Source organism: Deinococcus aestuarii (assembly GCF_018863415.1).
GTDB lineage: Bacteria > Deinococcota > Deinococci > Deinococcales > Deinococcaceae > Deinococcus > Deinococcus aestuarii.
Map to the genome: position 1 here is coordinate 56,527 of NZ_JAHKSN010000006.1, position 55,738 is coordinate 112,264.

General features: G+C 67.9%; 53 protein-coding genes and 2 CRISPR repeat arrays (1 of these 55 cut by a window edge). Of the genes, 18 read left to right on the forward strand and 35 right to left on the reverse strand.

The features are described from left to right. From IC605_RS09890 to IC605_RS09905, 4 genes are all read left to right on the forward strand, one after another. Nucleotides 1-557: the 3' end of an outer membrane protein assembly factor BamB family protein gene (locus IC605_RS09890; protein WP_216322604.1), read on the forward strand. The gene continues 748 nt to the left of window position 1, outside the view; 557 of the gene's 1,305 nt are visible here — the last part of the coding sequence; its start codon lies off the left edge, out of view; it ends in the stop codon at nucleotides 555-557. 542 nt (nucleotides 558-1,099) lie between these two features. Then, nucleotides 1,100-1,963, forward strand: a complete 864-nt coding sequence (locus IC605_RS09895; protein WP_216322607.1) for a hypothetical protein — start codon at nucleotides 1,100-1,102, stop codon at nucleotides 1,961-1,963. After that, nucleotides 1,960-3,246, forward strand: coding sequence for a hypothetical protein (locus IC605_RS09900; protein ID WP_216322610.1), 1,287 nt, complete (start codon nucleotides 1,960-1,962; stop codon nucleotides 3,244-3,246). The genes IC605_RS09895 and IC605_RS09900 overlap by 4 nt, the downstream gene beginning before the upstream one ends. Nucleotides 3,247-3,356: 110 nt before the next feature. Continuing rightward, entirely contained in the window at nucleotides 3,357-4,997 is a 1,641-nt protein-coding gene (locus IC605_RS09905) for a hypothetical protein (protein WP_216322614.1), read from the forward strand. 8 nt (nucleotides 4,998-5,005) lie between these two features. On the opposite strand, the gene IC605_RS09910 is transcribed toward IC605_RS09905, so the two are convergent. Both IC605_RS09910 and IC605_RS09915 read right to left on the reverse strand, forming a co-directional pair. Next, nucleotides 5,006-5,608, reverse strand: coding sequence for a hypothetical protein (locus IC605_RS09910; RefSeq protein ID WP_216322617.1), 603 nt, complete (start codon nucleotides 5,606-5,608; stop codon nucleotides 5,006-5,008). Between the two features lie 32 nt (nucleotides 5,609-5,640). Further along, a complete protein-coding gene (locus IC605_RS09915; RefSeq protein ID WP_216322620.1) occupies nucleotides 5,641-6,504 on the reverse strand; it encodes a hypothetical protein in 864 nt (287 codons plus the stop codon). 443 nt (nucleotides 6,505-6,947) lie between these two features. Here IC605_RS09915 and IC605_RS09920 point away from each other — a divergent pair, with 443 nt between their 5' ends. Together IC605_RS09920 and IC605_RS09925 are read left to right on the forward strand one after the other, a co-directional pair. After that, nucleotides 6,948-7,424 carry a hypothetical protein gene (locus IC605_RS09920; RefSeq protein WP_246580664.1) on the forward strand — a complete coding sequence of 159 codons (477 nt, stop codon included), beginning with the start codon at nucleotides 6,948-6,950 and terminating at the stop codon, nucleotides 7,422-7,424. A gap of 220 nt (nucleotides 7,425-7,644) precedes the next feature. After that, on the forward strand, nucleotides 7,645-8,628 hold the full coding sequence (locus tag IC605_RS09925; RefSeq protein ID WP_216322654.1) for a GGDEF domain-containing protein: 984 nt from the start codon (nucleotides 7,645-7,647) through the stop codon (nucleotides 8,626-8,628). 33 nt (nucleotides 8,629-8,661) lie between these two features. Here IC605_RS09925 and IC605_RS09930 read toward each other — a convergent pair whose 3' ends face one another. Continuing rightward, the gene (locus IC605_RS09930; protein WP_343216569.1) at nucleotides 8,662-9,087 is read right to left on the reverse strand and encodes a response regulator; all 426 of its coding nucleotides are present in this window, start codon (nucleotides 9,085-9,087) and stop codon (nucleotides 8,662-8,664) included. 337 nt (nucleotides 9,088-9,424) lie between these two features. Between IC605_RS09930 and IC605_RS09935 the strand changes: the two genes are divergently transcribed. Together IC605_RS09935 and IC605_RS09940 are read left to right on the forward strand one after the other, a co-directional pair. After that, on the forward strand, nucleotides 9,425-10,444 hold the full coding sequence (locus IC605_RS09935) for a chemotaxis protein CheB (RefSeq protein WP_216322660.1): 1,020 nt from the start codon (nucleotides 9,425-9,427) through the stop codon (nucleotides 10,442-10,444). 376 nt (nucleotides 10,445-10,820) lie between these two features. Further along, complete coding sequence (locus IC605_RS09940; RefSeq protein ID WP_216322663.1) at nucleotides 10,821-11,660, forward strand: GAF domain-containing protein; 840 nt, start codon at nucleotides 10,821-10,823, stop codon at nucleotides 11,658-11,660. A 259-nt stretch (nucleotides 11,661-11,919) separates the two neighbouring features. Here the strand turns inward: IC605_RS09940 and trhA are convergent, their stop codons facing one another. The 5 genes from trhA to IC605_RS09965 form a co-directional block, all read right to left on the reverse strand. Continuing rightward, nucleotides 11,920-12,564: a PAQR family membrane homeostasis protein TrhA gene (gene trhA, locus IC605_RS09945; RefSeq protein ID WP_216322668.1), complete on the reverse strand. Its 645-nt coding sequence runs from the start codon at nucleotides 12,562-12,564 to the stop codon at nucleotides 11,920-11,922. Between the two features lie 37 nt (nucleotides 12,565-12,601). Beyond that, entirely contained in the window at nucleotides 12,602-12,802 is a 201-nt protein-coding gene (locus IC605_RS09950) for a hypothetical protein (protein ID WP_216322670.1), read from the reverse strand. 175 nt (nucleotides 12,803-12,977) lie between these two features. After that, complete coding sequence (locus IC605_RS09955) at nucleotides 12,978-14,234, reverse strand: alpha/beta hydrolase (protein ID WP_216322672.1); 1,257 nt, start codon at nucleotides 14,232-14,234, stop codon at nucleotides 12,978-12,980. 113 nt (nucleotides 14,235-14,347) lie between these two features. Beyond that, nucleotides 14,348-14,569, reverse strand: coding sequence for a hypothetical protein (locus tag IC605_RS09960; protein WP_216322673.1), 222 nt, complete (start codon nucleotides 14,567-14,569; stop codon nucleotides 14,348-14,350). Nucleotides 14,570-14,600: 31 nt separating this feature from the next. Next, a complete protein-coding gene (locus tag IC605_RS09965) occupies nucleotides 14,601-14,861 on the reverse strand; it encodes a hypothetical protein (protein WP_216322675.1) in 261 nt (86 codons plus the stop codon). A gap of 253 nt (nucleotides 14,862-15,114) precedes the next feature. Here IC605_RS09965 and IC605_RS09970 point away from each other — a divergent pair, with 253 nt between their 5' ends. Continuing rightward, nucleotides 15,115-15,378 (forward strand): cold-shock protein, encoded by a 264-nt coding sequence (locus tag IC605_RS09970; protein ID WP_216322677.1) that lies wholly within the window; start codon nucleotides 15,115-15,117, stop codon nucleotides 15,376-15,378. Between the two features lie 370 nt (nucleotides 15,379-15,748). Beyond that, on the forward strand, nucleotides 15,749-16,762 hold the full coding sequence (locus IC605_RS09975) for a chemotaxis protein CheB (RefSeq protein WP_216322679.1): 1,014 nt from the start codon (nucleotides 15,749-15,751) through the stop codon (nucleotides 16,760-16,762). 259 nt (nucleotides 16,763-17,021) lie between these two features. Here the strand turns inward: IC605_RS09975 and IC605_RS09980 are convergent, their stop codons facing one another. Together IC605_RS09980 and IC605_RS09985 are read right to left on the reverse strand one after the other, a co-directional pair. Then, complete coding sequence (locus tag IC605_RS09980; protein ID WP_246580665.1) at nucleotides 17,022-17,522, reverse strand: WGxxGxxG-CTERM domain-containing protein; 501 nt, start codon at nucleotides 17,520-17,522, stop codon at nucleotides 17,022-17,024. Nucleotides 17,523-17,574: 52 nt separating this feature from the next. Then, nucleotides 17,575-18,459 carry a DUF2382 domain-containing protein gene (locus IC605_RS09985; protein WP_216322681.1) on the reverse strand — a complete coding sequence of 295 codons (885 nt, stop codon included), beginning with the start codon at nucleotides 18,457-18,459 and terminating at the stop codon, nucleotides 17,575-17,577. Between the two features lie 806 nt (nucleotides 18,460-19,265). Here IC605_RS09985 and IC605_RS09990 point away from each other — a divergent pair. Both IC605_RS09990 and IC605_RS09995 read left to right on the forward strand, forming a co-directional pair. Then, nucleotides 19,266-19,562 (forward strand): hypothetical protein, encoded by a 297-nt coding sequence (locus tag IC605_RS09990; protein ID WP_216322683.1) that lies wholly within the window; start codon nucleotides 19,266-19,268, stop codon nucleotides 19,560-19,562. Between the two features lie 342 nt (nucleotides 19,563-19,904). Next, nucleotides 19,905-20,207 (forward strand): hypothetical protein, encoded by a 303-nt coding sequence (locus IC605_RS09995; protein ID WP_216322687.1) that lies wholly within the window; start codon nucleotides 19,905-19,907, stop codon nucleotides 20,205-20,207. On the opposite strand, the gene IC605_RS10000 is transcribed toward IC605_RS09995, so the two are convergent. The 6 genes from IC605_RS10000 to IC605_RS10025 all read right to left on the reverse strand — a co-directional run bounded on the left by IC605_RS10000 (nucleotide 20,189) and on the right by IC605_RS10025 (nucleotide 22,845). Next, nucleotides 20,189-20,656 (reverse strand): alpha/beta fold hydrolase, encoded by a 468-nt coding sequence (locus IC605_RS10000; protein WP_216322690.1) that lies wholly within the window; start codon nucleotides 20,654-20,656, stop codon nucleotides 20,189-20,191. The two genes, IC605_RS09995 and IC605_RS10000, sit on opposite strands and share 19 nt — an antisense overlap. 143 nt (nucleotides 20,657-20,799) lie before the next feature. Next, a complete protein-coding gene (locus IC605_RS10005; RefSeq protein ID WP_216322692.1) occupies nucleotides 20,800-20,940 on the reverse strand; it encodes a hypothetical protein in 141 nt (46 codons plus the stop codon). Between the two features lie 654 nt (nucleotides 20,941-21,594). Continuing rightward, nucleotides 21,595-21,951 carry a hypothetical protein gene (locus IC605_RS10010; protein WP_216322695.1) on the reverse strand — a complete coding sequence of 119 codons (357 nt, stop codon included), beginning with the start codon at nucleotides 21,949-21,951 and terminating at the stop codon, nucleotides 21,595-21,597. Next, nucleotides 21,948-22,205, reverse strand: coding sequence for a hypothetical protein (locus tag IC605_RS10015; protein ID WP_216322698.1), 258 nt, complete (start codon nucleotides 22,203-22,205; stop codon nucleotides 21,948-21,950). The genes IC605_RS10010 and IC605_RS10015 overlap by 4 nt, the downstream gene beginning before the upstream one ends. Beyond that, nucleotides 22,202-22,582 (reverse strand): type II toxin-antitoxin system VapC family toxin, encoded by a 381-nt coding sequence (locus IC605_RS10020; RefSeq protein ID WP_216322701.1) that lies wholly within the window; start codon nucleotides 22,580-22,582, stop codon nucleotides 22,202-22,204. The genes IC605_RS10015 and IC605_RS10020 overlap by 4 nt, the downstream gene beginning before the upstream one ends. Next, nucleotides 22,579-22,845, reverse strand: coding sequence for an AbrB/MazE/SpoVT family DNA-binding domain-containing protein (locus tag IC605_RS10025; RefSeq protein ID WP_216322704.1), 267 nt, complete (start codon nucleotides 22,843-22,845; stop codon nucleotides 22,579-22,581). Before IC605_RS10025 ends, IC605_RS10020 begins: the two co-directional genes overlap by 4 nt. Before the next feature lie 143 nt (nucleotides 22,846-22,988). Between IC605_RS10025 and IC605_RS10030 the strand changes: the two genes are divergently transcribed. The 4 genes from IC605_RS10030 to IC605_RS25075 all read left to right on the forward strand — a co-directional run bounded on the left by IC605_RS10030 (nucleotide 22,989) and on the right by IC605_RS25075 (nucleotide 24,869). Beyond that, on the forward strand, nucleotides 22,989-23,240 hold the full coding sequence (locus tag IC605_RS10030; RefSeq protein ID WP_246580666.1) for an AbrB/MazE/SpoVT family DNA-binding domain-containing protein: 252 nt from the start codon (nucleotides 22,989-22,991) through the stop codon (nucleotides 23,238-23,240). Then, nucleotides 23,237-23,635, forward strand: coding sequence for a type II toxin-antitoxin system VapC family toxin (locus IC605_RS10035; protein WP_216322710.1), 399 nt, complete (start codon nucleotides 23,237-23,239; stop codon nucleotides 23,633-23,635). The genes IC605_RS10030 and IC605_RS10035 overlap by 4 nt, the downstream gene beginning before the upstream one ends. After that, the gene (locus IC605_RS10040; protein WP_246580667.1) at nucleotides 23,632-24,570 is read left to right on the forward strand and encodes a tyrosine-type recombinase/integrase; all 939 of its coding nucleotides are present in this window, start codon (nucleotides 23,632-23,634) and stop codon (nucleotides 24,568-24,570) included. Before IC605_RS10035 ends, IC605_RS10040 begins: the two co-directional genes overlap by 4 nt. Before the next feature lie 101 nt (nucleotides 24,571-24,671). After that, on the forward strand, nucleotides 24,672-24,869 hold the full coding sequence (locus IC605_RS25075; protein WP_343216576.1) for a tyrosine-type recombinase/integrase: 198 nt from the start codon (nucleotides 24,672-24,674) through the stop codon (nucleotides 24,867-24,869). A 92-nt stretch (nucleotides 24,870-24,961) separates the two neighbouring features. Next, nucleotides 24,962-27,077: a CRISPR direct-repeat array (repeat unit 37 nt; unit sequence GTTTCAATCCTCAGCCGCCCCGAAGGACGGCTGCAAC). A gap of 183 nt (nucleotides 27,078-27,260) precedes the next feature. On the opposite strand, the gene cas2 is transcribed toward IC605_RS25075, so the two are convergent. The 16 genes from cas2 to IC605_RS10120 all read right to left on the reverse strand — a co-directional run bounded on the left by cas2 (nucleotide 27,261) and on the right by IC605_RS10120 (nucleotide 49,316). Beyond that, the gene (gene cas2, locus IC605_RS10050) at nucleotides 27,261-27,554 is read right to left on the reverse strand and encodes a CRISPR-associated endonuclease Cas2 (protein ID WP_246580668.1); all 294 of its coding nucleotides are present in this window, start codon (nucleotides 27,552-27,554) and stop codon (nucleotides 27,261-27,263) included. Beyond that, on the reverse strand, nucleotides 27,551-28,579 hold the full coding sequence (gene cas1c / locus IC605_RS10055; RefSeq protein ID WP_216322716.1) for a type I-C CRISPR-associated endonuclease Cas1c: 1,029 nt from the start codon (nucleotides 28,577-28,579) through the stop codon (nucleotides 27,551-27,553). The genes cas2 and cas1c overlap by 4 nt, the downstream gene beginning before the upstream one ends. Beyond that, nucleotides 28,576-29,181 (reverse strand): CRISPR-associated protein Cas4, encoded by a 606-nt coding sequence (gene cas4, locus IC605_RS10060; RefSeq protein ID WP_246580669.1) that lies wholly within the window; start codon nucleotides 29,179-29,181, stop codon nucleotides 28,576-28,578. The genes cas1c and cas4 overlap by 4 nt, the downstream gene beginning before the upstream one ends. 52 nt (nucleotides 29,182-29,233) lie before the next feature. Beyond that, a complete protein-coding gene (gene cas7c, locus IC605_RS10065) occupies nucleotides 29,234-30,154 on the reverse strand; it encodes a type I-C CRISPR-associated protein Cas7/Csd2 (RefSeq protein WP_216322722.1) in 921 nt (306 codons plus the stop codon). Next, the gene (gene cas8c / locus IC605_RS10070; protein ID WP_216322724.1) at nucleotides 30,151-32,031 is read right to left on the reverse strand and encodes a type I-C CRISPR-associated protein Cas8c/Csd1; all 1,881 of its coding nucleotides are present in this window, start codon (nucleotides 32,029-32,031) and stop codon (nucleotides 30,151-30,153) included. The genes cas7c and cas8c overlap by 4 nt, the downstream gene beginning before the upstream one ends. Beyond that, nucleotides 32,028-32,720 (reverse strand): type I-C CRISPR-associated protein Cas5c, encoded by a 693-nt coding sequence (cas5c, locus tag IC605_RS10075; protein ID WP_216322727.1) that lies wholly within the window; start codon nucleotides 32,718-32,720, stop codon nucleotides 32,028-32,030. The genes cas8c and cas5c overlap by 4 nt, the downstream gene beginning before the upstream one ends. Before the next feature lie 63 nt (nucleotides 32,721-32,783). Continuing rightward, nucleotides 32,784-33,296 carry a hypothetical protein gene (locus tag IC605_RS10080; RefSeq protein WP_216322730.1) on the reverse strand — a complete coding sequence of 171 codons (513 nt, stop codon included), beginning with the start codon at nucleotides 33,294-33,296 and terminating at the stop codon, nucleotides 32,784-32,786. Between the two features lie 13 nt (nucleotides 33,297-33,309). Then, nucleotides 33,310-35,610, reverse strand: coding sequence for a CRISPR-associated endonuclease Cas3'' (locus IC605_RS10085; RefSeq protein WP_216322734.1), 2,301 nt, complete (start codon nucleotides 35,608-35,610; stop codon nucleotides 33,310-33,312). Beyond that, nucleotides 35,607-36,662: a helix-turn-helix transcriptional regulator gene (locus IC605_RS10090; RefSeq protein WP_216322737.1), complete on the reverse strand. Its 1,056-nt coding sequence runs from the start codon at nucleotides 36,660-36,662 to the stop codon at nucleotides 35,607-35,609. The genes IC605_RS10085 and IC605_RS10090 overlap by 4 nt, the downstream gene beginning before the upstream one ends. Before the next feature lie 58 nt (nucleotides 36,663-36,720). Further along, nucleotides 36,721-38,331: a tetratricopeptide repeat protein gene (locus IC605_RS10095; RefSeq protein ID WP_216322741.1), complete on the reverse strand. Its 1,611-nt coding sequence runs from the start codon at nucleotides 38,329-38,331 to the stop codon at nucleotides 36,721-36,723. A gap of 84 nt (nucleotides 38,332-38,415) precedes the next feature. Continuing rightward, on the reverse strand, nucleotides 38,416-38,541 hold the full coding sequence (locus IC605_RS25080; protein WP_281416262.1) for a hypothetical protein: 126 nt from the start codon (nucleotides 38,539-38,541) through the stop codon (nucleotides 38,416-38,418). A 307-nt stretch (nucleotides 38,542-38,848) separates the two neighbouring features. Continuing rightward, nucleotides 38,849-44,751: a CRISPR direct-repeat array (repeat unit 37 nt; unit sequence GTTGCAGCCTGCCCTCGGGCGGGCTGAGGATTGAAAC). A gap of 100 nt (nucleotides 44,752-44,851) precedes the next feature. Beyond that, the gene (locus IC605_RS10100; protein WP_216322754.1) at nucleotides 44,852-45,907 is read right to left on the reverse strand and encodes a PDDEXK nuclease domain-containing protein; all 1,056 of its coding nucleotides are present in this window, start codon (nucleotides 45,905-45,907) and stop codon (nucleotides 44,852-44,854) included. Nucleotides 45,908-46,433: 526 nt separating this feature from the next. Further along, entirely contained in the window at nucleotides 46,434-46,991 is a 558-nt protein-coding gene (locus tag IC605_RS10105; RefSeq protein WP_216322756.1) for a hypothetical protein, read from the reverse strand. 360 nt (nucleotides 46,992-47,351) lie between these two features. Further along, entirely contained in the window at nucleotides 47,352-47,906 is a 555-nt protein-coding gene (locus IC605_RS10110) for an SMI1/KNR4 family protein (protein ID WP_216322774.1), read from the reverse strand. A 118-nt stretch (nucleotides 47,907-48,024) separates the two neighbouring features. Further along, nucleotides 48,025-49,029, reverse strand: coding sequence for an excalibur calcium-binding domain-containing protein (locus tag IC605_RS10115; protein WP_343216570.1), 1,005 nt, complete (start codon nucleotides 49,027-49,029; stop codon nucleotides 48,025-48,027). Then, nucleotides 49,026-49,316, reverse strand: a complete 291-nt coding sequence (locus IC605_RS10120) for a DUF3006 domain-containing protein (RefSeq protein WP_216322776.1) — start codon at nucleotides 49,314-49,316, stop codon at nucleotides 49,026-49,028. The genes IC605_RS10115 and IC605_RS10120 overlap by 4 nt, the downstream gene beginning before the upstream one ends. Nucleotides 49,317-49,797: 481 nt before the next feature. Here IC605_RS10120 and IC605_RS10125 point away from each other — a divergent pair, with 481 nt between their 5' ends. Beyond that, nucleotides 49,798-50,991 (forward strand): sensor histidine kinase, encoded by a 1,194-nt coding sequence (locus IC605_RS10125; protein ID WP_216322778.1) that lies wholly within the window; start codon nucleotides 49,798-49,800, stop codon nucleotides 50,989-50,991. Further along, the gene (locus tag IC605_RS25375; RefSeq protein ID WP_216322781.1) at nucleotides 50,988-51,632 is read left to right on the forward strand and encodes a response regulator; all 645 of its coding nucleotides are present in this window, start codon (nucleotides 50,988-50,990) and stop codon (nucleotides 51,630-51,632) included. The genes IC605_RS10125 and IC605_RS25375 overlap by 4 nt, the downstream gene beginning before the upstream one ends. A gap of 315 nt (nucleotides 51,633-51,947) precedes the next feature. Here the strand turns inward: IC605_RS25375 and IC605_RS10135 are convergent, their stop codons facing one another. The 3 genes from IC605_RS10135 to IC605_RS10145 form a co-directional block, all read right to left on the reverse strand. Continuing rightward, nucleotides 51,948-52,616 (reverse strand): phospholipase A2, encoded by a 669-nt coding sequence (locus tag IC605_RS10135; RefSeq protein WP_216322784.1) that lies wholly within the window; start codon nucleotides 52,614-52,616, stop codon nucleotides 51,948-51,950. A gap of 451 nt (nucleotides 52,617-53,067) precedes the next feature. Continuing rightward, nucleotides 53,068-54,312 carry a DUF790 family protein gene (locus IC605_RS10140; protein WP_216322787.1) on the reverse strand — a complete coding sequence of 415 codons (1,245 nt, stop codon included), beginning with the start codon at nucleotides 54,310-54,312 and terminating at the stop codon, nucleotides 53,068-53,070. Continuing rightward, nucleotides 54,299-55,702, reverse strand: coding sequence for a DEAD/DEAH box helicase family protein (locus tag IC605_RS10145; RefSeq protein ID WP_216322790.1), 1,404 nt, complete (start codon nucleotides 55,700-55,702; stop codon nucleotides 54,299-54,301). The genes IC605_RS10140 and IC605_RS10145 overlap by 14 nt, the downstream gene beginning before the upstream one ends. Nucleotides 55,703-55,738 lie beyond the last annotated feature (36 nt).

Below are 55,738 nucleotides of genomic sequence, written 5' to 3' on the forward strand. Positions count from 1 at the left end.
GTCGCAGCCTGCGGGTCACCTACGACTTCGCCTCGGCCCTGCCCCAGGGAAGCCGGGCGGGAGCATCCTTCTTCACGCCGCTCGTGAGCCGCAACGCGGTCTGTGCCAGCGGGCAGGGCGCGGGACGGCCCGTCGTGGCCTGCCTGCCCCGGACGGCGGGGCGCCGCGTTGGTGGGGACCGAGCCCTGTTGCCCCGGCTGGCCAGGCGGGTGGGCCGGTCCGGGAACGTGCCGCAGTACCTCGTGCGCGAGGGTTTCTTGACCGCTGCGGGGGAGTACTGGCTACTGGGCGGGGAGTACGCCACGCGCACGACGATCCGGGGCGGTGGGCTGACCTTCGGCGCCCCCACGACCTTCGTGGAGCGTGAGGGCCTCGCCTTTTACGCGGTGCCCGAGGCACAAGCCCTGGTGGGGGTGCGGCTGGACACGGGCACGCTGGCCTGGAGTGCGCCGCTGCCGAGCAAGTGGCGCGACGTGCTGCTGACGCCCTCCCGCATCCTCGTGGTGAACGGCGGTGAGGTGCAGGGGTACGCCAGACCGGAGACGGCGCAGAAGTAGCCGCACCGAAAGCACGGCGGGGAGTGCCCACCCTCGCCCCTCCCCCTGTTGATGCCAGTTCTGAACGGCTCGCCCTGCCTTTCAGACGGGGTTGGCGGACTCGTCGGCCCACGGCTCGGGCTCCATCGCCGGGGCACTCCCTCCGCGGGGTTCTGCTCGCCAGCGTGCATCGAGGCCCACAAGAGCCAGCTCGCGCACCTGCGGGCCAGCCACCTCGAACAGGAGTTTGGGGAGCGGCTGCGCGACGCCGGCCTGGCCTTCGTGCCGCAGTACCCGCTCGGCCCCTACGTCACCCTCACGCCTGCGCCGGAGGAGGAATCGCCGGCCTGGCACCTCTCTCGTCAGAAGCTGTAGGTGGACCAGCCCTCGTTCCCCGTGTCGTCCGCGCGAAGCTGCATGACCTCCAACTGCCCGTGCCACTGCCCGGCCTCCAGCACGGCGCAGCACGTTCAGGTCCGAGTGGGGCATGGGCAGAGCGTACCGTCTCCGGCCTTCAGGGGCGCCTCACGCCTCGTCAGCCAAGGCCGGTAACGCTGAAGGCCATGCCATTCAAAACGCTGGTCCTGCTGGGCGCCCTGCTGCTCCCCACGGCGCTCGCCCAGTCCTCCACCATGTCCCCCGAACGCGAGCTGCTGGAAAGGGCCGTCGCGCCTCTGTGGGGACCCACCTCCGTGCGCACCACCGTGCTCGTCCGGCAATCTCCCGCGGACCTGGGCTTCGCGCTGCCTCAGGGCAGCCGGGTGGTGGGAAGCGTGCGGGCCGAGACGGGCAACCCCGACTTCCCGGGCGGGGTCACCGTCTATTTCGACACGCGGCTGACTCCCGCGCAGGTGGACACCCACTTCGCCCGCGTGCTGGGTCAGGCGGGCTGGAAAGCCTTTCCCCTGCCCCCGGACGGCCCGAACCCCGAAGGCGGCTTCCTCCCCACGACGCCCATCGGCGGCCGACCCTACTACCGGGAGAAGCCCGACCAGCGACTCACCCTCCAGACGCGGGCGGTGGGGGACGTGACCCAGGTGACGCTCTCCCGGCAGGACCTTCCAAACCTGGCCCAGGAACTGCGCTATGCGCGCACGGACGGCGGCTCCCCCTTCGGCCGCCTGCCCAGGCTCCTTCCGCCCGCGGGGGCGACCGTCACGCCCCGGGGCGGTGGGGGAGGCGGGGACAGCGTCACCATGAGCGCGGGCATCGAAAGCACACTTTCCCGCACGGCACTGTTCGACCACTACGCCGCGCAACTGAAGCAGGCCGGGTGGACCCTGCGCAATCGGGCGGACACGGGCGCCCTGACCACGACCCTGTGGACCCTGCGGGAGGACGGCCGGGAGCGCCTCGGCCTGCTGATCCTGAACGAGACCGCCCGGGGGCAGTACCGGGGGATCATCGGCATCCAGGGGCTGGAGTGAGACCCTTCGCGCTGCGGGCGCTGCTGCTCGCCCCCCTGCTGTGCGGCACGGCCGGCGCTACCGACCTGCGCGTCTATCCGGCCTTCAGCGAGGTCCGTGAAGCCGTCATCGTGCCGGGAAAGCGCCTGGAGCTCCCCCTCGCGGAAGGCATCTGGCCCGGCTTGCTGCCCGGATCGCTGGAGTTGCGCGGTCTGGGGCTGACTCAACTCGTGCAGGACCGCGGCCCCGGCTGGCTTCAACGCTTCGAGGGCCAGACCGTCAAGCTGCGCGAGAACGGCCAGTCCCAGCCCGTCATCCTGGTGCGGGTCTCGGATCTCACCGTGCGGGACACGGCGGGCGACTACCGCCAGGTGCGGCTCGATCAGCTCGCCTTCCCCACCCTGCCACCCGAGGAGCCCACCACCGGACCCCGGCGCCTCGTCTTCGAGGTGGCGCAGCCCGGGCCGGGGGTGTTCAGCTACCTCACCCGGTCGGTGACGTGGTCGCCCCGCTTCATCCTCTCGGCCGCGGGCAGCAACGCCAACCTCGAAGCCCTGGCGGACATCCGCAATACGGCGACGGTGCCCTACACGTCCCGGACCACGGAGCTGTTTTCGGGCGAGGTGGACCTGGCGAGGGGTCCAGCGGGCTTCGGCAGTGCTCCCACTCCAGTCGTGACCGTGATCTCCGGCACTGCCAATACGGACACCGCCGCGACTCCCACGCCGACCCTCAGCCCCGCCGCGAGTCTCGGCGGCCTCTACCGCTACGTGCTGGACCGGCCCCTGACCCTACCCGCCGGGGGAACGGTGACGTTGCCCTTCCTGAAGACCCGCCTGACCACCTTCGAACGCTTCGCGGTGCTGAACACCTACTTCTCGCCGCAGAGCAGCCGGGGTGCCCTGAACCGCACCTATCGCCTCACGGCCGACCAACCGCTGCCCGGCGGGGTGCTGACCGTGCGCGAGGAGGGGCGCGTGGTGGGGCAGACGACGCTGGTCGAGACCGAGAAGGGCGAGAACGTCGAGTTCACCCTTGGCCGCGACCCGGAGGTGCGCTACCGGCGGGTGGTGAAGGTGCTGGAGACCACGGGGCCGGGCAGCGGCAAGTACCAGGTGACCTACACCTTCGAGAACAGCAAGGACCGCCCCCTCCGGGTGGAGGTGACCGAGCGGGTGTACGGCCGGGTCGCGCTGCGGCTGAACGGGGTGGAGAAAACCGGGGAGGCGCTGATGGAAGTGCGCGTGGACGTGCCTGCGAGGGGAAGCATCACGCGCAGCTTCACCGTCGAGATCGAGAACTGATCCAAGGCGCCAGGGGTGTCATCGCTGGGGTGACTTCGGGGGGGCGAGGACAGGGATCGGCTTCCGCGCCCACTCACGCTCCGTCAGCCCCTGTCCGCCAGTCTGGACCCATGCGCCTGACGTCCGCTGCCCTGCTGCTGGGGGTGCTGCTGTCCCCCAGTGCCCTCGCCCGCGACCTGACCCCCGCCGAGCGCCGGACGGTCGCCTCCCAGGTGCTGACCTGGCCCACGAGTGCCGCGCTGCCCGAGTTGCCCCATCTGGCCCGGGCCGAGCTGGGCCAGCACGACGCCTGGCTGGCCGCGCTGCGCCCGCTGCCGTCCCAGGCCCGCCGGGACGCGGTGATGCTAAGCATGTCCGCCCTGGCCCGGCAGGGCGCGGTGGAGGTCGCCCGCCGTGCCCTGGCCCTGGTGGACAGCGGCGACCGGGTGCGGGTGTGGGCCGTGTCGGCCCTGCCCTTCTTGCAGGCGAGGGGCAGCGGCGCAGCGGTCCAGGTGCTGGGCACGCTGGGCACACCCGTGGAACGCGTGCAGGCCCTCGCCATCCTCACCCAGGTGGCGATGACCTCCCCGGCGCCGAAAGGGGAGGTGCGCGCCGTGGCGGACGCGACCTGGGCGGCGTATGGACGCCTGGCGATGGAGGAGCGGGGGCGGGTGGTCCAGCTCGTGCTCCCCACCGTCGCGGTGACGGGAGACCTGGGCCGGGCCAGGCAACTGATCCCCACGGTGGCCGACGCCCAGACTCAGGGACGCTGGCTCACCGTCGCGGAGGGCTTTCAGCAAGCGGGCTTCCCGCAGGCCGCCCGCCAGGCGCTGGCGCAGCTTCCCCTGGACCGTGCCGAGGACGTCGTCCGCATCCGCGGCGCCCTCTTGCTGGTCAAGCTGGGCGACGGGGCCCGGGCCTTTCAGGTGGCGAGCCGCAGCCCGCTGTTCTTGAGCATGCGCGAGCATCTCGCCCGTGAACTGGCTGCGGCCGGTCACGCCTCCGAGGCCGCACGTCTGGCCTGTACCCTATCGCCCGTCTCTCTGCGCGTCCGGAGCCTGGCGGAGATCGGTGGGATTCTGGCAGGTCAGGGGCAGACCGCTGTGGCCCGGCGACTGGTCGAGGAAGCCCGCGTGGCCCTGGAAGACAGCGACGCTCCCGACAGCACCTCTGCCGTGGTCCGGGCGCTGGCGCGGCTGGGGCAGGCGTCCACCGCCGATACCCTGATCCGGGGCTGGACGGGGCGTGACCCCCAGGGACCGGACCGCCTGCGAGGAGCGCTGGTGCAGGGCCTGGCCGAAGGGGGAGACCTCGGGGAGGCCATCCGGCGTGCCCGGGTGGAGCCATCCTTACCGACCGTCTACGCCCTGGTGAACGGGGCCGAGGTCCAGGCGAAGAAGGGGCGGGAGGAGCAGGCCCGGCAGCTCCTGCGGACCGCCCTGGACCTGTCAGGCCAGGTTCCCGATGAGGCGCGGGGGGTGGTGCTGGGCACCCTGGCGCGCGTCTCGCCGTCCACCGCGGAGAGGCTCGCCCCACGTGTGGCGCTGCCGCCTGAGGCAGAACTGGCTGTGCTGGAGGCGCAGGCCCGGCGGGGGGACGTAGCGGCGGCACGGGAGAGCCTCGCCCGGCTTCCCGCGGAACAGCGCCAGCAGGGAACCTTCAGCCTGGCCCGCGGCTTGGTGGAGGGAGGGCACGCCGACCTCGCGCTGCCGCTGGTGCAGGACCCAGCCCTGCGGGAGGTCGTGACCAGGCTCCTGCTGGGGGAGAGGTAGGCCCGGGTTCAGGATCGGCGGTTCCTCTCCGAACCGCGCCACAACCCCGCCCCCGCCGTGACGAACACGCCCAGGAGAGCCCACGCAGTGGGGTTGGGGAAGGTGGCTTCCTCGTGGTCCTGGCAACCCTGGTTCTCCACCCAACGGGTGCAGCGCCACAGGTGCAGGGTGAGGGGCCAGGCGTGCGTCATGCTCACCGGCTGCCCCGACAGCCCTGACGGGGTTGTCCGTAACAGCCCATTGTGCTTCCAGGTGGCCAGCCCGAGAACGGGAGCGCCCACCACGACCACCAGCGCCAGCGAGGTCAGACCGGCCCGCAGGGCCTGACGGGCCTGCATCAGTCCCCAGCGCCTCCAGACGCTCAGCATCAGCCCCGCCGTCAGCGCCAGCCAGCCCAGCGTGAGGGGCAGCGAGCGGTGCGGCCCGGTCAGCACCCGGTCACCGTGTAGGTAGGTGAAGCCCGCCAGGCTGTAGCGCACCCGGTCGACGCGGGGATGCGGGTTATCACTGTCCATCGCCAGCCCCATATCTCCGGCAAAGGTCATGTCTAAAAAGGCGTAGCCCAGCAGCAGGACTCCAGCGAACAGCCCCAGCACGCTCCAGGCCGTCACCAACCTGGTGACCCAGCCCTTCCCCCTGCTCACTAGGGTTTGAAACCCTGGACGCTGACGGTCAGCACGTACCCACCGTCTTTCTCCCAGGGCCGGATGCCCAGCGTCCCCAGAGCCTCGCGGCCGTTCAGGTCCTTGAGGCTGTACGTCACCACCCGCAGCGGCCCGTCGGTCGTGTCCGTGCGGACCTTCCACCCAGCCGCCTTGAGTTGCGCCGAGTAGAACGCGAAGACCTCGTTCGCGCTGCGGTTCGTCTGCACGTGCGCGCTGCTCAGGGCGCCATTGGGGACGCCGCCTGGGTAGGCGCCCTTGATCGTCGCTCCGGGAAAAGCCTTCAGCAACGGCAGGCTGGACCGCGGCTGATACCTCGCGGCCTGCTTGAAGGACGCGAGTTGCTGGTCACTCACGACGTTGACGTTCAGGTCGAGTTCCGTCCGGCCGCCCCGGTCCACCACCCCGACGCCCAGGAGGAAGTTGGTGGCGCCCTCCCGGTAGAAGCTGGTGCTGCGCACCGTCTGCTGGGTGGCGAAGCCGATGGGCTGCCCGTCGTTGGGCCGCGCTTTCCAGCCGGTGCCTTCTAGGCTGGTCTGAAGCGCGGCGCGGGCCTCGTCGGGGGAGAGCGCGGTGCTCAGCAGAATGCGGTGCTGGACGAACTGGCCGCCCTGGGCGCTGGTGCGCACGCTGGCGAGCACCGTGAGGCGGGGGTCGAGTTGCAGGGGGAGGGTCGCGGGCAGGGTGCCGTAGAGAAGCTGCACGTTGCCGCCCGGGCCGTACATGGTGCGGAAGAGCCGGTCGATGAGTTGAGCGGCCTGCTCGGGGGTGGGTTGGGTGGACTGGGCCTGCACGGGCAGGGACGTGGCGGCCAGGAGCGCCGCCAGCAACAGGGGTTTGGACATCGAACTCAAGGTACGCACCGGACCTGACCGAAGCATCCGACCAAGGGTGGAGGCCGTTCATCCCGCAGGTGAAGGGGCGAGAAGGAATGGGCCTCCGTAAGGGGCTGCTCCACTATGTGATCCATGTTACACAGAACCTCGTACAGATAAGCCCCAGCCTCAAGTGGCGCACGTTGAGGTACGGCGACGAGAACGGTCACGGCGAGGGTGGGCGCGAACAGTTCAAAGCCTGGCTCGCCAGCAAGTGAAGCGCACCCCTGATGCCAAGGGTGCCCCACTCAGCAAATTCCGTAGGTCTGACAGGTGATGACCCCGGCGGCGTGCCACGAGTACGCCAGGGAAGGCACCGTGATGACCACCAGCCAGAACCACTTGTTCTTCAGCAGCTTCATGTCTCCGATACGCCCTTTCTACCGTGATGGTTTCCCCCGCCGACCTTTAAGATGGGGCACGTGCCCTACACCACTCTGAGTGAGCAGATGAAGAACCTCGCCAACCCGCAGCGGAGTGACACCTTCGTGAAGCGGGTGCGGGAAGCCGTGCGAACCGGCGAGTTCGAGGCAGCGCAACTGCCTGAGCGTGTGACGCTCCCCAAGACCTTCCGCAAGAGAGGCAGCGACGAGACGGCGACCCGGGACACCCGCGAGCTGGTGATCGAGCTGACCCCGGAGTACGAGGCCTGGTTCCAGCAGGTGAACGAGGAGCTATCCGCGGCCCCCAGCCGGAGCGCCCGGGTCAAGCTGACCGTCGAGAACATCGAGTCGGGCGCGGTCGATTTCAAAACCCTCGCCGAGGAGACCCGGCGCAAGATGCAGGCGAGCTTTGAGAAGGGTCAGCAGCTCGGCCAGTCCCGCGCACAGAAAACCAAGGGCAAGGGGGCCAAGACGACGCGAGGCCGCACCACCCGGGCCAAGAAGTAAGCCCCTGGGCGCGTGTGGCCCCAAGGGCGACCCTCCGGCTTCACCCGGCCGGTTGTGGTTGGGGACCCTCTGACCCTACCTGCCCGGGATCAGGGATTCGTGCGCAAGCCTTCAAAGCACAGTTCACCCACCGAAGCGTCCACCATGAACCACCCGCCTCCGGCTTGGGCCACAGGTCAGGGCCCTGTCAGGACAATCGTTTTATGGTGAATGGTCTCGTATGCCGTCCGCCCTTCCGCCCTCCACCCCGCGTGCGCGCTTGCTGCGCCTGGGCTGGTGGCCCGCCTGGGCCGTCCTGATCGTGAGCCTGGCGCTGCACCTGCTCCCCGGCGAGTTCTCCCGCCTCGGGCAGGACGCCGCCTTCGCCCTGATCCTCCTCGTGAGCATGGCCGTGGGCCGGGGCCACCCTCTCTCGGGCGCGGTGCTGTTCTACGCCGCCCTGGCCCCCTTCGCCCTGTGGATCGATCAACTCCACGGGGTGGGCGGGGCCCTCACGCCCGACCTCGGCGGCTACACCGCCGTTCTGATCCTGCCCGCCGCTCTGGCCGCCGTCTACTTCGGCTTCCGGGGCGTCGTGGTCTTCCTGGTGTACAGCCTGACGGTCGGGACCCTCGCCCTGCCCCTGGACCCAAAGCACCTGTCCGGCGTGGCCTGGAACGTCCTGCTGGCCCTGGGGTTGGGCTGGCTGGGCGACTGGCTCCTCCGAGGCTCAGGCCGGGAGATGGTGGAATTGCGCCGCTCAGCCCTCCTCGACCCCCTGACCGGGCTCGCCAACCGCCGGGCCTTCGACCACGCCCTCGACCAGGCCTGGGCCACCCGCCCTAACCTGGCGGTGGTGCTGCTCGACCTCGACGGGCTCAAGGGCGTGAACGACACTCGCGGCCACGCGGCGGGGGACGAGCTGCTGCGCGGCTTCGCTCAGGCGCTGCAACGGCACCTCGGGACGGAGATGACCGCCTTCCGGTTGGGGGGCGACGAGTACGCGGTGCTGTGCGAGGTGGAGGACCTTACAGCCGTGCAGGGGGCGGTCCGGTCAGCCGTGCTTGGGGTGCAGCAGGCGGGGTTTCAGGAGGTTGGGGCGAGCGTGGGGAGTGCGACCGCCCTGGAGGTTCGCAGCAGCGGGGCTTTGGTGCGGCTGGCCGACGAACGGATGTACACCGAGAAACGCGGCAAGCCCCAACGGCGGACGGCCAGTGGCGTTTGAGAACGGGGACGAACGTGGGGAGCGGCCTTCCCCTTACGCCGAGTGTTCCAGCGTGAGCCACCGCCGACCCAGCCGGTTGATCGTCGCCACGAACGCCTCGAATGCCCCCGGCTTGACCACGTAGTCCACGGCGCCGCACGCCACGCTGGCCGCACGGTCCTCGGGCAGGTTGGAGGTCGTGAACACCACCACCGGCACCCCCTGAAGCGCCTGGTCCCCGTGCATCGTGCACAGCACCTGATGCCCGTTCACCCGGGGCATGTTCAGGTCCAACAGCACCAGGTCGGGCTGTCCCTCCGGGCGACCGGCATAGCACCCCCGGCGGTACAGGAAATCCAGCGCCTCCTGACCGTCCCGGGCCACGCTGACCTCGCACCGCACGTCGCTCAACTCTAGGGCAACCCGGGCCAGTTCCAGGTCCTGGTCGTTGTCCTCGACGATCAAGAGGTGTTTGCTCACGGCGCTCCTTTCAGAGAAAGCGGGCACCCGAAAGTGCCCGCCCGGTGCCGCCATTCTACATGAGGATTCGTTAAAGACGACCCACCTCAAGGGGTGCTCGTGCGTCGCCGAGCCTTTACGACGCCTGGACTGGTTCCTCCCCCAACAGCCAGGTCACGCGCGAAGGATCGCGCCTCCGTGGGCTCGCCTTGGGGAAAGCCGAGCGGCGTGCGGTGGGACGAGCGCCGAGGCTCCTCCCTCACCCGCTCCCCCACGTCGCCCAGCCCCTCCCGATGCGGATGAAGGCGGCCTGACCTTCTCCCACCCGCGCTGCGCTCCCCACGGCGCAGCATGGGCCATGTCGCCTCCTTCCCTCGTCGTCATCGGCGGCTCCGCAGGCGCTCTCTCCGCCCTGCTTAAACTCGTCCCGTCCTTACCGACCGATTTCCCCGCCCCCATCCTGCTCGTGGTGCATACCCCCGCCGACCAACCCAGCTACCTCCCACAGGTCCTCAGCCACGCTGGCCCCCTCCCGGCCCGGCACGCCCGGCAGGGTGACCCCCTCGAACCGGGGTCGATTTCCATCGCTCCTCCCGACCATCACCTGCTGGTCGTGGACGATCACCTGCACTTGTCGCGCGGCCCCAAGGAGAACCTGGCCCGCCCCGCCATCGACGTGCTTTTTCGCTCGGCGGCCGAGAGTCACGGTCCAGGGGTCATCGGCGTGATCCTGTCGGGGATGCTCAACGACGGCGCCTCGGGTCTGTGGACTATCGAGCAGTGCGGCGGCCGGACCCTGGTGCAGCACCCGGAGGACGCCGAGTTCCCCGAGATGCCCCTGAGCGCCCTGCGGCGGGTAGCGGCGGACGGGATCGTGCGGGCCCGCGAGATCGGCCCTCATCTAGTGGACTTGCTGCGGGAGATGGCGGTGGAGGGAGGAGGGTCCAGCATGGATGAGGAAGGGCGGCGACGGCTGACGGCGGAAGTGGCGGTGGGGGCCGGGAGGGGCACCTTCGAGAACGGCGCCCTGAGCCAGGGCCCGCCCTCGACCCTCACCTGCCCGGAGTGTCACGGCGTGCTGGGGCAGATCGAGGAGGGAGGGGTGACGCGCTACCGCTGCCACACCGGGCACGCCTTCACCGCCAAGGTGCTGCTCTTGGAGATGCGGCGGGAGACCGAGGCGACCTTGTGGCGTGCCAAGCGCCTGCTGGATGAGCAGGTGATGTTACTCGACCACCTGGGCCAACGCGCGGGGTCGCAGGAGGAGGGGGCCACCCGGCATGAGGAGGCGCGGGTGGCTCGGGAACGGGGAGAGGTACTGCGGCAGTTCACCCAGCGGGCGGAGCTGGAGGAACCGTCACGCCAGTCCGGCGAGTGAAGGGCCTGGCGGGTCTTAGGGGAACGCGAAGCTGCTCTCTCCCAGAGGCCGCGCCCGACGAAGTGGTTCCAGGTAATCCTGCCGGAGGGATGGCCTTCAACGTCAGGGGGTATCCCCGTTCATCCACCCCGAAGCAAAAGGGGTTCGGGCATCGTTCCTCTCCGGGCGTGGGCGGGTCTGCTGCTCCTTTGAATGCCCCTTCATGCCAACCCTCCCTGGGCATGAGTCCCCGTGAATGCTGATTGTTTCTTTTCCTACACCTGGGGCCTCGCCGAACTCTACGTTCTGACCGAACCGGGCCACCAAGAGGTTTCCCGGCGCCACATGTTCCTTTCCCTCACCTGGGCGTCACGGCACCGCCCCTCCAAAGGCCCTCATGGATACTCCCCCTCACCCCGCGGAAGCCCGCCGGGTCGACGAACTGCGCCGCCACCACATCCTCGACACTCCCCCAGATCGCCGGTTTGACCTGATCGCCGAGTCCGCCGCGCGCCTGTACCAGACTCCCATCGCCCTCGTCACCTTCCTCGACGAGACGCGCCAGTGGTTCAAGGCCGCCATTGGCCTGACCCTGCGCGAGACGCCCCGGGCCGTTTCCTTCTGCACCCATGCCCTCGCCACCCTGGACGTCCTGGTCGTTCCCGACGCCGCCCACGACCCGCGCTTCCGGGACAACCCGCTGGTCACCGGCGAGCCCCAGGTGCGGTTTTACGCGGGGGCACCGATTATCACCCGCGGGTACGCGCTCGGCACGGTCTGCGTCCTGGACTGCCAGCCGCGCCCCCTCCCGGCTCAGGAGCTGTGGGCGCTCACCCAGCTCGCCCGGTTGGTGGGCGAACTGCTGGAGCACGGCACGGCCGGAACGCCGTTCGTGCCTGCACCTCGCCCCCCACACCCGCCCGCCGCCTGCGTGGTCGTGGACGCCTGTGGGCAGGTGCTGAGCATGAGTGATCCGGCCCGTGAGGCGTTGAACCTGAGCGGAAACGTCCCTGGGCGGCACGTTCACAATGTCCTGCGGCTGCATTGGGAGGAGGACGCGGCACGCGCGAAGGCAGCGGTCGAAGGGGGGGAACGCTGGACGGGCCGGGCAGTCCTCACGGTGCCGGAGGGGCCGAGCTTTGAGGGACCCGTGTTCCGGGCTCTCGTGACCGTCACGCCCCTGGCCGGACGTGACCACCGCCTCTACCTCTGGAGTGCCGACCGCCTGTCCACCTGACGGCCATCTTGCAGGGAAAGGAGACCGCGTAGGCTGCTGGCGCTCCAGCGTTCTCAGGGGCCACGGCGCCCTGACGCTGGCGGGATCTGCTCCTCCTCCAGCCCGGCGAGGATCGCCCCGCTGGGCCCCATGTCTAGGCACGCGCCGCCTCGGCCTCGCCCTGGGGGGAAGGTACGGGCGGTCTCATAGGACCCTGTGTGGACTGTTCGGCCAGGTGAATCTCTGGCGGTCGTGCCCGGGTTCTCCCTCCAGCACCTGCTCACCGCAAGTGGAACATCATGACGAAGTGTGCGGTCGCTCCCGCGAGCACGAACAGGTGCCACACCTCGTGAAACCCGAACACCCCCGGCCTGAAATCCAACCGCTTCGTCACGTACACCACCGCCCCCAACGTGTACAGCAGGCCACCAACGGTCAGCCACACCAGCGCCGCAGCAGGTAAGGACCGCGCCAGTTGCGGCAGGAAGCCGAGCGCCAGCCAGCCCATGCCCAAGTAGAGCGCCGTGGAAATCCAACGCGGCAGGCGCATCGTGATCAGCTTGAGCAGAATGCCGGTGAAGGCCAGGCCCCATACCAGGCCCAGCAGGCGCCACCGCAGCTCACCCGAGAGCCCGAAGTAGGCGACTGGGGTGTAGCTCCCCGCGATCAACAGGAAGATCGCGCTGTGGTCGAACTTCCGCAGCCACGCCAGGCTTCGCGCCGAGCCGTGGAAGGAGTGGTAGAGCGCGCTCGCCAGGAACAGTAACGCGAAGCTCACCCCGAACACGACGAACGGCCACAGGCTGAGGTCGCGGCGCTGCGCCCACCCAAGCAGCACCGCGAGGAGGGGAAGGGCGAGCACAACCCCCAGCCAGTGGGTGAGGGCGTTGACGGGCTCGCGCAACGTCATGGGCGTTCGGCGCATGGTCTAGCGTAGGAACAGGGGGGCACCCAGAGCAAGGTCAGCGATAAACGCCCGCCTTCTCGGACACCAGGCGCATGGATTTGACTTCGTGTGCATAAGACGCTATGTTAGGAATATCAAAGGCGGCCCAAAGGCCGCCTTTCGCCTGGCCGCCAGCCCTGATCAAGCTCACCGCCGGCGCGTGACGAACGGAATCGAAGAGGGCAACGCTCAGGCAGGCGTTGAAGGCATCTTCCAACGGAAGGGCCTCTGCTGTCCCGAGCCGCCCGGTGCCATCCCCGTGTCAGGGAATACCCCGGGGCCTTCTTGGAGGGAGACGTCCACCTTCTCAAAACGGGCGTGCGAGCGGGTCCATGTCGGCCCCCAACTGGTTCGAGTCCCGTCACCCGCACCTCTCAGACGGAGGGAACCCATCAGGTTCCCTCCGTCTTGTTTGACCACGCCAGGGTGTGGTCGGTGGGTGCCTCCAGCAGCACGCGGCGCACGAAGCGGGTCAGCGTCGCCTCATACACCTCCGGGTCGATGTTCCAGGGCCGCACGTGTTCAGCGCCCTCGACCCGGTGGTAGTCCACGATGTCCGGCCGGGCGTGCGCGAGGCGCTCCACATGCGCCACCGGCACCGTCCGGTCCGCGCTGCCGTGAAACAGCAGCATTGGGGTCGTGAACCGCTCCATCACGCTGTGGTGATCGATGGCATCGAAGTCCTGCCCGCTCTTGAATGTGGTCAGCCACTCCACCATCCCGGCGAAGGGCAGCAGGCGATATCGGCGCGCGTAGTGGCGGATCAGCGTTCGCCACTCCAGCGGCGGAGAATCCAGGATCACGCCGCCGATCAGCGGGGCCAGGGCGGAGTAGCGCAGGAAGGCCAGCGTGATCCCACCCCCCATGCTGAAGCCCATCAGCAGGAGGCGCCGTGCCCCATGCATGCGGGCGTAGTGGACCGCCGCCTCCAGGTCCTCCCATTCCTCGGCGCTCAGGCGGTACACGCCCTGCCGGGTGCGGGGGGCACCGTGGGCGTTGCGGTAGGTAATCGTCAGGCTGCTGATTCCCAGCCGGGCGAAGGTGGGCAGGATGCGCAGGGCGTCTTGCCGTAACCCCTTGTACCCGTGCGTCACGATCACCCAGTCGGTGCCCGCCGCCTCGCCGTCCGGCCCGCCCGGGACCAGCCAGGCGGGCATCGGGCCATGTTCGGCGGGCACCAGCACGTCCTGGTACTTCAACCCCCGTGAGGCGGGCGTGCCCAGGCCGACGGTGCTGGGCCGCACCTCCTGACCGGCCGGCAGCGCGGCTTCCTGCCACTGCACGGCGCGGGTGACCGTGCGGCGGGTCTGCTCCAGGACGGGGCCGAGCTGAGCGAAGTACCGGACGCCCACCGGATCATCCCACTCCAGCCCCAGCACCCCCGCGCGGGTGGTGCCCGAGTTGCGGGTCAGAGTGAAGGAGGTCGGATCGGCGTCTGGCCGGACATCCGGGTCCGGGGTTTCCTGATCGCCCTGCACCTCCAGGACCCGGGTGCGCGGAATACGGCGCCGCACTGCTGGCGCCCAAACCAGCGCGTCGGCGAAGTGCCAGCCCACCCTCAGCACCGCGACGCCAGCCACACCCAGCGCCAGGAGGACCAGGGGCCAGCGTGAGCGGTGAGGCCGCAGGACGAGGCGCATTCGCCGCATAGCCAGAACGATGTCAAACCCGGGGGCAACCCGTCCGGGGAAGTTTAGGCAGAGGAAGCTGGCTGGCTCAGGTGGGAACAGCACAGCCTCCCCTCGCTGACCTCGAACCCGGCCTAATTCTGAAGTTTGCCCTGCATCACGCTGGCGATGGCCTTCCGGGCCCCCTCCAAGTAGGGCTGGGCAGCGGCGTCGACCAGGCCGAGGTCGCTGAGGTACAACTCCGCCTGCATCATGCCAACGTCCACGGCGTCGTCGTGGGCGCGGTTCTGCGTCAGCGTGATGTAGTACCACGTGGAAGCCACTTGACGGACGGACGCGAAAATCATGTTGTCCATGCCTGCTCCTGGTTCTTCGGCCCTGCCGACTTCACGGGCGCGGGAGGAAGGCGAGGTGGCCCTCGAACAGCCGCCGGCTGACCTGGTGGGGCTTTCGCTCGACCAACGTGCCCTGCATGCGGCCATGCTGGGTGGTGACCTGCACCTCACAGCGCCCGGCGTTCTGGGCACACGCCTCGCTCAGGGCCTGGATGTCCGTTTGCAAGGTGCCCTTGGGCGGCTTGTCCGCCTCGGCGAGAATCGTCAGTCGCTTGTTGGGCGCGACTTGGTAGTGGCCGTGGAGGGTCAACATGCCCTCACCGTAGGCGCTCTGCCGCCGTGCAAATGCGGACCCCGACCTTTCGACCTTGACCGCTTGTTGGGATCGGGATGGGGCCGGAACGGTGCGTCAGGCTCAGCCTGCCGACTTGGTGAGCTTGGCCGCTATGTGTCGGCGCTTCCCATCCTAGAATGGGGAGGTAGTTTTCCAAGTACGCAGTGAATAAACGGCGCACGGGGTGATCCACCGTGCGCCGTTTCGTAGGTTGAAATTCGAGGAGTGGAACATGGCGGTAGGTCGAGTGAAGTGGTTCAATGCGGAAAAGGGCTTCGGATTCATCGCGACGGAAGGCAGCGACGACGTGTTCGCGCACTTCAGCGCGATCCAGGGCGCTGGGTTCAAGAAGCTCAACGAGGGCGATGAGGTCGAGTTCGAGGTGGAGTCCGGCCAGCGTGGCAAGGGCCCGCAGGCCAGGAACATCGTGGTCACGAAGGCTGCCCCGGTGAGCGAGTTCGGCAGTCGCCCGGCCCGCCGCGACGACCGCTGGTAAGCCCAGGCTCATGCAGACCAGAGGACCGGCAACGGTCCTCTTTGTTGTGCTTGGAAGCTCGACCGCCGGCTGGGAGAGGAATGGCTCAGGCTTCGTTGCGGACGTGTTCGGCCTGAACAACAGGATTGGCCCACCTGCTCCCGAACTGGTTGGCCCCCCAGCCGGGTGATCACCCGTTATCGGGCCGAAGGCCGTTCCTCCTCAGGCCTGCTGGAGAGCAGGGGAAGCCCTCTGACCAGCGCCGGAGGCTGATCCCCGGGCCTCACCGCCCGTGTGAACTTACCTCCTCGCCCGGCGCCTCCATCCGGGGATGAAGACGGGCTTTACCGGACCCATCCTCGCCGCTTCCTCTGGCGCCCCAGCATGACCCATGCCGTCCCCCCTCGTCGTCATCGGCGGCTCCGCAGGTGCCCTCTCCGCCCTGCTCAAACTCGTGCCGTCCCTGCCCCCCGACTTCCCGGCCCCCATCCTGCTCGTCGTGCACACCCCAGCCGATCAGCCCAGTTACCTCCCGCAGGTGCTGAGCCGGGCCGGACCGCTCCCCGCCCAGCACGCGCGGCACGGTGACCTCCTCGAACCCGGGCGCATCTTCGTCGCGCCCCCCGACCACCACCTGCTGGTGACGGGGGATCACCTGCACCTGTCGCGCGGTCCCCGGGAGAACCTCGCGCGCCCCGCCATCGACGTGCTCTTCCGCTCCGCCGCGGAGGCGTACGGCCCACGGGTCATCGGGGTGCTGCTCAGCGGCATGCTGAACGACGGCACCTCCGGCCTGTGGACCATCCAGCAACTTGGTGGCCGGACCCTCGTGCAGCACCCGGAGGACGCCGAGTACCCCGAGATGCCCCTGAGCGCCCTGCGACACGTGGCGGTGGATCAGACCCTGCGGGCTGGCGAGATCGGGCCGTGCCTGGTGAGCTGGCTTCAGGAGCTGGGCGTGAAGGGAGGAGGATTCAGCCTGGATGAGGAACAGCGGCGACGGGTGACGGCGGAAGTGGCGGTTGTCGCCGGCGACAACACCTTTGAGAACGGTGTCCTGACCCAGGGTCCGCCCTCGACCCTGACCTGCCCGGAGTGTCACGGCGTGCTGGGGCGGGTCTTGGAGGGGGGGTTGACCCGCTTTCGCTGCCACACCGGGCACGCCTTTACGGCCGAGGTGCTGCTCTCGGAGTTGCGGCGTCAGGGCGAGGCCACGCTGTGGAATGCGGCCCGCGTGATGGATGAGCAGGTGATGGTGCTCGACCATTTGAGCCAACGCGGCCAGCCCAATGAGGCAGGGGCGGCTCGGCGGGAGGAGGCGCGGGTGATCCGGGAACGGGGGAACGTCTTGCGCCAGTTCACCCAGCGCGCGGGGGCAGAGGCGTTGGACGAAGCGTCCTCCTAGCACGGGGTTGGGACAGCGGCGGCCCTGGAGGCTCCTGAGGAAACTCACGCCTCCCTGTGTGAAACGCCGCAGGCGACGAAGAGGGAGCAGGTCACCCGGCCGAAAGGGAGCCTCCCCAGGTCAGGGGGTGTCCCCGCTCGTCCACCCCGCGATGCCCGTGTCGGCCAATCACCGGACCTCTGGGCCGAGGCGGGTGGGCGCGGGAACCAAAGGATCAGGAGGGGGCCAGGTACGCCCCCTCCCGCCTCCTGGGATCAGCTCAGCGCTGGGGCGGCCCCTCGGTGGGCCCCCCCAGCTTCACCTGGGTCTGAGCGTGCGGCGCCGGCGTGCTCTGCATCGGGGTACTCGGCACCGGAATGCTCTGTACTGGGGCCGTCCGGCTGCGCCCGGCCAGGCCAGCGAGACCGAGCAGGCCCAGGAGGCCCCAGGGGAAGCTGGGGCCCTGCCGCTCATTGCCGCGCACGCCGTCACTCTCCGAGGTCGTGGTGATGGCGTCATTCTGGGTGCCCGCCGTTCCGGTGGCGGTCGTCGTGTCCGTCGCCGCGCCTGCCGCATCCGTGATGGTTGCGGCGTCGGTGGCCGTGTCGGTGCCCTGGACTTCGTTCCCGGCGGCGCCGTCACTCTCGGTCTGGGTGGTGACGTTGTCGTTCTGCACGTCCGTCGTTCCGGTCGGGGTCGTGGAAGTACCCGTGCTCTGGGCCGAGGCCATGACTGGACCGGCCACCAGGGCCAGCGCGATCTTCTGTACGTTCGGGATCATGGTGCGCTTCTCCTTTGAGGAAGGGGGGACAGGAAGGAATCGTGCGGTCCGCTCAGCTCCGGTGGTCGCGGCCGTCATCGCCAGCCTGGGAGACCCGAACGTCGCCGGTCGGGTTGACGTCCAGCACCTCGCGCCCCACCGTATCGGTGACCGTCTGCTGCTCGGTCACGCTGCGCTTGCCGACCTCGACCTCCTCGGTCACGTACGCCTGCTTGCTCACGTTCGCCCGCTCGGCCTCCAACTCCACCCGCACCGTCTGCCCCGCGCTGCTCAGGAACGCGTCGCCCTCGACCGGGCGCGCGTCCGTCACCGCATGGCGTTCGATCACGACCTCCTCGCGCTGGAGGGGGACGGCCACGCTCTCCTGACGGGTCTCGACATGCTTGCCGATCTCAACCTGTCCGGCGAGGTACCGCTCCTTGTTCACCAACAGGCGCTCCTCGAGGAGCTGGAGACGGCCCGGTGTCTTGAACATCCGGTCGGTGGTGTCCTCGTCGCGGGAGTGGTAGGTGGACCCCGTGCCCGCCGCCACTCCCGCCGTCGTGGGTACCGTATCGGCGGTGGCGGCGGCCAGGTTGCTGCCGCGCAGGACGCGCTCGTCGCTGCTCTGGAGGTCGAAGGTGTACTCCTCGTCGGAGCGGTAGCGGTGCATGGAGGCGAGCTGACCGGCCGTGAGGTCGTCGAAATGAACCCCGTCATCCTCGATGCGGGCCAGCCCGATGGGGAGGAGCCGGGCACCCTCCAGGCTCCCCCCATCGTCAATCATCAGGTAACGGATCTTGCCGTAGGTGTCGTCCACCAAGGCGTCGCGAACAGTGCCCAGGCGCTGCCCACTGCTTCCGTAGGCGGTCGCGCCGACCGGGTTGTACAGCCCCGCGTCCTGGAAGTCTTCGGCGTGGCGGCTGGAGATATCAGACAGTCGGTGCAGATGTGGCATGCGTACTCCTTGCGAGAATCGGGTTCTCGTCCTGGGGCAGTCTCGGGGTTGAGTGTCCGGCTTCCCTGAGAAAGTTGAAAAGGCCGCGGCCGTTTCCAAAGGTTCGTTGAAGTGTTCCGTAAGAAGACGTTGAGAGAAGAGAGGGCCTCCGCATCTGAACGCCGTGCGGGGAGAATTCCCTACTTTCCTGATGGGCCTCAACGATGTTCCGCAACCAGGCTGGGCGGCGGCGGGAGCGCAAACTCACCACTTAGGCCACAGATGGGGAGGGTGAGTGCCGGCACGGGCAACGTCACCTGGACGCCCAGCTTCAGCAGGAACCATGAGGAGGCGAGCGGTGGGCCGGTCGCCGAGGTCAGGTGGCGCCGGCTGAGCGTTTGTGTTCGCGTGGCGACCCGCTTGGCCCCACGCCGTGAACCTGGATGCGTTCGCCGCATGGTGGGCAATGGGCCATCCCCGGGCTGAACGAGTCAGGGAGGGTTGAGGCAGAGAGCACCTGGCGAGGCCAGGTGGGAAGGATCGGGCCGTCTCCGGCCGTTCCGCTGTCCCCAGCCGGAAGGCCACTCAGGAACTGTATCCGCCGCCCGGCTCCTCCAGCACGGTCAGGATTGCCACGGCCAGGCCACGCGCGCAGGACCGCGCCTCCTGGCCCTCGTCGAGGGAGCAGGCCCGGGCGGTCTCACCGCTGAACCGTGGGCAGGGGGCAGACCACCGGGCGCCGCTCGCGTGCCGCGTGGCCCAGGCATCGTTCCGGCAATAGGCGATGGGCAGACGGCGCCTGTTCGCCAGGACATGTACGTTGAGGAATGAATTTACAAGACATCGCTGTCCACGGTGCATGGCGCGCCCTGGTCACCCTGGGGCTGCGCCGTGATCTGGAGCGGCTGGAAGCCCAGGGCGTCGAGTTCTTCTGGCGCTCTGCGGGCGAGTTGCCCGCGGGGACCTACCTCTTCGGCGCCAGGCTGGACGGCGTGCTGCTGGCCTCGCACGACGGCTCGGAAATGCCCCGGCAGGCCATCAGCGAGGTCATCCTGGGTGCGATGACGGCCCGTAGCATGTTCGTGACGCCGAAGGCAAGCTCTTTCCGGGTCCAGGGCCGATGATGCCCCCTACCCACGACGAGAAAGGAGGTCCGTGATGGACCGCATGACCTGCGCTTCCGTCCGCCCGGTGGGTTCGGCGCGGGACTCCATCGTCCGGACGCCGAGCCGGTCGCATGACGCGCTGGACGTGGGCCTGATGCAGCCCGGGATTTCCCTGAGTGACCTGGGCCTGGTGGACGCGGCGGCCCAACCCGACCTGGAGGGGGCGCGCACGGCCACGCCATCGTCATGCAGGGACGGCTCCACAAGGAAGCACCACGATCAGGCGTGCTCGTCCAGCAGGACGACCGCGCCCCAACCAGAGGTTCGAGCATGCCATTTTCCACACTGACGTTACGCTGGATGCCGGGAACCACGGACCGGGTCCGCTTCGAGAAGGGGGGCCGCACCTTCACCGTGTTGCTACGGGATGTGCAGCGCCCGGATGTCCACAGCCTCAGTGCGCTGTATCTCAAGGGCAGCGTGACGCTCGGGGTGACCCGGGTCCATCTGTCCGACCTGATGGGGCCGCTGAGGCAGCACGTCACCGCTGAAGCGGCGGGGACCCCGGCGGGCGCCTGGGTGGCGGCGGGGGGCCTGACGGCGGATGAACCGCAGGATGAGGCGTCCAGTGAACGCGCTTCACCTCAGCCCGGGAGGCGTTGACGAGGGCACGGCAGAAAGGCCCGGCTCCACCAGCCCGCGTTGAGGGAGCTGATCAAGAAGCTTGACCGACGGCCTGGGCCAGTTCTCCAGCTCCAATCTCTGGAAGGACCTGGAGCACGAAGCGCGCGAGGATCGCCCCGCTCTGGGCCGATGTTCCAGGGCCGCACATGTGCGGCCCCCTCGACCCGGTGGTCCTCCACGGTGTCCGGCCCGGCAGGCGCCAGCCGCTCCACGTGCGCGACCCGCATCAGGCGGTCCGCACCGCCGTGGAGCAGCATGGGCGTGGTGAACCGGTCCATCACGCTGTGGGGGTCGGTGGCGTCGAGCTCCTGCCCGCTCTTCAGCACGGTCGACCACGCCACCGTCCCGGCCAGCGGCAACAGCCGGTCACGCCGGGCGTCGTGCCGGATCAGGGAGCGCCATTCCAGCGGCGGGGCATCGAGGACCACCCCGCGAGGAAGGCGCAGCGGTACCGCAACAAGGCTAGGGTGAGGCCGCCCCCCCGTAGAAAAGCCCAGCAGCCGTCGCCGCCCGCCACACGCGCGGGCGGAGCACACCGCTGCTTCCAGGTCCATTTCTGGGCGCTGAGGCGCTACACGCCCTGCTGGGTCCGGGGCGCGCCGTGCGCGTTGCGGTCAGTGATGGTCAAGCTCGACAGGCCCAGCCGGGCGAAGGTCGGCAGGATGCGCAGGGCGTTCTGGCGCGTCCCCTTGTTCCCGTGCGTCACGATCACCCCGTCGGTGCCCGCCGCCTCACCGTCCGGGCCTACGGGCCGTGTCCAGCCGGCACCAGCACGTCATGCTTCAGTCCCCGTGAAGCCGGGGAGCCCAGGCCGCCGGTGCTGGACCGCATCGCCTGACCCATCCGCCGCCTGCCACTGCACGGCGCGGATGACCGTGCGGCGGGTCTGCTCCAAGACTGGACCGAGCTGGGCGAACGACCGGACGCCCGCCGGGTCATCCCACTCCAGCCCCTGCACCTCCGCGCGGGTGGTGCCCGGGGTGCGGTCAGGGTGAGCCGGGTCGGGTGGGCGGTGGGCTGACCATCAGGGTTGGGGTCTGCTGATCGCCTTGGACCTGAGGACGTGGATGGGCGGAACCCACCGCCGCACCGGCGGTGCCCACACCAGAGCGTGGGCGAGCTGTCAACCTACCCCGAGCACCGCGACTCCAGTCTGGCCCAGTGCCAGGAGGACCCGGGGGAGGCGTGAGCGTTGAGGCCGTGAAGCTGAAGGCGGACGCTTCACCCTTGAAAAGGTGCCGTACCCGGGGCGAAGGCGTTCGGGAAGTTCAGGCAGGGGGAACCTGGCTGGCTCAGGCGGGAGGCAACCCGGCAGGGAAGATCGGGCCGCCTCAGGCTGTTTCACTGGCCCCAGCCGGGAGGCCGCTCAGGAACTGTATCCGCCGCCCGGCTCCTCCAGCACGGCGAGGATCGCCACCGCCAGGCCCCGCGCGTAGGCCCGCGCCTCCTCGCTCTCGTCGAGGGGGAAGGCCCGCGCCGTCTCATAGCTTTTTTTGCGGACGCAGTACCCCAGCACTTCCCAGTGCGGGGCGTCAAAGGCGGGCGGATGGAACAGGTAGACGACCCCCTGCACCTCGCTCTCCTCGCCGTCCTCCAATTCGACGTGCGCCAGACCGAACGCCGTGGCGTGGTTGTGTGGTTCTTCCCGCTCGGGCAGTCCCTCGATAGGTGCGAACGAGGCCTCGACCACCGGCGGGAAGTCGCATTCCTGATGCCACGTCACCGTCCGTCCTCTGTCTCCAGGTGCGGGGCGGTCGCCTGGAGGACCGCCCGCGCGCGCTGAAGAACACGCTCGCGCTCGGCAGCGCCAAAGTGCTCGGGCGCGGCCAGGATGTGCATCAGTTCCTCGACGACCTGGCGCAGCTCGCGTCCCTGCGCCGCCGTGAGGCCGCGTCCACGCCCCAGGCCCTCGGGAGCAGCGCCTTCCGGGCGGCTGGGAGGGTCTTCTTGCCCGGCCACCCTCACCTCCCGGTTCATCGGATCACGGTGACGGGCACGCCGACCGTCAGGCTGCTCCAGGCCCGGTCGGCGGTGAAGGCGGGGACCCCGAGGCGTTGCGCCAGGGCCAGGCAGGCCCGGTCCCCCAGGCTGAGCCCTTGCGCTTGGGTCGGCACGCGCAACTCGGCCGTCACCACCGCGTCCGCATCCCCATAGGGCTCGACCTGCAACCCCTCGATGCGGAGGTCGCGCGCTGTCGCCCGCACGTCTCCGCCACGCTCGCCCACCTTGCTCAACACCTCGGCGAAGTTCACTGCACTGATGATCGGCTCATCCTCGAAGGCCGCGTCCACCTGCTCCGCTCCCGGCTCGCGCCGAAGCCAGGCGATTACGGCGCTGGCATCCAGGACGATCACTCGTCCGCCTCACGCCGGGAGGCCTCCCGGCGGTCCTGCAACAACTCATCGGTTAAACTCACGTCCTTAGAGGCGAGCTGAGCACCCAGGGCGAAGAGGCGTGACCGGGCCTCTCCTTTCCGCTCCATCACGATGCGCTCGCCGTCCAGGTACAGGACGAATTCGCCTCCCTCCGGGATGTTGAGTCGTTCGCGGACCTGGAAGGGCACGACGACTCGCCCCTGGGCGTTCATCTTCACTTCGTAGGCGGACTTGGCGGTCATGCTGTCATTGTACCAAGCTGCGTGCCACTCAGTTTTCAAAGCTGTCATTCCTAATTTTTTCTGCTAAGTCACCTTATCAAAAGGGTATAATTCTTACGAGTAGGGGAGAGCTGGGAGTAGAATGAGAGTAAGGAGGTACAGTGATGGGACGAACAGTGCTAACAAGTAAGGGACAGGTGACGATCCCAGCGAACGTTCGGGAAGCGTTGGGACTCGGTGCTGGCGACCAACTGCTGATCGAGCTTCAGGAGGGCGGGTTCTCCGCCAAAGTCGTGAAGAAGACGAGGGTGAGTGAGTTGCGGGGGATGTTCGCCGGGCCGCCGCTGCCCGAGAAGGAAGAACTGCGGGAGAGCATCGGGCGTGAACTCGGGGAAGAGCTGGAGCGTTCCCCTTGAACCTGTGGCTGGATGCCAACGCCATCCTGCGCTTCCTCGTCAACGACCACGAGGAGCACGCCCGGCGGGTCGAGGGCCTGCTGGAACGCGCCGAGCGGGGAGAAGTGCAGCTCGTCGTGACCGCCCTCGTGATCGCCGAGTGCACCTGGGTCCTCAACTCCTTTTACAAGCGGGACCGGGTGGAGATCGCCGAGGGCCTGCTCCGCTTCCTGGCGGCCGACGGATTGACCCTGCCGGAAGAAGACGCCGTGCTCGAAGGGTTGCGCCTGATGCTGACCCGCAGTGTGGATTTCGCGGACGCCTACCTGGCCGCCTGTGCCAAGGGACGGGGGGAGGCGGTCGCCTCGTTTGATCTTGACTACCGCAAGCTGGGGTGTGAGGTGGTGACGCCTTGACCCTAGATGTCTATAAGGGCGAGTTGGTCGCCCGCGCCCGCACCTGGGTGGACTTGCCTCTCGATGAGCGGCGCCGCCGGGCGGTGGCGGCGGCCAGGGACCGGGATGGGGAAGCCCTCTGGGACCTGACCGAGGCGTACATGACGACCCACGGTTCGGCCGGGGCGCGCGTGCGTCCCCACACCCTGCGGATGTACCGCCTGGGCGTCCGTCACTGGTTGGCCTACGGGAACACGGCGGCCGTCGCGCTGCTCAACCCGACGCCTGACGCGGGCGCCTTGTATCTCCGCTCCCTGGAGGCCTCGGGCAAGGCGCCCTCGACGGCGCAGGTCTACCTCGCCGGGGTGCGCCAGCTCTACCGGGCGCTGCGCTGGGCCGGGGCGACCACCGCCGATCCCTTCCTCGACGCGCGGCCCGCCCGGGATAAGACGGCGCCCTGGGACAAGCGCCAGCCCTACCCGGAGGAGGACGTGCAAAAACTCCTCGGCGCCGCGACGCCCGAGCTGCGCCTGCTGGTCCTGCTGGGGGCGCACGCCGGGCTGCGGGCCAGCGAGATCGTCGCTCTCACATGGGAGGACGTGCAGCTTGACGCCGGAACGCTGCGGGTGCGGGACGGGAAAGGCGGGAAGGCCAGGGTGATCAACCTCAGCGCCTCGCTGACCGCGGCACTCGCGGCCCTGGGTGGCAAGACCGGGCTGGTGATCGGGCGCAGTCCCGAGGCGGCCAGGCTGAGGCTCAAGACCTTGTGCAAGCAGGCGGGGGTGGCGTACCGGGGGCTGCACGCGCTGCGGCACTACAACGGGACCCGGATCGTGCGCGCGGGGCTGAGCCTGGAGGCGGCCGCCCAGCACCTGGGGCACGCCAGCATCGAGACCACCCGGGTCTATGCCAAGTGGAGTGACGACACGCTCAAGCGTGAACTCGGCCGGTGGTAGGGCCCTTGAATGTCAATCTGGCAGGGGCGGACGAGGAGGCGTGGGTGGGCTTTCTTCTTTGCGGACCGGCTGGCGGTGGGTCGGCAAAAGAAGAGGTGGCGGTGATCGGGCGGACGCCGGAAGCGGCGCGGGGGAGACTGCGGACCTTGTGCAAACGCGAAGGCATTCCCTATTTGGGCCTGCACGCGCTGCGGCATACGGCGGGGACGCGGCTGGTGCGGGCAGGGTTTCAGCTTCAGGACGTGGCCGAGCACCTGGGGCACAGCGACGTGCAGACGGCCCGGACCTACGGCAAATGAGCCGACGACCGACTCAAGGAGCACATGCGGGGCAGTTGACCTCCTGCGCTGGTGGGCCTGGACTGGGGATGCGGCACCGGCAGCAGGATGTGGCTTCAATCCTCAGTCACCCCAAAGGACGGCTGCAACCCCAGCAGGCGTACGTCGAGGTTACGGGAGCCGTTGTTTCAATCCTCAGCCGCCCCGAAGGACGGCTGCAACGGGAGACCGACGCCCCAGTGGGTACCGTCGCCCCAGGTTTCAATCCTCAGCCGCCCCGAAGGACGGCTGCAACGACGATGCCAAGCGCAGTGGCCTTACCGCCCTTGTGGTTTCAATCCTCAGCCGCCCCGAAGGACGGCTGCAACCACGAGGGGGGGCCCGGGTGGGGGAGGTAGTGCCATGTTTCAATCCTCAGCCGCCCCGAAGGACGGCTGCAACACTGGGACGGCAACAACATGGAGCGCAGCGGCACGTTTCAATCCTCAGCCGCCCCGAAGGACGGCTGCAACGGGCCGCAACAACAGCAACCGTCCCCCACCCCCGTTTCAATCCTCAGCCGCCCCGAAGGACGGCTGCAACTGTACCCGAGCGGGGTCACGATCACGTCGAACTCGTTTCAATCCTCAGCCGCCCCGAAGGACGGCTGCAACACCTGGGAGGCGTGGCGGGATCACAGGTTTATCGGGTTTCAATCCTCAGCCGCCCCGAAGGACGGCTGCAACGTGGTCGTCCCCAGTCCCTTTGCCGTGCCCTCCATGTTTCAATCCTCAGCCGCCCCGAAGGACGGCTGCAACACGTAGCTCTGCTGCGTCCCGCGCCGTGACACCGTGTTTCAATCCTCAGCCGCCCCGAAGGACGGCTGCAACTCCGGGCCTCTGGTGCTGCTCAACTGCCGCGCTCCGTTTCAATCCTCAGCCGCCCCGAAGGACGGCTGCAACTTTGAGGCGCTGGCCCAGATCGCTACCACGGGCGAGTTTCAATCCTCAGCCGCCCCGAAGGACGGCTGCAACCGCGCGCTCGCCTCGCCCTGGCGGGCCAGCCCGCCGTTTCAATCCTCAGCCGCCCCGAAGGACGGCTGCAACGGGGTGAGTCTCTCCCCTGGCCTGAGTTCAGGGTTTCAATCCTCAGCCGCCCCGAAGGACGGCTGCAACCTGCTGCGCTACCGGGCGGTGATCGGGCTGTTGCGGGTTTCAATCCTCAGCCGCCCCGAAGGACGGCTGCAACAAGGACCATTTTGGATACGCGGCTAAATATGCTGCAGTTTCAATCCTCAGCCGCCCCGAAGGACGGCTGCAACTGCGGATTCTCGCGGCGCGCGCGGGCGAGGGCGAGTTTCAATCCTCAGCCGCCCCGAAGGACGGCTGCAACCGGCACGCTCATCGAGGAGCTGTGCGCCGTACGAGGTTTCAATCCTCAGCCGCCCCGAAGGACGGCTGCAACCCCAGGCTCGCGCGGTGCTCGTTGAGTTGGTCCCGTTTCAATCCTCAGCCGCCCCGAAGGACGGCTGCAACGCCATGAGTTACAGCGCGATGGAGGGGTTGTACTGGTTTCAATCCTCAGCCGCCCCGAAGGACGGCTGCAACGTCCCCACATGAGGGACTACTGGGCGCGTAGGCTGTTTCAATCCTCAGCCGCCCCGAAGGACGGCTGCAACTTCAGTGGCGGGCTTTCTCCCCGTCTTCCTGACGTTTCAATCCTCAGCCGCCCCGAAGGACGGCTGCAACCGCCGTTCGCCGCAGCTTCCATCCCCGTGAGTTTGTTTCAATCCTCAGCCGCCCCGAAGGACGGCTGCAACTCGAGGATGCCGCCGTGATCACCTTCAAGGTGGAGTTTCAATCCTCAGCCGCCCCGAAGGACGGCTGCAACACCGTGATCCTTGAGTCGGTTTCCGGGTGGCGGCAGTTTCAATCCTCAGCCGCCCCGAAGGACGGCTGCAACCGTGTCCGTCTGCATCGTAGGCGGCGAGGCTGACGGTGTTTCAATCCTCAGCCGCCCCGAAGGACGGCTGCAACTTGCATCCGTCGCGCAACGCCTTGCGCACGCTGGGGTTTCAATCCTCAGCCGCCCCGAAGGACGGCTGCAACGAGCTTCATGGGCAAGACGAAGCGGGGCCTGATCGTTTCAATCCTCAGCCGCCCCGAAGGACGGCTGCAACACTTCGCGCACGTCCTCCCGATCTGGCACTCGGCGTTTCAATCCTCAGCCGCCCCGAAGGACGGCTGCAACGGTTTACATGCCCAATTCCCTCCAGCACGCATTCTATCCTTTATCTTGCGCGAACCTCTCCTGACCTGTCCAGCGTTCAGCACCTGACCTTTCTCTCCGTTGTCATGCACCGCGTCCAGCATGGACCTTCTGCAAAACGCGAACCCTTCGGCCGACCACCGTCGCGGGGGGTTCGCGTAAGGGTTATAGGATCAGGGGGGCACCCAGGTCGCGGTAGCCGTCTCGCCCGAAGGCCTCCACAAAACGCTCGCGGGGCTGGCGCAGTCGGTAGATGCGGATGCTGTCCTCAGTAGGATCCATCTCGGAGAGCAGCCGCTCACGCAGGGCGAGGAGCTGGACCTCCGTCACACTGATCTCGAAGACGCTGTGCTGGACCCGCTGGCCGTGGGCGACGCAGACCTTGGCGACCCGGCGCAGCCGCCTGCGCCCGGCGGACGTGTCGGTGGACACGTCGTAGGTGATCAGCAGGTCGATCATCGGTGCAGGTACGGCGGGTAGTGGGGCCGGTCACCGCGCAGGTGCTGGGCGAGCAGACGGGCCTGGACGTGCGGGATCAGCCCGAGCGGCGTCTTGCGCCCGGTCAGGGAGTGGAAAACCTCCTCGCCCTTGCGCTCCTGGAGGTGCCGGAGGATGGTCCGCCGCCCGTCCTCGGTGAGGGTGACGGTGCGGCCCTCGTGCAGGGTGAAATCACGCGGGGTGAGTTGCTGACGGTTGATCAGGGTGAGGACGGCGCGGTCGGCGATCACCGGGCGCAGTTCCTCCATCAGGTCGAGGGCGAGGCTCTGGCGTCCGGGGCGCAGGGCATGGAGAAAGCCGATCTGCGGGTCGAGACCCACCGTCTGGCACGCGCTGGCGCACTCGCCCGCAAGGAGCGTGTACACGTAGTTGAGGACAGCATTGATAGGGTCGCGGGCGGGCCTGCGGGTGCGCTCGCCCAGCCAGAAGAAGTCACGGTTGGCGCGCAGCATCAGGCTGAACACCTCGAAGTAGCTGCGGGCGGCAGTGCCTTCGATGCCGCGTACCTCGTCCACAGTCTCGGCAAGGGGCAGCACCCCGACCTGCGCGTTGATGTCGCGCGCGGCCTGACGCAGGGTGGGGGCGTCCTCCTCGGCCGCCTCCCGGGCCGAGCGGAGCAGGGTCGTCTTCTGGTTCTGAAGTTTTCCCGCCGCGACGTACCGTGCCACCGCCAGGGTGCGGCCGGGGTCGCAGGTGCAGGCGTGCTGGGCGACCCTCAGCAGGACATTGCCGCTGACCGGCGTCTCGGTGCGGGCAGTGAACTGGCCCCACTCGGTCAGCCAGGTGACGGGCTTGTGCGCTCGCGCCAGCTTCTGAATCAGGAAGGGACTGAGCAGCACGTTCCCAAAGACGACGATCCCGTCGAGGTGGTGGAGGGGCAGCATGGCCTTCCTCTCGCCTTCCACGTCGACCCGCACGTTGTCGTTCTCCAGATGCAGGTAGCTCTTCTGGGTCTGCACGTACAGGGTATTGAGCAGCGTCCTCATAGCAACCTCGTGTCGAAGGGGTCGTAGCCGGCGGGAAAGTCGCGCGGGGCGAAGGGCTCGCAGGCATCGAAGAGGCTGCAAAACTGGCAGCGTTCGTCGGCGGCGGGTGAGGGAAGCTCGCCGCTGCCCAGCAGGGCCCTCACGCCGTCCCGCGTCTCCAGCACTGCCCCGCGCAGTTCGGGGGTAAAGGCCACGTCCCGGCGCTTGCGGCTGGCGACGTGATAGATGAAGCCCTGCGCGATGCTCACGCCGAACATCTCCTCCAGACAGAGGGCCTGCGCGCAGAGCTGCACCTCGTCCGCGAGGCGGGGTTTGGCGCGGCCCGACTTGTACTCCACCGGGCGGGGCGAGCCGTCCGGGAGGAGTTCCACCACGTCCGCTATCCCGGCGAGGCCGTGCAGGCGCGACACCAGGGGCAGGGCGCGCAGGGTCCGCACCCCGTCCCGCTCCTCGCTCCCGCCGCCATGCGCCCGCGCGTGCGACTGGTGACCGCGCGCCGTCTGGCCGGTGTCCTCCCACACCCCCTCGACGTGGATCAGAGCGAACTGGCGAGGGCAGAAGACGAAGTGTTGCAGGGCCGAGAGCGTGACCGGCTCGTCCATAGGGCCTCCAGAAGGAAAAGGGCCGGGGGGAGGCCCGGCCATGCGTTCGCGTTTACTCGTCCAACCGGGTCAGCGTGACGCCCTGCGGCAGCCTAAACGTGTCCACCTCGACCGGCTGGTAATCGTCGAAGCCGCGGGCCACGGTCACGTCCTCGCGGCGTCTGGGCTTCACGAGGTCGAGGAGCCTGTGGGCGGGCGCGTTCCCCAGAGGCGACGAGTGGCTGAACACGTACAGCCCCCGGCAGGCGGTCAGGCCGCGCGAGGCGCTGCGGTCGAGGTCCCACATGTTCACCAGGGCCTGCCACAGCACGGCCAGGTCCTCGTCGCCGAAGCCGGTGTCGCGGGCGAAGGCGGGCACGTAGAAGCCGTGCGCCACGTAGAGTCCGTAGGGGATGTAGGCCTTGCGGCCCATCGTGCCGCTGCGGGCCGTTTCGTCCTCCGCCGCCTGCTTGGGGGCGGGCTTGGTGAGCGCCACGCGGGTGATGGCGGCGTCCAGTCCCAGGATCGGATCGACGCTGCGCGCGAAGGTCAGTTGCACCGGGCCGCGCACCTGTCCCGCGTTGACCTCGGTGCTCATCACGGCGCCAAAGGTGCGGATGTCGAAGAAGTTCTCGCACATCCACTTTTTCGCGGCCTGGATGTCGGTTTGAGTGGCCTTCTTCGGGTCCTTGCCGAGCGCGGTGTAAGCCCGGCCGTGCTGGTTGTTCAGGATGGCGCCCTGCTGGACGTAGATCTTGTAACGTTCTTCGCCGCCCCGCAGCGCGTCCACGTAGTTGCGGACCTTGCGCTTGAGCGACACGTCCGTCACGATGCCCAGGCCCGTCTCAGGGTCGGTGCGTGGCAGGTTGCCAGCGTCCGGGTCGCCATTGGGATTTCCGTTCGTCACGTCGAAGATCAGGACGAAATCGTGGCGGTTGGTGGCGTTGAAGTGGGGCGCGGTGGTAGCGGGCTGTTCGGCAGTCGCGCTGGTCATTGGACGGCTCCTTCGGTGAGCAGGGGTTCGGGCTGCGGGACGTTCTTCTCGGCCTCGGCCCTGGCTTTCTTCGCTTCGGCGCGTTCCCGGATTCCGGCGTTGATCTCGGCCCTCTGGTGGTAGTAGCCCAGCGCAAAAAGGGACTGCTGAGCTGTGGTCAGCGGTTTGGCAGGAATATCCGCCAGGCGGCTCATCACGTCTTCCAGTTCGCGCTGCTTGGCGCGGTAGGCGGGTTCGTTCTCCTTGCGAAGCTTTTGCAGGTGCGCCTGCGAGCCGTGGATCAGGCGGCCCACCACCGCGTAGGGCGTGATGCTCATCGAGCCGTAGAAGCGGTCCACCAGCGTGGTGTTCGCCCTCATCACGCTGCCCTGGATGTCGTCCAGCACGGCGAGCAGCCGCCCCAGGTGGTAGGCCGGTTCGGGCTGCCCAGGATTGAGGGCGTCGAGTGAGTCTTTGTCCATGTCCAACTCCTTCCTGTCACGGGAGAGAAGCACCATCTTGGTCAGCACGGCGCGGGGCCGAGTCACGCGGTACTCGTCGGCGCGGTTGCGGGCGGCGAGCCGCGCCAGGAACGACTCGGGCAGGGGCCGCCCCGAGAGCGCGAACTGCACCAGCGCGTCCACGTCCGGCGCCGTGTGTTCCTTGTTGATGTCGCGGTACATGCCGCTGACCAGCGTGCGGATGTCGTAGCTTTCGCGGTCGTACTTCGGGTTGGCGATCACGAGGGACTGCGCGGTGAAGTAGTCGCTCAGGTTGTCCACCGCCTCCTGCACGGTGCTCGTGAGATGGGTGCGGACGGCGATCCGGCTTCCGCTCGGGGTCAGCCCCACGGCGTGGAAGGCTGCTCCCGGTTTCAGCGTGGGCTGCTCGCCCTGGAAGATGCCCCAGAGGGTCTGCCTGACCTCCTCGGGGCGGGCCTTCTTCTCGCGCTTCTTCTGGATAGCGAACCTGTGCGTCAATTCCGCAGGAGGTTCTTGCAGCGTCCTCGACACCAGTGGCACGGCCCCCTCGCCCGTCCAGAAGGCGTAAGTGACGCCGCCCACCTTCAGGCTGGTATTTGGATCGGCCAGCAGGCGGTTGAGGCCGTTGGCGTACTGCTCCGCCGCCTCGAACTTGACCGGGGCGATCTGGGAGGCTTGCAGGCCGTAGGACTCGAACGCTTGGGCGTTGGCACTGATGAAGTTCATCCCGCTCGTCTGCCCGCCTAAGATGCCTTTGATCTTGACCGGCTCGCGTTCCATTACCGGGCCGACCTCACCTGTGATCAGGCACTCGGCGATCAGGGCTGTTGCGCCGTTCTCGTTGTCCCCCTGCCCAAACTGAGCCGCCCAGAACCGCTGCACGGCGGGAAGCGTCAGCGGCTCCACACCCTCGACGCTGAACGTCACGTTGGTATCGGGCGTGAAGTCGGAAAAGGCAGCCAGATATTTTTCCTTGAAGCTCGCCGGGTCGTGGCCGCCAAGGAACCTCGCCACCGCCTGCACGCTGGGTTCACCTGTAGCCTCGGCGCAAGCTTGGACGAGCGCCTTGAAGGCGTCATGACGCTGCCCCACCTTGGGATCGCCTTCCTTCTTGGCGAACCCCAGCACGTATTCGGCGTTGTCCGTCAAGAGGCGCGGCTTGATCCCCACCGTGCGGACGAGGTTCGGCGCGGGTGTGGGCTTCCCCAAATCCTTCCCCTTCGTCTTGCCGCTGCTGAGAGGCTGCACATCGAGCACCGTGCCGTCACCCCGGAGGGTGACCCTCCAGCGCACGGGTTGCAGGGCGTACATGAAGGGCATCTCGTCCCCGCCCGCCTGCTCCCCCTCGGAGACGGGTTTCTTGCCCTCCCGACGCATCCTCAGCTCGTACTCGCGGAGTTGGTGCAGGAGGCTCATGCGTCCACCTCGCCATAAAGGTGGCGAGGAACGTGCAGGACGCCTTTGTCCAGCCTCGCGTTAAAGAAACGCGGCGTGGCGTTGCCGGTGGCCCAGCGGGCGCCGCCCTCACCGTGAGCGCGGTATTTGAGGCGGCCTTTCCCGTTCTCCTGAAAGTGCAGGTCGAAGAGCATTCGGCCCAGGTCCTCACTGAGGTCGATGGGCGTTTCCGAGGGGTCTGGCGGGCCGAAAAACGCAGTGAACTCGCGGTTGCCCAGGTAAGGCTGGTGGAACGCCTGCCCCTTCTCGGCGCGGCGGGTGAACATTTCGGTGTACTTCTGAAGCGGGTCGGTGGCGTGCGCCCTCGGCACGATGTCCGCCCGTATCACGTAACACACGTCGCGCAGCACCAGCGCGTGCCGTTGCGCCCGGTCCTCCTCGGCGAGGAAACCGCCGCCGTTCGCCGCCCAGGCCCTCGCCGTCCGCTCGGACGCGAGTGTGTTGACCTCGTTCCGCAGGAGGCTGAAGCGGCGGATGGGCTTCAGCACGGCAATTTCGCGCACCTGCCACTCGAACTCGGGTTTCCAGAAGACGGCTTCCAGCACGCCCCGCGCCGCCGAGGGGGTCATCACGTCGTAGGTGACGCGCTCCACCTTGTTCTCGGGGCGGGTGAAACAGGCGTAGTCGCTCCAGACTTTCAGTTCCAGCACATGAGGTCTCCTTTCGAGAGAGGGCGAAGCAGGGCAGCGTGTGGGCTGCCCCGCCGGGGAGCACTACGCAGCTTCGTCACCGTCAAAACTTCCAGTCAGGCAGCTCAACACCTCCCGAGCAAACCAAGCGGCTAGTGAGAGACGGCAGAGTGATCCGATGTCCTCGTTCGCCAACAAGTCAGCCAGTTCGAGTTGGCACCATTCGGCGAAATCGTCCCAATCAGAATTGGCGTACGCGGCAGCGCGGACTCGGCGCTCAAGCCGCTTGAAAACACGACCTTTTACCGTCCAGCTCAGCCCTGCCGTGCTGGCAACGGTCAGGAGGGCCTGGTTCACGGCGTGGGCAAAGGCAGCATTCTCTCGCATGGACCAACCGTACCGCCCGTACCTCCCCGCGTCAAACTTCAGTAATAGGGTACAACGAGGGAAACTGCTGGAGGTATGCTGGTGCTCTGATCCCGCAGGGGGATCGGCGGATTGAAACAGTAAAAGGGTTAGAGAAGTGCCTTGCCCGCCTCTGTGCGGGCTTTTTCGTTTGGTCACCGAACCGTCCCACTTGTTCTCAACGATGAGCATGACTCATCTCCTTTCAGAACGAGGTGTACGGGTCGTCGTTGAAGGCCGCGACGATGCCCAACTTGTCGTCGTACCTCGCCGTCAACGGCCACTGCCGGAGTTCGGGCGGGTCCACCCCGAGGCGCCGTGCCCGCTCCTCCAGCTCCGGGACGGGGGTCAGGAGGTGAGCGAGGGCCTTGGCCTGGTGCGCATAGAGGTTGATCGTGTAGCCCTGCAAGGCCCGCCAGGCGTCCCGGCTCTCGCTCTTGCTCCGGGCGTCGCGGATGGTGGCGAGCAGGGCGTCCACCCTCGCGGGGTCGTAGCTGCGGATGACGACGGGCACCATCTCGCCCTCGATCATCTGGAAGGCGGCGGCGACCTGCTCGAAGTAGAGTTCGGCGTGGGCCTTCTGGAAAGGCATCTCGCCCATGCCCACCCGGACCTGCGGCGCAGTCGAGACGTTGGCGTACACCTGACGAAAATAGGGGGCGAAGACGTTCGGGTCGTGCAGATTTGCGTTCCTCCCCAGCGCGATGCCCGCGAGGCTCTCGCGCACCTGATAGTCCCCCTGAGGCATCCGGTGGTCCTCGGGGCGGAAGACGACGACGTGGCCGGTGTCGAGCTTGCCCTCGCGGTTGCAGCGCCCGGCGGCCTGAACGACGGCCTCCAGCGGGCCCATCGCGCGGTAGACGCGGGGAAAGTCCACGTCGATCCCCGCCTCGATGAGTTGGGTGGAGACGACGCGGCAGGGCAGGCCAGCGTCAAGCCGCTCCCGGATGGTCGCCAGCTCCCGCTTGCGGTGGACGGGGCACATGTTCGTCGAGAGGTGGAAGTGTCCCTCGTCGTTTCCAAGCAGTTCGAACAGGTCATGCGCGTGCTGCCGGGTGTTGACGATGCACAGCACCTGCCCGTGCGTGAGCAGTTCGGCGGCGAGGGCAGGCCAGGCGGTTGGCTCCGTGAGGCGGAACTCGTACTCCACCCGGCGCAGGGCATCGAAGTAGTGGGCCGTGTCCGGCACGAGGTCGCGGATGTCCTTCAGGTCGGGAAAGCCCAGCCGCTCGTCCAATGCAGGCTGAGTGGCGGTGCACAGCACGACGCTGCAACGGGCGTATTTCACGAGGAAGCTGAGGGCGTCCAGGGTGGGACTGAGCAGGTGGGCGGGGAGGCTCTGCGCCTCGTCCAGCACGATGACGCTGCCGCTCAGGTTGTGCAGCCGCCGGAGTTGCGCGGTGCGGGTGCCGAACAGGGTTTCCTGAAACAGCCGGACGGTCGTGGTGACGATCACGGGCGCGTCCCAGTTCTCGGTCGCCAGCTCCGGGGCGCTCGTCTGGTTCTCCTGGCCTTCCGGCCTCTCTGTCACCTCCAGGTTGGAGTGGTGCTCCAACACCTTGAATTCGCCCTCCCGCTCCAGCACGTCGCGGAAGACCCGCGCCGTCTGGTCGATGATGGTGGTGAAGGGCACGGCGTAGACCACCCGGCGCAGGCGGCTCAAGTGCGCGTGCCGGAGGGCAAAGGCGAGCGAGGTCAGGGTTTTACCGCCCCCGGTCGGCATGGTGAGGCGGAAGAAGCCGGGGGGCAGTTCGGCGTTGGACAATGCGGCCGAGTACATCTCGCGTCGGAGAGCGTTGATGGGTTGAGGATCGCGCGTGTCCTGTGTGGCCTTCCGGTCTTGCTCGTCTTGTAGGCGCCCGAGAAGCAATTCCATCTCGCCCTGTTCGGCGGCGTGCAGGTCACGCAGTTTGGCCTTGCTGGGACTGCCGTGCTCCTCCGTGTCCAGCCGGTCGGCGTCCACCAGGGCGCCCAGCAGCAGGCGGATCAGGAAGGCGCGCCCGGTACCCTCCAGGGGCAGATCGGGGAGTTCGCTGTTCAGGAGATCGCCCAGTTCAGGCATCTCGGCGACGGCGAGGTCCAGAAGCCCAAGCACCTCTTCGACTTCCGCGTCGCTCAGGCGCTTGTTCAGGGCATCGACATCTTTCAAGCGCCCGTGGTGGTTGGCGATCACGAACGGCAGTTCGCTCCGGTCCTCCCGGTCCATCGTCAGGAGGTGTTCGATCACCTTCGCCCCTGCGTCGCTGTGTGGCACCGGCTCCTCGACGAAAGCTTCCGGCTGTCCAGTTCGCGGATTCCATCTCAAGCGGTGCTTCTGAAACCTCTCGCGGTACTTGCCCAGGTCGTGCAGGTAGCCGGTGAGCCGCGCGTGGGGCAGGAGTTTCGGCACATCGACGTAGCGGACGTGATGTTCCAACCGAAGCGTCACCCCGATGACATGCGCTTTCAACGTCTGCCAGTTCGGGTTTTCCCGACTCGGGCTGTGGCCCATGAAGACGGGTGTCACGCCGCCCCCCCTTCCGGGAATTGGGCAGGCTCTACCTCGGCGTTCTCGGCGGCGGCACGCAATTCGCGCTGCCAGTGCCCGCGCAGTTCGGGGGGGCCCAGCACCTGCACGCGCGGGCCCCAGCCCAGAATCCAGGGGAGCAGTTCACGGGGCAGGCCGGTGGCGTCCACGGGGGCCTGGACGGTGGTATCGATGGTGCCGTCGGGGTTGCGGAAGGGCTCGCTCAGTTGGGCGTACCCGCCTTCCAGGATGCGGTACGCCGCATCGGGCCGGAAACGCAACCTCACGGTCATGGTGTGGTTGCCCTGGGCGCCGACCACACCCCAGGCCGAGTGCAGGAAGGCGGCGGGGTCAAAAGTCTCGAGGATAGCATAGCTCTGCTCGCGCAGCACACGCACGTTCTGCATCCGCGAAAGCTTGAAGGTCCGCACCGCATGGTGGTAGGTCGTCTCCTGGCCGATTACGTACAGGTCGAGGTTGACCGGGTGCGCCTCGATGAGATACGTCTCGACGATGTTGGTTCTGAGCCGCCCGCTGCCCCCGGGTTTGCGGTACTCGAAGCGCAGAGGGTGGCCGTCCGCCCAGGCGCCGCCGACGTGTTCGAGATTCATACTCTCGCGGCTGCGGCGCTTGCCAATGTCCTCCATGCCGCGTCCGGCCACCTCCCGCACTCGCTCGGGGAGCCAGGCCGTGAGCTGCCGCAGGGCTTCTTGGTGGTGCAGACGGTTGCCCGGGGCACGGTGGTACATCAGTCGGGCGGCGGAATACAGCGCAAGCAGGCTGACCGGGTGCAGGGTGGTGCGGTGGGTGCGTATCCGGTAGCGCGGCGGCCGGACGTTCAGGCACTCGAATTCCGGTTCCAGCCGCTCCAGGACCTCAAGGTCCCGTTGCACAGCACGCTCGATGCCGGGCCAGCCGTCACCGCCCACCAGCGCCCCCGGGTACAACCGCAGGGCGAGGTCTCGCACGCTGAATTGCCCCTCACGCAGTAGGGCAGCTAGGCGAAACAAGCGCTCAGCTTTGGGCAGGGTCTCCAGAACCCGGTGGGTCATGACTACAGCATGCCCGCGAGGTGTCGGCAAGTTGTCGCGAAGTGATACGCGCGCTCGATTATTCAGAAAAACTGAGCGATTCGTGCGCAGAACGCCAGTCCACCACCCAGGGGTCGAGACGGCCCTCGCAGAAGGTGTCGGCGTGTTCGGGGGGCGGCAGCAGCAGCGGTTCCCAGCACACCTCCGGCGAGAGGGTCAGCAGCGTGCCACTGCTCTGCACGGCGCCCGGCCAGCCCAGCACAGCGCGCAGCTCGGTCACCACGCGGCTCAGGGCTTGCCGACGCTGCCGCTCTCCGTTGCCGGGGAGGTCGAGGGCCTCCAGCACCCGCTCGGTGGCGGCGCTGCCCCGGTGGGCCACGAGAAAGGCCAGCAGCGACGCCGCCGGACGCACAGGGGACAGCTCGACCGACCGGCCGTTCATCTTCAGCCTCAGCGGACCGTCGGCGCTCAACCTCGCCGTCCAGACCCGGGACTGGGGCTGCCTGCCGACCAGGGTGAAGACCTCGGGGAACACCTGCGCTTCCAGATCGGTCCACCACGCTGGCGCCTCCAGGCGGCACAAAAGCTCGCCCGCCACGGCCTCCTCACCGCCCAGTCGGCACAGTTCGGCGCGCACGACCGTCTCGCGCCAGTCATCTTGGAGGCGAGCGTGGCGGGCCAGGGCCAGGAGATCGGCGGCGCTGTCCTGGTGGCCCAACCGGACGCTCAGGGCAGCCAGATCGATGTACAGCGGGTGGGGCATACCGTCGGGGACGCCCTCGTGGCGCAGGGCGTCGTGCAGACGGCTCAGCGCTTCGTCCAGGTGGCCGCGCAGCCGCATGACTTCGGCCGAGGAGCGCATTGCCATTACGCTGTCGGGAACGTTGTCCGAGGTGCGGATGGCCTGAGCATAGGCGTGTTCAGCCCGCGCCCACTGGCCCCAGCGCAGGTATAACCCGCCCAGTCCCCGCCACGCGGTCGAGACGTGCCCGACCCCCTCGCCAGAGGTCCCCATCCGCACGGCCTCGCGCAGGGCCCGCTCGGCGGCCTCCAGGTCGCCCGTCCGCAGGCAGGCGATGCCCAAGTTCGCCAGGGTCAGGGTTAGCGCCCGGTCGTCGCCGCGCAACTCGGGCAGGGCGCGGGCCAGGATTTCCCGCGCCGCGCCCTCCTGTCCCGCACGGATGAGTGCCACTCCCCATTCCAGGCTGAGCAGGCCCCGGTCGCGCCGCCCGGAGATCCGGTACGCTTCCGCGAACGCCTCCGGCCATTCGGGGCGACCCAGCGCCTCCAGGGCGCAGGCGCGGAACCGGGCAGCCACCACGGCACTCCTTCCTTCTAAGCCACCCTCCAGGGCGGTCTCGGCCCAGCGCAGCGTAGCGGGCCAGCGGTTCTCGCGCGAGGCCCGGTATGCTTCAAAGGCAGGCCAGCGTCCAGGCGAATCGGCGTCTAGTACCTCGTCGGCCAGAGCCAGGTCGTTGGCCCGATAGGCCGTCCACAGCAGCGCCTCGGGCCAGTCATCCGCGAGGCGCACATGGGGGGGCACACACCCGACCAGCGCCCGCAACATCTGCGCCTGGGCCCGCGACGCCACTTGCCGCGCCGCTTGGCGCACGTGCAGGGCCGCCGCCGCCCATGCTTCCGCCAGCAACAGGACCTGCACATGCTCGAACACCTCAGAGGGCCGCCCCATCAGGGAAAGTCTAGAGTCACAAACCGAAAAAAACATCCGGCCAGGACGCCGGATGTTCACGAGCTCACGAGCAGCGGCGGGGAGTCAGCCGCCGGTCGGCCGCGTGGGGTCCTCCTGCACCTGCTCCAGGGGCGTGTGCACCGACCCACCGCATCGCATCGCTCCCGCCACGCCGAGAACCAACACCAGCATTGCCAGCAGTTTCCGCATCAGACCTCCTCTGTCCAGGTGGGAAAAGCTCCCACCGACACGGCACATGCGCCCTGGGGCGAAGTGCAGGCACAGGGTCGACTAGCAGCCCGACACTGGCCGTCGAGGCAGAAACGAAGCGGAAAGGAGAACGCGAACACCCCGCGCCGATAAAAAGGGGGGGTGTTCGCGCAGGCAACGGTACTGGCCTGGAAAGCAAATATCGTTATGTCGTCAATGAGGGTAGGACGAACATCGGGGCTAACCTTCGAGGTTCGCGTAATCCGGTGGACAACTTGCGTCTAGGCCAGAATCCAAGCACACTACCGTTGCAGCCTGCCCTCGGGCGGGCTGAGGATTGAAACTTCCCGGCGATGTTCTGGCTGCCAAGCAGGTAGCGTTGCAGCCTGCCCTCGGGCGGGCTGAGGATTGAAACCAAGACCGAGGAGGAAGCCCGACAGCGGTACGCGGTTGCAGCCTGCCCTCGGGCGGGCTGAGGATTGAAACACCCTCGACGCGAAGAACCTGAACGGTAAAACCCTGTTGCAGCCTGCCCTCGGGCGGGCTGAGGATTGAAACCGCCCTTCCCCCTTGCTCACCGTCGGCGACCTGATGTTGCAGCCTGCCCTCGGGCGGGCTGAGGATTGAAACTTCTGCACGGCGGCGGTGCGCTCGGCGTTGTCCCGTTGCAGCCTGCCCTCGGGCGGGCTGAGGATTGAAACTTATAGTAAAATGCGGCATGACCACAGAACCACCAGTTGCAGCCTGCCCTCGGGCGGGCTGAGGATTGAAACGGGGCGATGATGAAGAGGGCGACGAGCACACCACAGTTGCAGCCTGCCCTCGGGCGGGCTGAGGATTGAAACGCGGCCATGACCTGCGCGTAGCTCTCCCGGATGGTTGCAGCCTGCCCTCGGGCGGGCTGAGGATTGAAACCCACATGGGTCCCCGAGGTCAGCAGGCCCGCCGCCGTTGCAGCCTGCCCTCGGGCGGGCTGAGGATTGAAACCACCGTCGGCGCGGAGACAACCACGGCTTCGAGTTGCAGCCTGCCCTCGGGCGGGCTGAGGATTGAAACGCATTCAGGCCGACACACCGACCGAACGCTGATGTTGCAGCCTGCCCTCGGGCGGGCTGAGGATTGAAACAGCGCGGCGTCCTTGAGGTCGGCGAGATCAAAGACGTTGCAGCCTGCCCTCGGGCGGGCTGAGGATTGAAACAGGCCGAGGTGGAGACCATCGGCGCTCAGCCCGCGTTGCAGCCTGCCCTCGGGCGGGCTGAGGATTGAAACCTCCGCCTCAAGGAGACGGCATGAACAGGCTCTACAGTTGCAGCCTGCCCTCGGGCGGGCTGAGGATTGAAACCTCGACGCGCACACGGGCGAGGAACTGACCGTCGTTGCAGCCTGCCCTCGGGCGGGCTGAGGATTGAAACACCCACTCGCCGAGCGCAGGGGCAAGGATCGGTGCGGTTGCAGCCTGCCCTCGGGCGGGCTGAGGATTGAAACACGCTCATCGAGACCCCACCAGTAGAGCTTGCCCGTTGCAGCCTGCCCTCGGGCGGGCTGAGGATTGAAACTTAAATTTATTGTAGATGTACGGCACCTTGTCGCGGGTTGCAGCCTGCCCTCGGGCGGGCTGAGGATTGAAACCCAGGCACGCAGGTCATCGCGGTGGCGCTGACGCGTTGCAGCCTGCCCTCGGGCGGGCTGAGGATTGAAACTTCTCGCACATCACCAACGGGCAGGGCTTCGGGGTTGCAGCCTGCCCTCGGGCGGGCTGAGGATTGAAACAGGCCGCCCGGGGTGAGCTGGAGGATGCCGGTCAGGTTGCAGCCTGCCCTCGGGCGGGCTGAGGATTGAAACACCGAGGACGCGGACTACGTGATCCTGCTGCGCCGTTGCAGCCTGCCCTCGGGCGGGCTGAGGATTGAAACTCGGTGACGCCGCCGACGTGACCTACAAGCCCCGTTGCAGCCTGCCCTCGGGCGGGCTGAGGATTGAAACTCCAGGCGCGGCACGGTCTCGACACGACCACCGTCGTTGCAGCCTGCCCTCGGGCGGGCTGAGGATTGAAACACGTCGTCTGGCCGGTCGTGCTCACCCCCACACACGTTGCAGCCTGCCCTCGGGCGGGCTGAGGATTGAAACTCGAACTCGCGTTGCGCGAGGGTCAGGTCGGCGGTGTTGCAGCCTGCCCTCGGGCGGGCTGAGGATTGAAACAAGAGCATCCTGAAGATCGGGAAGCGCCGAGAGGTGTTGCAGCCTGCCCTCGGGCGGGCTGAGGATTGAAACTTCAACCCATGCGCCGCCAGGGAATACACGCCTTGCGTTGCAGCCTGCCCTCGGGCGGGCTGAGGATTGAAACCACCTGCTCGGTCTTGCCAGTCCTGCCGTACAGGTGTTGCAGCCTGCCCTCGGGCGGGCTGAGGATTGAAACAGGGCGAAGCCGGAGAGGTTGCGGGCGAAGGTCTTCGTTGCAGCCTGCCCTCGGGCGGGCTGAGGATTGAAACCAGATCGCGCAGAACGGCAACAGCGGCCCCAGGGTTGCAGCCTGCCCTCGGGCGGGCTGAGGATTGAAACCTCTTCTGGATGCCTGCCGTGAACCGCGACCTGATGTTGCAGCCTGCCCTCGGGCGGGCTGAGGATTGAAACCACGGGGGGGAAGCCGTCATCAACCGGGACGCCACGTTGCAGCCTGCCCTCGGGCGGGCTGAGGATTGAAACATGTTGCGGTGGACGAGGTTGATCAGGTAATGCCAGTTGCAGCCTGCCCTCGGGCGGGCTGAGGATTGAAACCCCCCATGCTCAGATCACACCTGTACCTGACCACCGGTTGCAGCCTGCCCTCGGGCGGGCTGAGGATTGAAACCCCAGACCGAGGATGGCGTCGGCCAGGGTCTCTCGTTGCAGCCTGCCCTCGGGCGGGCTGAGGATTGAAACGTCTTCCTGGGCGATCTCGTCGACCGGGGCCCCGACGTTGCAGCCTGCCCTCGGGCGGGCTGAGGATTGAAACACCCCGGGTCTGACAGGGCCTGCCGGGGAGGTCCGGGTTGCAGCCTGCCCTCGGGCGGGCTGAGGATTGAAACTGCCCGGGCGTGCCGTTGCGGTCCTCCCGGCAACGGTTGCAGCCTGCCCTCGGGCGGGCTGAGGATTGAAACCTCCTGGTCCTGGTGCTGGCGCTCGGGTTCTACCTGGTTGCAGCCTGCCCTCGGGCGGGCTGAGGATTGAAACCCGCCCATCGGGCAGGCGGATCACCTTGTAATCCTGGTTGCAGCCTGCCCTCGGGCGGGCTGAGGATTGAAACGCTGACGGCAATGTGCCGAGCGGGACGCTGGCGGGGTTGCAGCCTGCCCTCGGGCGGGCTGAGGATTGAAACCCCGACGAGCTGCGCCGCCTCCCGCTGGCGGGGGTTGCAGCCTGCCCTCGGGCGGGCTGAGGATTGAAACAACAACTGCAAGCAGAGCCTCCAGGTCGAGGGTGGTGTTGCAGCCTGCCCTCGGGCGGGCTGAGGATTGAAACCAGGCGTGGTCTTCCTGATCGTTGAAAAACCCGTAGTTGCAGCCTGCCCTCGGGCGGGCTGAGGATTGAAACACGTCGCCCGCGAGGCTGTTCTGCACGTCGAGGTGTTGCAGCCTGCCCTCGGGCGGGCTGAGGATTGAAACGTCGGCTCGGCGTTCAGGAACCAATCGCTGGGGGGTTGCAGCCTGCCCTCGGGCGGGCTGAGGATTGAAACTCGACGCCCGCGAACGGCAGCCCCGCCGTGATCTCGTTGCAGCCTGCCCTCGGGCGGGCTGAGGATTGAAACCTCCACACAGTGTCCGGCGCCGACCACGCGCGCTGTTGCAGCCTGCCCTCGGGCGGGCTGAGGATTGAAACGCGCCGAACGTCCGCACGTCCACCGCCCCGGAGTTGCAGCCTGCCCTCGGGCGGGCTGAGGATTGAAACTCGACCTCAGCGTGAGCGGCGACGTGTCCGCCGAGGTTGCAGCCTGCCCTCGGGCGGGCTGAGGATTGAAACATCAGCCTGCACGCGGGCCTCACCCTGCCGGTCGTGTTGCAGCCTGCCCTCGGGCGGGCTGAGGATTGAAACGATACCCTCCAGGGGCAGCTCAAGGTCGCCGAGAGGTTGCAGCCTGCCCTCGGGCGGGCTGAGGATTGAAACCACGAACTCCGCCAGCATCCCCAGCACCCTCCCCAGTTGCAGCCTGCCCTCGGGCGGGCTGAGGATTGAAACCCCGTCATCCCCTCCGAAACCCTGTTCCGGATGTACGAGGTTGCAGCCTGCCCTCGGGCGGGCTGAGGATTGAAACGTCTGCGTCCGGTAGCGGGTGTCATACGCCTCAAGTTGCAGCCTGCCCTCGGGCGGGCTGAGGATTGAAACACGGACTACGCCTACCCCAACCCTGCCGGGCACCGGTTGCAGCCTGCCCTCGGGCGGGCTGAGGATTGAAACCAGGCCATTGCGCCGGGCCTGCCGGGCTATGGCGTTGCAGCCTGCCCTCGGGCGGGCTGAGGATTGAAACGACGGCACGGTGGCAGCTCTGAACAGCACCAGGTTGCAGCCTGCCCTCGGGCGGGCTGAGGATTGAAACTTGAGCTGATCCCTGAACTCGGCAGTCAGAGCGCTGTTGCAGCCTGCCCTCGGGCGGGCTGAGGATTGAAGCCACCTGTCCGAGCGGCTGTCGGCGGTAGCGGGGGGTTGCAGCCTGCCCTCGGGCGGGCTGAGGATTGAAACGTCGTGGACACGCTCGCCCTCGACCGCGCCCTCCAGTTGCAGCCTGCCCTCGGGCGGGCTGAGGATTGAAACTTGTTCCCAAAATGCTCAGTACCCACGCCCGAGGGTTGCAGCCTGCCCTCGGGCGGGCTGAGGATTGAAACGCCGTCCTGTGGGAGCGGGCGAGCTGGCTCTATCGCGTTGCAGCCTGCCCTCGGGCGGGCTGAGGATTGAAACGGCGGGGCGATATCGGGGACACCAATGTCCGGGTGGTTGCAGCCTGCCCTCGGGCGGGCTGAGGATTGAAACGACCTGCGGCGCAGGGCTCGGGGCGGGCGGCTCGGGGTTGCAGCCTGCCCTCGGGCGGGCTGAGGATTGAAACGACTTCAACGGCGAGACCCTCACCGTCCAGCCCGGCGTTGCAGCCTGCCCTCGGGCGGGCTGAGGATTGAAACGCCGATCTGAGCGGCAATCGCCTGCTCGCCGCCCGTTGCAGCCTGCCCTCGGGCGGGCTGAGGATTGAAACCGAAAGAGGAAAGATAAGGCCATCTAGAATCCCATGTTGCAGCCTGCCCTCGGGCGGGCTGAGGATTGAAACTTCGTGGTGTCAAGGCCACGCTTGCGGGCACGCTGTTGCAGCCTGCCCGAGGGCAGGCTGAGGATTGAAACTGGAGGGTGCCCGTGACGGTCACGAAGGTGGTGTCGTTGCAGCCTGCCCTCGGGCGGGCTGAGGATTGAAACGGTGATCAGGTCTTGGAGTTCCTTCAGGGCGGCGGTTGCAGCCTGCCCTCGGGCGGGCTGAGGATTGAAACTCATAGCCGTCGGGAATGTTGTAGATGCTTGTGGCGTTGCAGCCTGCCCTCGGGCGGGCTGAGGATTGAAACTCTGGAGAGCGTGTACGACCGTCTGATGGCCGGGGTTGCAGCCTGCCCTCGGGCGGGCTGAGGATTGAAACGCACGGTCTCGATCTCCTGCCCGGCCCGGACGATGTTGCAGCCTGCCCTCGGGCGGGCTGAGGATTGAAACCCAGCCGAACTGATCGGACTCGCGCACGTCGGTAGTTGCAGCCTGCCCTCGGGCGGGCTGAGGATTGAAACGCCCCGATCATCGTCCATGTTCGGGCAACCCCAGGTTGCAGCCTGCCCTCGGGCGGGCTGAGGATTGAAACGACGCGCTGCGCTTCCCGAACGTCTACCACGACGTTGCAGCCTGCCCTCGGGCGGGCTGAGGATTGAAACCGCCGCCGCACCTGGCCGGTCGTGCTGCTCGCGTTGCAGCCTGCCCTCGGGCGGGCTGAGGATTGAAACTTCGCGGCGTCCAGGCGGAGCTGCGCGGCTTTCACGTTGCAGCCTGCCCTCGGGCGGGCTGAGGATTGAAACATCGCCATCGGTCACCAGTCCTTCCGGGCCCAGTCGTTGCAGCCTGCCCTCGGGCGGGCTGAGGATTGAAACCTCCCAGAGGGTGAGGGCCACAGCGTCGAGGTTGCAGCCTGCCCTCGGGCGGGCTGAGGTAGCCTTCGATGAGGAGTCCAGACTGGACCACAAAATGGGCAGGCTCACGAGGACGGGTCTCCCCACCCCAGTCATGGGTGGTTTCCACCAGAGTGGGGAAGACCGGCTTACCCTCCGCGGTCTGCCCCGTTCGGCTGGCCTCCCAACCCTTCCAGCTCCCGCTCCAGCTCCTCCACGCTCGGCAACTGCCCCCGCAGCTCCTGCGGCAGCGCCTCGGCCAGCTCGTAGGTACTCACGCCCAAGGGCCGGTCCACCCCGCGCAGGGCGTACTCGGCGATCACCTTGTTCTGGGTGCGGCACAAGAGTAGGCCGATGCTGGGCGCGTCGCTGGGATGCCGCAGCAGGTCGTCCGCCGCCGAGAGATAGAAGTTCATCTTCCCGACGTACTCGGGTTTGAACTCCCCGATCTTCAGGTCAATCACTATGTAACAGCGCAGCCGCAGATGGTAGAAGAGCAGGTCCAAGTAGAAGTCCTCGCCGCCCACCTCCAGGTGGACCTGGCTCCCCACGAAGGCGAAGCCCACCCCCAGTTCCAGCATGAAGTCCCGCAGGTGCGCGAGCAGCCCGCGTTCCAGGTCCCGCTCCAAGGCCTCATCGTGCAGGGTCAGGAAGTCGAAGTTGTACGGGTCCTTGAGGAGTTGCTGGGCCAGCTCGGACTGCGGACTTGGGAGGGCCCGCCCGAAGTTGGTGGTGGCCTGGCCCTGGCGCTCGCGCAGGCGGCCCTCGATCTGGTGGATCAGGACGTTGCGGCTCCACCCGTGCTCAACCGTGGCGCGGGCGTACCACTCGCGCTGGCCGGGGTCCTTGACCTTCTGCATCAGGGCGATGTTGTGACCCCAGGGGAGTTGTCCAACAAGCTGTTGGACGGTTCCCTCGTCCGGCCAGGTGGCCGCGAACTGCTGCATGGAGCTCAGGTTGCTGCGGCTGAAGCCCTTCATCTCCGGGAACTCGCGCTTCAGGTCCCGGGAGAGCTGGTCGATGACCTTCGCTCCCCACCCGGCCTGCTGCTGCCGCCCCAAGATGGCCTGCCCCATCTGCCAGTACAGCAGGATCAGCTCGCGGTTGACCGCCAGGGCGGCCCGCGTCTGGGCTGACCGAATGCGGTCTTTGAGTTCCCCCAGCAGCGCCGGGTAGTCTCCGGGGAGCGCGAGGTCACCGGTCATGGTCCCGCCGTTCGGTGGTCCAGCAGACGTCTTCCAGGGGCACCTGGGCGCTTCTGGAGGGGCGGGGGCTCGTCACGCGGGGAGTCATGGGGCGCTCATGGTAGAGCGTGGCGCGGCGGGACGAGCCCGGGAATGAACCCTGCCCGTGCCGCACCCTGGGGGCTCGCCGCGTGGGGAGGAAGCGGCCTCCTTTGTTTTCTGCGAACCGAAATGCCGCCGCTTGGGCCGGTCAGCGCTCACTGGACGGCCCTCCCGCCGTCGAGCAGCACCGCGGCTGCCTGCCCGTCCTGACCGGTCGCCAAGACGGGCGCGTCACCCTGGTCGGGAGGCGCGCGCTGCCACGGCGTCTAGGGACCCAGGGCGTGCGCTCCGTCCAGCAGCGGGCGCCCTGGGGTTCCCGGGTGACGTGGGCGACGGCCGGAACATGCTGGCGGGACGTCGCGGGTGCAGGACGACCCCCGCAGGTACAGCAAGCTCAGCTTGTGGCCGAGGCGCTGCCCGTCAGCGCGAGGGGGAGACAGCCGACCTACCGCTCGCGGGGCAAGACCACCTGCACGAGGTACAGCAGCCGCTCGTGCAGGCCCACAAGTTGCCGGTCGAGGAAGAACAGGTGGCGCTCCAGGTCCTCACGGATCGGCGCATACTCGATCCCCGGCAGCCGCTCTTCCTCCTGAGCCCGCATCTCCAGCACCTGCCGCCGCCGCGCCAGCAGCAGATGAACCCGTTCGTCGTCCCCCTCTTGGGTCTTCATGCGCTCACCCAGGAGCCGGGCAGTCCCAGCCATCTCTGCTACGGTGGTAGCGCCCGAGAGCCCTGCGCCAGTGGTCGCCGCGAAGGCCTGCACCTGTTCCTTTGAGGTCACCCTCACCCGCACGCCCTGCTCCAGCAGCGCCACCACCACGGGCAGTTCTCCACCGCCCAGTGCCTGCACCAGCACCGCCGCCGGGCGCAGCTCGCCGATGCGCCCCGCCAACCGAAGAACCCCCTCTGGAGAGCTGTCCTCGGAGAAGGTCTCGCCCGTCGGGGCGACTGCCGCCCGCCAGGCCCCCCGGCTGTGCTTCAGGCCCACGTCCACCTCCGACATGCCCACCTCCTCAGAACGGAATCAACAGGTTGAGAAGCTGTCGAAACGGGTCCGGCGAGTCGTCCGCGCCGCCAGTTCCCGAACCTCCTCTTTCAAGGGGAGGGCCGGAGCGCTCATCGTCAGCGTATGAGGTGAGCGCCCCGTGTCTGTCCCCACTTTCCCTGCATATCGTCAGAATCCTAGCAGCGGCCAGGCTCCATCCTGGAGCAGGCACGCCAAGTGCCCCCCAGGGCCACGAGGGTGGAGCCGAAGAGAGTGGGCATCGACTGGCCCTCCTGTGCGCCGTCCGCCGGAGGAAGCGTCCAACCGGGGTGCTGGTCCGGGGTTCACCACGCGCGTTTAAGGTGACCGCCCACAGCGTTAGTCCTCACACAGCCGGTGCATCCCCGGGTCGTAAGCGATCACGCCACGTTCCAGCCCACCTGCCAGATCGGTGAGGTACTGCCGAAAGCTGCTGTTCTCCAGCGGCCGGTCGGGGTCCGCGTGCCACACCTCGATCACCTGGCCCACCGTGCCCCGACTGGTGGGCGCCGTATCCACGCACAGGGCGTCCCCCGCGCCATTGCTCGTCACGGGAATCCACCCGGGGTGCCACCACACGGGCTGGACCTCCTCGTCCGCCTCCACCGCGTTGCCCTCGAAGTCGCCGCCACGCAGCAACTCCGTCCACAGCGCCCAGGTGTCCAACACCTCGCCCAACGGCAGCAGGCGGCCGTGAGGCACCAGCTCAGGGCCCGCGTCGTCCTGACCGTCGTGTCGCAGGTACGACGCGCGCACATCCCCGGGCAGAGGTGCGCCCAGATGCGCCTCTGCCCGTTCAAGGTCCGCCAAACTCACCCCCGGGCGCAGGCTGTGCAGGCCGTCAGGAAGGTGCTCGTCCAGCCAGGCCTCCAAACGCTCCCACACGCTCTGCATGAGTCGAAGTGTACAGACAGGGCTTGGCCTCTGGAGGGGCGAGGCCGTCCGTGAGACCGGCGTCCAACACCTGGTTCAGGTGACCTCTCACCACAGGCATGGCCCCGCGGTCCCGCACCTACTCGCAGGCGATGCCGTCCCCGTCCCGGTCCAGGGACGTACTGTACCCGGGCTGGCCTCTTCGCAGGGGGGTCACGCCCGCTGCCCGCGCCTGAGCGCAACTCCGGTACACCGGGGAAGCGGGTGTGGCCGGATGGGAGGCCGCCCCCGAGGTCGTGCCCTGGTTGGCCGGGACGGGAGCCCCCTTCTCGCTGGTGATCGCAAACCGCCCGTTTGCCTGGACCACGACGGTCACCGTGCCCTGCCGGTCGGTGCGGTACACCGTCGCCCCCGCCCGCCGGTACAGTTCCAGGGCCTGCGAGGTCGGGTGTCCGTAGTTGTTCGGGCCCACCCCGATCACCACGTTCTTCGGTTGCACGACAGCTAACCAGGCGGAGTGGTCGCCGTTCGCGGCCCCGTGGTGGATACTCTTGTACACGTCGATGTTGCCTAGCACGCTGGCCGGGTACTTCCTCAGCCACGCCTGCGTCTCCGGGGTCTCGCTGTCCCCCGTCATCAACGCCCGGAAGGAGCCGTACTGGATCAGCAGGCCGACGCTGTTCACGTTCTGCTCGTCCCTGGGCATTCCCGGCGGAGGCGGCAGCACGGTCACCCGCACGCTGCCCAGGTTGATCACCTGATCCCGGGCGAGCAACCCCTGGGTCCCCGCCTGCTGGACGGCCGCCGTGAGCTTGCCCCAGGTCTGGGAAGTTGGAGCGATCCCGTTGTTGAGGAAGAATTTCGGTTTGAACAACCGCACGGCCGGCACCAGCCCGGTAATGTGGTCGGCGTCGCCGTGGCTCGCCGCCACCAGGTCGAGGCTCTGCACCCCGTACCCCTTGAGCAGGGCCTGGATTCGGGCTTCCGAACGACCCCCGTCGTACAGAATCGACTTCCCCTCGGGGCTCGTGATGAGCACCGCGTCCCCCTGCCCCACGTCGAGGAAGCGCAGCGTGAGGGCCCCGGTCGCCTGGGCCTGCACCGTCCCCAGCACCAGGGCCGCGAGCGCGAGCAAGGCCCTCACAAGTCAATCTCCCCGCCGGGAGCGGCCATGTTCAGGGCGTTGAGTGCAGCCTGGGCCGACGTGCGGCGCCGGGCCGTCTCTGCCGGGTCGAGTTCGAGCGAGAAGTCCCCACCCTCGACCACGACGCGGAGCACGTCGCCCTCCTTCACTCCACGGGGCAGGCTGGCGAGCGCCATATCCACTATCTCGCCATCCTCCAGTTCCACGCGGGCAAGGTGACCTTCAAGACCGTCCACAACCCACACGGCGCTCAACACGTCCGCAGCTTCCGAGTTCTCCTGTGACATACCGCACCGTAGCGCAGGTCAGTCACGTGGGCTGGGGCACTTTCGTCAGCCGCCTAGCAACGACCAGAACCTCCCTTGCGGCCAAGACGCCCTTGAACCACCTCAGGCGCGCGTCCACGTCGGACACGTCCACGCCCGTACGCTCCAGGCCCATCCGCGAGCAGGGGCCTGAAGGCAGCCGCTCGCAGGGCGGACCTGCGGGCGGTGGGGTGGCCACACCACACGGTGGCGGTCAGCACCCCGGAGGCGGCCCGACTTGCCGCCGAACGTGCCGCCCACAAGCGCAGGGGGTGACAGGCGGGGCAGACGCTCCTCGGGCCAGGCTGACGAGCTGACTTTCGACAGTAGTGAACAGGGGAGGCGTGGGGTAGGCTTGACCTCAACCTCACGCGCTCGGCAGGAGACCGACGGGTCCCCGGCGTGGCGCCGGGCAGGCTGAAAGGACCGCGCCGCCTGTCCGCTCGACTCCAGGGGGTCGGTTGTGAACACGTTTTTCGCGAACACGTTGGTCACGCCACTCGGAGAACTTCGCCCCGTCATGCGCCTGGTGGGCGTCTGCACGTTCGTGGCGGTCACCGCGCACGCCGTTCTGGCCCTTCCGGCCAAACCGTGGCGGCTCACCCCGGAAGAGGTGGGGCCGTGGGCGCTCTCGCTCGCCGGCTTTCTCCTGGTGCTGGTGTGGGCCACCAGCCGCCGGGTGGACCGCCGGGGCTCCCCTTGGTCGCTGGGGCTGATCGTGGCCCAGACGGGCCTGGCCCTGACCGCGAATCACATCTTCAACGGCAACAGCCTGCTGTCGGGGCTGCTGCTGGTGGTAGCGGCGCAGGTGGGGCTGAGGTTGGCGCTGCCCCTTGCGCTCGGGTGGGTGACGGTTCAGACCCTTGGGCTGGGCGCTGTGCTGCTCTACCACTGGCCGCCCCTCGACGCCTGGCCCTACACGACGGGGTACCTGTGCTTCCAACTGTTCGCCGTGGGCAGCGCGCAACTCGCCGTGCGGGAGGTCCGCGCGCGCCAGCGCCTCGCGCAGGTGGTCGCGGAGCTGCGCGAGACCCGGACCCTTCTGAACGAGGCCAGCCGCAACGCCGAGCGGCTGCATATCGCGCGCGAACTCCACGACCTGCTCGGTCACCACCTCACGGCCCTGAACATGAATCTGGAGGTCACGGCGCACCTCGTGCCCGATCCGGCGGCCCGGCTGCACCTGGGGCGCGCCCAGACGGTGGCCCGGCAACTCCTCGGGGACGTGCGCGAGGCCGTGAGTTCGCTGCGCGGCACGGCCCAGGGCGACTTCCAGGGCGAGGTTGCGCGGCTCGCCCGCACCACCCCGGCCCTTGCGGTTCACCTTCAATTCTCGGACGACTTCAGCGCCCCCGGACCTCTTCAGGCCCATGTGCTGCTCCGCTGCGTGCAGGAGGTGCTCACCAACACGGTGCGGCACGCCCACGCCAGGCAGGTCTGGCTGACTTTCACCCGCACCCCGGACCACCTGGACTTCCAGGCCAGCGATGACGGCCGTGGCACGCGGCACCTGCACAGCGGCTGCGGTCTGAGCGGAATGCGCGAGCGACTTGAAAGTGTGGGGGGTGCCCTGCGGGTGGAGGGCCGTCCGGGACAGGGGCTGGCGCTTTTCGTGTCTGTGCCGCTGACCCTGCCGGTGAGCGGGGGTGCCCGGTGATTCGCGTCTGCATCGTGGAGGACCAGATGCTCGTCCGCCAGGGCCTGCACAGCATGCTCAGCCTCGCCGGGGACATGGTGGTGGTGGCCGAGGCCGAGCACGGCGAACAGGCCCTCCACGTCATCCCACAGGTCCAGCCCGACGTGGTGCTGCTGGACTACCGGATGCCGCGGCTGGACGGCCTGGGCGTGCTGCGCGCCCTAGGTGAGGCAGGGCACCTGCCGCCCACCCTGATTCTGACGACCTTCGACGACGACGAGCTGGTCTTCGCGGGCGTGCAGGCGGGCGCACGCGGCTACCTGCTCAAGGACGTGCCCCTGACCGAGTTGCTCCAGGCGATCCGCGCCGTCGCGGGCGGCGGGCGATGGTTGCAACCGGCCCTCACCGAGCGCATCCGCCGGGGACTGGAGGCGGCCACCCCGCCGAGTGAGCCCGGCTCCGAACACCGGGTCGCCCTGACCTGCCGTGAACACGAGGTGCTGCGCCTGATCGCGGGCGGCTTCAACAACCGTGAGATCGGAGGCCTGCTGTGCACGACCGAGGGCACCATCAAGAGCTACGTCTCGAACATCCTCTCCAAACTCGGTGTGCGTGACCGCACCCGCGCCGTGCTGCGCGCCGTGGACCTCGACCTGCTCTAGACCTCTGAAGGAGCCGTCCGGGACCGGCGTTCAACCGCCGGCGGCGCACCAGAAACGCGTGTCCGGCTTCCGGCGAATGTTCCAAACGCTGAGGCAAACGAGGCGCGGGATGTCAGCTTTTCCCCCAACGCCCGGAGATCAGGTCCAGGGTTCCTCCAGGCTGCCCCATCGAGACCGGTTTCCTTTCTGTGGTCCGCCCTCCTGCTCAGGGACGGCGAGCGGGGCGAAGGGGAGTCGCCCTTCGCCCCGCTGGTACGCGCCCGTCAAGCGGTAGGCGGAAGCTTCGTCGGTCCAGTCAGGCTTGCGGCGGAGGGCTCAGTAGAACGAATCCTTACCGCCCCAGCGCACGGCGAGCCAGAAGGCTTGCGCGTCCGCGTAGCAGCCAGGCCGGAGGAAGATGTTGCGGCGGCTACAGATGGCCCGCATATGCTGTTTGAACTGCCCGTCCACCCACTCGCGGTGGTTCTCGTTCATCAGATTGGGGTAGGAGCGGGCGTTGCGGTAGCCGAAGTCGTGCTGGACACAGGCCGGGTGAAAGACGATCATCTTGCGGAACTTCTCGGGCAGATGGGGAACGCTGCACCCGTCGTTACTCCAGTTGAAGCGCGGGTAGGTGCGCTTGTAGGAAGACAGGTTGCCGGTGAACTTGTCGTCGGCGGCCAGGCGCGTATAGGTCGCCTGGCTGTAGACGGCCAGCGCCGAGAACGCGCCCTCCACCGGCTCGGCGAGGGGGTTGGCGAGGTCCTGCTCGATTTGGGAGATCAGCAGGGGCAGGTCGACCGCCTTGCCCTCGCTGTCCACGGGGTTGGGCACCTCACCCCGCTGGACCTGTTCTTGCAACTGCTTGAAGGCCGCCAGGTCACTTCGCACCACGTCGGTCGCCTGCACCGGGGTCTGTGCCAGGCTGTCCGGCAGCGTCGCCTGGTTGCAGGAGGCGAGCACGAGACTTCCCAGCAGCACCCCGAACATCCTCTTCTGAAGCATGGCTCTCTCCTTGACCCGCGTAAACGTGGCCCCGCGAGGAACGGACCCTAAAACGAGCGAACGACCGGGAGGCGACGCGAGCAGCCAGGAGGGAGATGCAGGTCCCACGAGGCGCACTGCTGTCACCCGTTCTGCGTTTGGGAGAGCGGCGCGCTGATCTCGCCTGACTGGGAGGAGCTTAAGAAATCAGCCGGCTGCCGGGTACTGCTGAAAGTTAGCTCCGGCGACGAGGAGGCCTTCATGAACTCCCGGCGGGGGACAGCGGAGTCGAGTTCGTCGGCCTTGCCGGTGCAGTCAGCCCGTATGTCGTCATGTCGGCCTTTCGCTGCGAAGCACCGGACGGAAGGTGACCCGTCAAGGGTCACTCGGCACCAGGGGTCCGACACGACCCACAGAGCATTCAGTACGCCCGGGAGCTCTGAGTGTTCCTGGGACAGCCTGCTCCCTTGACTCAGGGGGGCCCGGGGAACGCCGTCAGCCGCTCGGCCAGGGCCAGCACCTCCTTGGGGTTCAGCACGCCCTTGAACCACACCAGCCGCTCGTCGAAATCCGAGGGGTCCACGCCTGCCCGCTCCAGATTCAGCCGCTCCGAGACGCAGACGATGACGTCCTTGCGACCCGATTTCCGCAGCAGGTCGAACTTCTTGCGCAGGTACTCCGGGCGCCAGTACCCGACGACCTCGACCAGCACGCTGCGCCCGTCCTCATGGGACAGCCGGAAGTCCGGCAAGATCACGCCCCCCGGCACCGGCACCAGGTCCACCTCCCGCTCCAGGCGCCAGGGCGTCTCCAGCTTCTTGAACCGTCCCGCGAATCCGCTCTCCAGGGCGCTGTCGTGCTCTTGCGGAGGCGGATAGTGGCTCACGTAGTTATCCTCGCTGGTCACCCCGAACTGCCACTCCTCATCCGTAAGGTCCACCCAGGCCAGGTCCCGCCGGGGCTTGAGGGTGGCCGTCAGGTCCCACTTGGTGACGTGCAGGAGGGCAGGCAGAAATTTCGCCATCGCCAGCCCGTAGCGGGTGGTGCTGCCGAATAACGACGTTGGGCCATCCAAAGTCAGGGTGAAGCCAAAGGTGGGATCACCTTCCACGGTGAGCATGAGGCCGAAAAACCGCGTGTACTTCAACAGTTGCTTGTACCGGGCGGGTTCGTTGGGCCGGGCGGTCACGATGACGCTGTAGGCCCGGTAGAGCATCCCCTGGGCCTGGGCGAGGTCGAAGCGCTGGATCAGGGCGAGCGGTTCGGGCGGATCGAAGGCCACCAGGGTCTGCTCGCTCGGCAGATCGGCATACAGAGAAGCGGCCACGTCCTGGGCCGAGAGCTTCACGTCGCCGGACAGAGAGGCCGCCACCTGTTCCAGCACCAGCTCACGCCGCCTGCGGCTAGGCGGATGCGCCTGGGCCAGCTCGAAAACCTTCTCGCGGACGAGGGACGGCTCGACGTGACCCCCGGCCTCGAAAGTGCTCGACCCGTTCACGAGCAGGTGGGCGAGCCCCCGCAGCACCTTGAAGTCGGGCCGCCCGGCCTCCAGCGCCCGCAGCTCCTCGTCGAGGTCCGCCCGGCGTTTGCCCACGTTGGCCTCGAAGGTGCGGATCAAGATCTCGGCGAGTCCGAGGTTCCCCGGCGTGGCCCGCAGGCGTTTGGGCTCGACCACCCCGCCCTTGACGCGGAACATCAGCAGCTCAGTGGGGAGCATTCAGGTCCTCCCAGACCGGGCTCTCCTGCTTTGAACCCGGCTGCCACTGGCCCCGGCGTTGCTGACTAACCCGCTCCTCACTCGTGCCCTCGGTGATGACCTCGTACAGGGTCGCCTGCTTCCCGTCCACCTTCCGCAAGATTCGCCCGAGCCGCTGGATGTACTCACGCTCGGTCGCTGTCCCCGAGAGCACGACGGCCACCGCCGCCTCGGGAACGTCCACCCCCTCATTCAGCACCCGACTGGTCGCCAGGATGCGGTAGGTGCCGTCCCGGAAGCGCCCCAGCAGCTTGTGACGTTCCTTGATGGGTGTCTGGTGCGTGATCACGGGAATCAGAAACTCCCGGCTGATGCGGTAGACCGCCGCGTTGTCGTCCGTAAAGATCAACGTCCGCTCATGCGGGTGGTTCGCCAGAATCTCCTCCAGCACGCGGAGTTTCCCTTCCGTTCCGTAAGCGAGGCTGCGTGCCTCCCGGTGGGCGAGCATGGCGACCCGGCCCTGGGGAGTCCCGCTCGACATGATGAATTGCCGCCAGCCGTCGAGGCTGCCCAGGCGGATGTTCGAGCGTCTCAGGAAGTCGTTCCTCAGCCGGATGCACTCGTCGTACCGCTGCTGCTCGCCCGCGCTGAGGCGCACGCGGATGATGACCTCGCGGTACTCGGACAGGCTCTGCCCCGCGAGGTCTTCGGGCTGGGCCGAGTACACGACCGGGCCGATCAGCCGGTCGAGGTCGGCTTCCCGTCCGTCACTGCGCTTGAGGGTCGCCGAGAGGCCCAGGCGGTAGGGGGCGAGACTCATCTCCGCGATGACCCGGGTGAAGGCGGCGGGGAGGTGATGCACCTCGTCGCAGATCAGGAACGCGAACCGTCCGGCCAGCTCCTCTGCATAGATGGCCGCCGAGTCGTAGGTACTGACCAGCAGGGGCGCGTCGTCCTTGCTGCCGCCTCCCAGCACGCCCACGCTCGCGTCAGGAAAGGCGGCGAGCAGCCCGGCGTACCACTGATGCAGCAGATCGAGGGTGGGCACCGTGATCAGGGCACTGCGGGGGGTGTCTCTCAAGGCCAGTTGCGCAACCAGCGTTTTCCCAGCACCCGTGGGCAGCATCACCACGCCCCGGCGCCCGGCCCGCTTCCACGCGGCAAGGGCTTCTTGCTGGTGGCGGTAGGGCTCAATGTCGCGGGTGTAACTGAGGTCGAGCTTGGAGAAAGCCGCCGCCTCGTCCCGAACCGACACGCCCTCCCGGCCCAGCGTCTCCATCACGTCGCGGTACGCCTGCCCCGGCGCGCGGTAGGACTGGCTACGGGCATCCCAGGTGAAGAAGCCCGACACGGGCCCGGGCACCTCCCACATCACGAGGGTGCCCCGGTCGAGTCTCAGGAGGGGCGGCATGGCCCCCAGGCTAGCGGCCCGGGGGTGGGGCCACCC

Bases quoted from the DNA above. Each gene is read 5' to 3' on its own strand.
- IC605_RS10145 (WP_216322790.1), bottom strand. From the start codon at position 55,702: ATGCCGCCCCTCCTGAGACTCGACCGGGGCACCCTCGTGATGTGGGAG.
- IC605_RS09935 (WP_216322660.1), top strand. From the start codon at position 9,425: ATGTCGCCTCCTTCCCTCGTCGTCATCGGCGGCTCCGCAGGCGCTCTC.
- IC605_RS10135 (WP_216322784.1), bottom strand. From the start codon at position 52,616: ATGCTTCAGAAGAGGATGTTCGGGGTGCTGCTGGGAAGTCTCGTGCTC.
- IC605_RS10095 (WP_216322741.1), bottom strand. From the start codon at position 38,331: ATGGGGCGGCCCTCTGAGGTGTTCGAGCATGTGCAGGTCCTGTTGCTG.
- trhA (WP_216322668.1), bottom strand. From the start codon at position 12,564: ATGCGCCGAACGCCCATGACGTTGCGCGAGCCCGTCAACGCCCTCACC.
- IC605_RS10105 (WP_216322756.1), bottom strand. From the start codon at position 46,991: ATGTCGGAGGTGGACGTGGGCCTGAAGCACAGCCGGGGGGCCTGGCGG.
- IC605_RS09985 (WP_216322681.1), bottom strand. From the start codon at position 18,459: ATGCCACATCTGCACCGACTGTCTGATATCTCCAGCCGCCACGCCGAA.
- cas2 (WP_246580668.1), bottom strand. From the start codon at position 27,554: ATGATCGACCTGCTGATCACCTACGACGTGTCCACCGACACGTCCGCC.
- IC605_RS09895 (WP_216322607.1), top strand. From the start codon at position 1,100: ATGCCATTCAAAACGCTGGTCCTGCTGGGCGCCCTGCTGCTCCCCACG.
- IC605_RS25080 (WP_281416262.1), bottom strand. From the start codon at position 38,541: ATGCGGAAACTGCTGGCAATGCTGGTGTTGGTTCTCGGCGTGGCGGGA.
- IC605_RS10090 (WP_216322737.1), bottom strand. From the start codon at position 36,662: ATGACCCACCGGGTTCTGGAGACCCTGCCCAAAGCTGAGCGCTTGTTT.
- IC605_RS10015 (WP_216322698.1), bottom strand. From the start codon at position 22,205: ATGAACCGGGAGGTGAGGGTGGCCGGGCAAGAAGACCCTCCCAGCCGC.
- IC605_RS09925 (WP_216322654.1), top strand. From the start codon at position 7,645: ATGCCGTCCGCCCTTCCGCCCTCCACCCCGCGTGCGCGCTTGCTGCGC.
- IC605_RS10030 (WP_246580666.1), top strand. From the start codon at position 22,989: ATGGGACGAACAGTGCTAACAAGTAAGGGACAGGTGACGATCCCAGCG.
- IC605_RS10025 (WP_216322704.1), bottom strand. From the start codon at position 22,845: ATGACCGCCAAGTCCGCCTACGAAGTGAAGATGAACGCCCAGGGGCGA.
- cas7c (WP_216322722.1), bottom strand. From the start codon at position 30,154: ATGACCAGCGCGACTGCCGAACAGCCCGCTACCACCGCGCCCCACTTC.
- IC605_RS09940 (WP_216322663.1), top strand. From the start codon at position 10,821: ATGGATACTCCCCCTCACCCCGCGGAAGCCCGCCGGGTCGACGAACTG.
- cas4 (WP_246580669.1), bottom strand. From the start codon at position 29,181: ATGGACGAGCCGGTCACGCTCTCGGCCCTGCAACACTTCGTCTTCTGC.
- IC605_RS09965 (WP_216322675.1), bottom strand. From the start codon at position 14,861: ATGTTGACCCTCCACGGCCACTACCAAGTCGCGCCCAACAAGCGACTG.
- IC605_RS09960 (WP_216322673.1), bottom strand. From the start codon at position 14,569: ATGGACAACATGATTTTCGCGTCCGTCCGTCAAGTGGCTTCCACGTGG.
- cas1c (WP_216322716.1), bottom strand. From the start codon at position 28,579: ATGAGGACGCTGCTCAATACCCTGTACGTGCAGACCCAGAAGAGCTAC.
- IC605_RS10080 (WP_216322730.1), bottom strand. From the start codon at position 33,296: ATGCTCATCGTTGAGAACAAGTGGGACGGTTCGGTGACCAAACGAAAA.
- IC605_RS09990 (WP_216322683.1), top strand. From the start codon at position 19,266: ATGAATTTACAAGACATCGCTGTCCACGGTGCATGGCGCGCCCTGGTC.
- IC605_RS09995 (WP_216322687.1), top strand. From the start codon at position 19,905: ATGCCGGGAACCACGGACCGGGTCCGCTTCGAGAAGGGGGGCCGCACC.
- IC605_RS09905 (WP_216322614.1), top strand. From the start codon at position 3,357: ATGCGCCTGACGTCCGCTGCCCTGCTGCTGGGGGTGCTGCTGTCCCCC.
- IC605_RS09970 (WP_216322677.1), top strand. From the start codon at position 15,115: ATGGCGGTAGGTCGAGTGAAGTGGTTCAATGCGGAAAAGGGCTTCGGA.
- IC605_RS09920 (WP_246580664.1), top strand. From the start codon at position 6,948: ATGGGGCACGTGCCCTACACCACTCTGAGTGAGCAGATGAAGAACCTC.
- IC605_RS09980 (WP_246580665.1), bottom strand. From the start codon at position 17,522: ATGATCCCGAACGTACAGAAGATCGCGCTGGCCCTGGTGGCCGGTCCA.
- IC605_RS10110 (WP_216322774.1), bottom strand. From the start codon at position 47,906: ATGCAGAGCGTGTGGGAGCGTTTGGAGGCCTGGCTGGACGAGCACCTT.
- IC605_RS10100 (WP_216322754.1), bottom strand. From the start codon at position 45,907: ATGACCGGTGACCTCGCGCTCCCCGGAGACTACCCGGCGCTGCTGGGG.
- IC605_RS09915 (WP_216322620.1), bottom strand. From the start codon at position 6,504: ATGTCCAAACCCCTGTTGCTGGCGGCGCTCCTGGCCGCCACGTCCCTG.
- IC605_RS10120 (WP_216322776.1), bottom strand. From the start codon at position 49,316: ATGTCACAGGAGAACTCGGAAGCTGCGGACGTGTTGAGCGCCGTGTGG.
- IC605_RS09975 (WP_216322679.1), top strand. From the start codon at position 15,749: ATGCCGTCCCCCCTCGTCGTCATCGGCGGCTCCGCAGGTGCCCTCTCC.
- IC605_RS09955 (WP_216322672.1), bottom strand. From the start codon at position 14,234: ATGCGGCGAATGCGCCTCGTCCTGCGGCCTCACCGCTCACGCTGGCCC.
- IC605_RS10140 (WP_216322787.1), bottom strand. From the start codon at position 54,312: ATGCTCCCCACTGAGCTGCTGATGTTCCGCGTCAAGGGCGGGGTGGTC.
- cas8c (WP_216322724.1), bottom strand. From the start codon at position 32,031: ATGAGCCTCCTGCACCAACTCCGCGAGTACGAGCTGAGGATGCGTCGG.